We start from the raw sequence: 57,671 nt of genomic DNA on the forward strand, positions 1-57,671 counted from the left end.
AAAGCTTGTTTCCAGCAAAATGAGCTTACTTTCCTATTATGCATTAATTAATGACGCCATTTTGCTAAAGGATTCGGCTAAAGAAGGCGATAAAATGCGCACCTTCTTTCTTACCGCTAAAGAGAGACGTTACTGCTATATGCTTTACAACGGCGTACCCAGTAAAAAAATCGCCCTTTATTTTCAGTGCAATAACAAAAATATCAGCTATCTTAAGCGAAAGATAATGTCAAAGTGGAACTGCAAAAATAAAATAGATTTTTATAAAATAATAAACTATTTTTATCATTAACTATTTAATTTTTTCAATCAGATTTTTGCTCAGCCAAGGTAATAACAAGACCAGCTAATGACTGGTTATACCCAAAGGCTGAGCTATTATCCCCATAGCGCATCATACTCCTGCTTTCTCCTCTATTCCTTAATTCTCGTCTGGTGATGCTTTTATCAAAGCTCCCGAAGTGTGGGATCATTCATTTACGATAATCTTTAACATCTGATTGACTGAATTTTTCACTTTCATTGCGGTTTGACTGCGTTCGTCATTTTTTATTTAAATCTTCAGGTTAATGTTCCAAATAAATACTGAATGCCAAAAAGGGTGAAAGTAGATTAAGGAGTATTGATCGGCTTTTTAATAGCTCATTAAATGTTCTTGTTTTTCATGCAGTAAAGTAACAATCACTTTCTTCTGAGCGAAAATTCTTAAAAATTTCAGGAGTGAGAAGGCGCGTCTTTTCTCATTACCCAAATGAATTACCAATTCTTTTTTTGTTTTGCTGTCATTTGATACTGATGGCAGGCATGCCTGCTTATCCCGATTTGGATTTTTCTTATATGTCCTCTGCTTTTCTTTTTTTTATTTGGTTGTATAAATAGCGCCGTCAGAACGTGCTGGTAACGTTTCTGGGGTGTTTTAATTAAAGATAAATGTTTTCCTTGAACCGTTAACAGGATGGATTGAGTAAACATTTATATAACATGTGCGGTCAATTTAATTTAAGGATGATGTAAATGAACTTCAATTTAAAAGCTGTTGTAACTGCTATGGGTCTCGGTCTGGCTCTGTCTGCTTCTATGGCACAGGCTGCGACGACTACAGTTAATGGCGGTACAATCAAGTTTGAAGGTGATGTTGTCAACGCTGCCTGTGCAGTCGATTCTAGCTCCACTAAACAAAATGTACAGATGGGGCAGGTGCGTGTCGCCGATCTGAAGAAAGACACTGAAGCATCTACCCGCATTCCGTTCACTATCCAGCTGGAAAACTGTGATACCACGGTAAGCACCACTGCAGCGACCTATTTCACCGGTACAGCAGCAAGTGGTTATACCAATGCTCTGCAGGCGGGTGAAGGTACTGATGCTGCTTCAGGTGTGGGTATCCGCATGTATGATCAGGCTAGCAAGGTTGTGACGCTGAACACGCCTGCTACTACCACTACCGCGCAGACTTTGGTTGATGGTTCGAACACCCTGAGTTTCAACGCGGTATATGTGGGTGTGGCTGATACCATTACGGCAGGTAATGGTGACGCGACTGCTACCTTCAATATGGTTTACAACTAATTTTTTACTTTAAAGTCCGGGGAACACTCCGGGCTTTTTTCCTGAGGAAAAATTTTATCTTCAGGCATTTTCATACTCGCAAAAAATAAAAATACGATCAGAACTAAACGGTCGCTTTGCACTAATTATGTCAGGGAGCTAACATGCTTAGTTTATCCAAAAATTATAAAATATTTATAACCTTGCTGAGTCTGGTGCTGTCTGTTTTCTTTTCTGCCGCTCAGGCTGGTGGAGTAGGGCTGGGAGCAACACGCCTGATTTTTTCTTCTCAGAATAAACAGGTGTCACTTTCCATCAATAATACAGATGATGAGAATGTATTTTTGATCAAATCCTGGGTAGAGGACCAGGAGGGCAAAGTCACCAGTGACTTTTTAGTAACTCCCCCTCTTTTCCTGATTAAGCAGAAAAGAGAAAACATATTGCGTATTATGTCAGTGAACAAAAATCTTGCTACTGACCGTGAAACCGTTTATTGGCTGAATGTTAAGGCCATTCCATCACGTCAAAAGGATTCTGACAGCCAGCAGAAAAACGCATTGCAGTTGGCAATACAGTCGAGGATTAAGCTTTTTTATCGCCCAGGTAATCTTCAGGGTGATCCTATGACAGCTTATAAAGAGCTGGCATTTTCTCGTGTCGATAACACGGTGACAGTAAAAAACCCTACGCCTTACTATGTTAACCTTGTCAATATTAAATCGGGTGAAAAAAAGTTTGCGCAGATGATAGCCCCTAAATCTTCGGTGCCACTTAATGTTGATTTACATGGTAGTAATACAATCAGCTTTCAGGCGATTAATGATTACGGCGCTACCATGCCAGTACGCTCTGCGAATATAAATTAATTTTTGTTTGGCATGGAATGGCCAGGGGGCAATTGTGCACTTTTACGATTTTCGAAAGTTAACAAAATCAAAAATAAAAAGAATCGCTATTCTGGTTTTTTTATCCTGTTACTCAGGGGTAGGCTATGCGGGGGAATATAACTTTGATCCCTCTTTTTTATCAGATAACCCAGAAGATGTTGCCGATTTAGCGCGTTTCAATAAAGGCCTTAGCGCCGCGCCAGGCAGTTACCACGTTGACGTTTATGTCAATGGAACGGCCGTTGGTGCACGAAATATTACTTTTTTTGAGAAAGAAAGGACGAATGCGCCGTCCGAGCTCAGTCCTTGTTTGAATATGGAAAAACTGCGCGACTTCAATATAAATATCGAAATGCTCGAAAGATTAATCAAAAATGAAGTCGAACGTCATGCAAAATGCGTCGATATTGCACGCTATATTCCTGAAGCCAGTGCCGATTTTGATGTTGAGCATTTACGACTCGATCTGAAAATACCCCAGGCAATGATGAGCCGTAATGCACGTGGTTATATTCCCCCCTCTCAGTGGGATGAAGGCATTCCCGCCGCGCTGTTAAGCTATGCATTTACAGGCTCCAACTCCCGGGGCGATGCGTCAAAAAATGACAGTTATTTTTTACGCCTGAATAGTGGCCTTAACGTCGGACCGTGGCGTCTGTACGATCAGTCCAGTTTTACCTACTCAAAATCCCGTTATGGAGATGCGACGCGAGACTGGAACCATATGCAGACTTATCTGCAGCGCGCCATCATTCCATGGGATTCTCAACTGACAGTCGGTGATACCTTTACCTCATCCGAAATTTTTGACTCCGTCAGCGTTCGTGGGGTCACACTTGCCACTGATGAATCAATGCAGCCCGACAGCTTGCGCGGCTTTGCGCCAGTTATTCGCGGCATTGCCAATGGCGATTCACAGGTTACGCTCAGGCAGAACGGCAACGTTATTTATCAGGCTTATATGCCTTCCGGTCCGTTTGAGATTAACGATCTCTATCCTACCGGCTCCAGCGGCGATATTGAGGTTACTGTAAAAGAGAAGAATGGCAACGTTCGCACTTATACTGTGCCTTTTGCTTCAGTGCCAAAACTTCAGCGTGAAGGGCATCTGAATTATTCCATTATGGCCGGACGCTTCCGCAGCACGGATGGAAATCAGTCAGAGCCGTATATGACTCAGGCGTCACTACTCTGGGGGTGGCGAAATGGGATCACGCTGTATGGTGGCAGTCAGGTTGCAGAGCGTTATCTTGCTTTCACAGCCGGTGCAGGTAAAAACCTTGGCTTTCTTGGCGCAATTTCGATAGATGCGACGCAGGCTAATAGTAAGATTGCCGATGGCACACGTCACAGCGGCCAGTCTTTCCGTTTTCTCTATGCTAAATCGCTTAATGAACTGGGCACTCGCTTCGAGCTATTAGGATATCGTTATTCAACCCGCGGTTTTTATACGCTGGCGGAAACTACGCGCGAAAATATGTCTGGCGGCGTGACGCATAACAGCGATGGCGAGCTCGACTATTCCGGCTATTACAACCTTTACAATAACAAACGCAGCCGGGTTCAGATTTCGCTGACTCAGCAGCTGGGTCGTGACTATTCCGTCTATGCCAGCGGTAGCGATCAAAGCTACTGGAATACGGATGGCAAGACACGTCTGCTTCAGCTTGGTTTTACCGGCATGGTAAAGGATGTCAGCTACAACCTGAATTACAGCTACAACAAGAATACCTGGAGCAGCGAAGCCGATCGCGTCTTTAACTTCACTCTGTCACTGCCAATAGGCAAATGGCTGTCAGGAAACCGAGCCAGCAACAGTAACCTCGACTCAATGAAGGCTACGTACGGTCTTTACAATGATGGCGAAGGGAATATGACGAACACGGCTGGGTTATACGGCACCATGCTGGCTGATAAAAACCTGTCTTATAACATGCAGATGGGCACCGTTAACCGTGGTAATGGCAGTACCGGTAGTCTCAATCTTGATTACTACGGTCGCTATGGACAGGTCAATGCCGGGTATAGTTCCAGCCAGGATGCTCACCGTGTCAACTACGGTGTGCAGGGTGGCATGGTCTTCCATCAGGATGGTCTGACGCTTTCTCAACCTTTAGGTAAAACCAACGTTCTGATTAAAGCGCCAGGCGTTAAAGATGCGGCCATCCAGAATAAAACCGGTGTACGTACTGACTGGCGAGGCTACACCGTTGTGCCTTACGCCACTAATTATCGCCTTAACCGTATCGGCCTGGACGTGAATTCCCTTGCTGCGGATAGCGAGATTGATAACTCCGTGGTCTCAGTGGTGCCGACCGCGGGTGCATTAGTGAGGGCGGAGTTTAAAACCCATATCGGTCAGCGCGCATTAATTACCCTGACACATAAAGGCAAGCCGTTGCCGTTCGGCACTACTGTTGTGGTCGTGCAGGAAGGTAACGAAGAAAGTACTGGAATAGTGGGGGATAACGGACAGGTTTATCTCTCCGGGCTGCAACCCTCAGGAATGCTGGAAGCGGTGTGGGGGGCGTCCGCAAATAGCCGTTGCAGAATTCCATATCAACTGCCACAAAACAAAACGCAACAAGATATTGTTTATCTTAAGGCCCGCTGTAACTGAGTCTGGCTAATAATAGCCGGGCGCAGACAAGGATATTAAATGAAAAAATCAATTATTTTTTTTACTTTATTATTGTGTTTCCAGATCCTTTTATTTCCTCACGTCTCTCAGGCAGCATTAACGAATGTAGTCCCTGCGGGAGGAGCAGGCACTGTTACAATAAGTTTTCCGTCTGTAACTGTAATGAAAGATGCACCAGTAGGAACTGTGCTATCGACGCAAACGGTTTATACAGGGCTAGAATCATTTTTAACCACATCATCCGGCACGTTAGGTTTCCTTTTCTCATGTGAAGCTGACACCTGTCCAACCGGTGTGGAGGGCATCAGCTATAAGCTGAGCGCCAGTAGTAACACTTTTCTTTGGCCTCATACCTTTACTAATGTGCCAGGGGGTATTGGCTGGAGCTGGGGTACGGGGGGAATGAGCGTCGTTGTAGAGCTTTATAAGTCTGGTGAGACAACAGCTTCTGGAACTATTCAGCCGCAATCTATCGGAAAATACAATGTGCAGATGGAAGAGGATGCTACACCACAAACACTTGCCGAAATCGTCTTGTCTGGAGCCGTTCAGGTTACAGCACTTGGCTGTACTCTGGCTTCATCCGATAGCCTGACTGTAGACCTCGGCAATGTGCCGTCACGTAATTTCAGCGGTGTTGGCTCTACAGCCGGAGCCAAAGATTTTAATGTTAATCTCGAATGTGATGCCGGCACCAACGTTAATGTCAACATGACTGGTAAACAGAGTGCGGATTCGACGGATGTGGGCGTGCTGGCGCTAACCGGTGCTGGCAGCACGGGCGTTTCGAGTGGTGTCGGCGTGCAGGTTCTCTACAACGGGACTCCGCTGGCACTCAACAGCGATGTGGTATTGGGAACGTCTGTTGCAGGTGGAGCGAGCACGTATACCTTTTCTGCTCGTTATATTCAAACGCTCTCGAAAATTACGGCGGGAACCGCAAATACGATTGCCACACTCAATATTAGTTACGAGTAGTCAGGAGCCGGTTAATGATGATCAACAGAAAACTAGCGTTAATAGCTATCCTTTTTTCAGGCAGTGCCTTGAGTGCTAGTGAGGTAACGGTCAATATTAATGGCAATATTTCCTCAAATACTTGCGAAGTCGATACAGCTTCATCGAAACTGACTGTTCAGATGGGAATGATCGCCACCAATACCTTTTCGCAGACAGGCGCAGCCAGTCCATCCGTACCTTTCGATATTAAACTTGTCGATTGTGGCGCGGACGCTTCCAGCGTGTCAGTCACATTTACCGGAACGGGCGACTCGACAAACGGCGATTTGGTGGCTGTTGCAAGTGGTGGTGCAACCGGCCTGGGGATTGCACTTTATGATTATCAGGGCAAACAAATTGCAGTAAATAAGGCGAGTAACGCTGTGACGCTGAATGCTAACGCGGACAACACGCTCAATTTTAGCGCTGCCTACGTCTCGACTGCACCAAACGTGACGGCCGGAGCCGCAGATGGCAGCGCGACTTTTTCGTTAACTTATGAATAACACTGTGTGAGCAGAATACTTTAGTGCTTAAAACAGGGCGTATTACGTCCTGTTTTCTCAAATCATTCTGCCACTCGCATCTCAGGATTTAATCGCCTGATCCAACCATGTCTGAAATCGCGAGTAAGGTACATAGAGCGCAACGTTCTTATAAAGTGTTTTACCGCTGGCATTGTCGTTGATGTCATTGCTGTAGCCGATAATCACGCCCGCCAACGTATCATCAGAGGCGTTATAGACTGCGCCGCCCGACATCCCTTTCACCACACCTGCATTCGCCGCCACGACGACGCAGTCCGGCTTGTTCCAGCGGTTTGCCAGCGTGGTATTAATCAGGTTTTGTCCGCTGGAGCTGACCGGCATGGCCGAAATGAAACTGTAGCCGTAGAGATTCACCTGGTCGCCGATATGGCTGTTGCGGAAGCTGGGTGGAAGGTTTATTTCACTGTTTTTGTGGTAGACCACCGCCAGATCGCATTGCGGATGCCAGGCTTTGACGCGATAAAGCGAAAACTTCGCCACGTGCGCGGCGGTCAGGCTGTACTCCGGCGTCAGCGGGATAGTGGTTCCAAGCGTGCCAAAACCCAGCACGGTGGGAATGCCGGTCACGGTCATATCAACCCGTTTTTCAGCTTCTTTACTGTACTCATAATGACCTACCGAACAGCCGGTTAAGCCAAACACCATTAAGGCTATGAGTCGTTGCATTCTCTCTCCCTGCGTCAGAAGTTGATCACATCACCTGGCAATTGATTAGGGATATATCGGCAACGTTAAGGATTTATTAATTAAATACGCACTAAAAAGCGTAACGGTTTCGCGGGAAATGACAACCTGCCCCTGGGTCATGCGCGCTTTAACGGGCTTAGCCAGAAGGCTGACAAAGCCATTTGTTCCGAAAAAGCAGCAGGATTATTGCGGCCCCGGCAATAATCCTTTGCTGCGCGCAGGCTATGTCGCGCATCAGCACTGTGCTGTAATGCTCACCGTGACGCAGATCAAATTTTAATAAGCGTCGTGGGGCTGCGCGTCTGTGCAGTTCACCTGCAAATGATATTGGGAGAGTGTTATGCCTGTAGCATTAATGGCGCTGGCGTTGAGTGCGTTCGCCATCGGAACCACGGAGTTTGTCATTATGGGATTGCTGCCGGAGGTGGCGCGTGACCTTCAGGTGTCAATTCCGTCGGCGGGCTGGCTGATCAGCGGCTACGCGCTGGGCGTGGCGATTGGTGCGCCGATTATGGCGCTGCTCACCGCCAGACTGCCGCGTAAAAAAACGCTGATTCTGCTGATGGTGATATTTATTGTCGGCAACCTGCTGTGTGCGCTGGCTTACAACTATAACCTGCTGATGCTGGCACGCATCGTCACCGCGCTTTGTCACGGTGCCTTCTTCGGTATTGGCGCGGTGGTCGCCGCCAGTCTGGTACCAGCCGGTCGTCAGGCTTCCGCTGTCGCACTGATGTTCACCGGACTGACCTTAGCCAACGTGCTGGGCGTTCCGCTGGGAACCAGTTTCGGACAGATGTTTGGCTGGCGCGCCACGTTCTGGGGCGTGGCTGTGATCGGCGTGCTGGCGTTTATCGCCCTGATCGTGAGTCTGCCGAACAATAAAGAGGAGAAGCCGGTTCATCTGGCGAGTGAAATCGGTGCGCTGGCCAACGGGAAACTCTGGCTCTCGCTGCTGATGACGGTGTTCTTTGCCGCGGCGATGTTTGCACTGTTCAGCTACATTGCGCCGCTGCTGTTAGAGGTAACGGGCATCAGCGATCGGGGTGTCAGCTGGACGCTGTTCCTGATTGGCGCAGGCCTGACGGTCGGTAACATTCTTGGCGGCAAACTGGCCGACTGGAAAGTCTCTTTTAGTCTGATCCTCAGCTTCTCCCTGATCGCCATCTTCTCGTTGCTGTTCAGCTGGACCAGCCATGCGCTGTGGCTGGCGGAGATCACCCTGTTCCTGTGGGCGATGGCGACCTTTGCGACGGTACCGGGTCTGCAGATCAACGTGGTCCGTCACGGTAAAGAGGCGCCGAACCTGGTCTCAACCCTGAACATTTCGGCATTTAACGTCGGTAATGCGCTGGGTGCCTGGGTCGGCGGTGCGGTGATTGGCCGTGGATATGGCCTGACGGCGGTGCCGGTTGCTGCCGCTGCGCTGGCGGCAATTGGCCTGCTGATCTGTCTGATCACCTTCCGCAAATCGGGCCGCGCAGCCGCCAGGGTTCGCGCTTAAGCCAGGCGGGCGTCGATGCGTGCCGGAAAGTCAGCCACCTGCCGTTGCAGATGACTGACAAAAGCATCGACCAGCGCCGACGCAGGGCGGTGCTGCGGCCTCACCAGGCTGACGGTAAAGGGTACCGCCACGCTGAACTTACGCATCACCACACCGCTGTCGGCGTAATCCAGCGCCGTCAGCGGATTCACAATCGAAATGCCCACGCCCGCTCTGACCATGGCGCACACCGAAGCGGCGCTGTGCGTCTCCATCACCAGCCGCCGTTCGACGCCCTGCTCATGAAACAGCGCATCCAGCAACTGACGATAACTGTCACTGCGCGACAGGCTGACATACTGTTCGCCCGCAAAATCGTGCGGTGTCAGTTCTGCACGCTGACTCAGAGGATGATGCTGTGGCAACACGCACACTTCATCACAGGTCAGCAGGGCGAGACGATCAGTCCCGGCCGGCGCGTGCTGGGTTTCGGTTAAGCCGATATCATAGCGCTGGGCTGACAGCCACTCCTCCAGCAGCGGCGACTCCTGAGGAATCACATTCAGGCTCACATCCGGGTAGCGCTGTAAAAAGGGCTGACACAGTGGTGGCAGCAGCGACTGCGAAAAAACGGGCAGGCAGGCGATCGACAGCTCACCCTGACGGAACTGGCGCAGCCCTTCAGCCGCTTCCATGATGCGATCCAGGCCGTACCAGGATCGCTGCACCTCTTCAAACAGACGTAATCCCTGCACCGTCGGTTGCAGGCGACCACGAACCCGTCCGAACAACTCTAATCCCAGCTGCTGCTCCAGGCGTGCCAGCTCCCGGCTCACCGTCGGCTGTGAGGTATGCAGTAGCGTTGCAGCCTGGGTCAGGTTGCCGCTGGTCATCACCGCATGAAAGATCTCAATATGCCGCCAGTTAATGTTTGCCACGCCGCCTTCCTATATCCATTGTGAATAGATGCTATTAAAACAGATATTTTTCGCTATGGCATGATTCTGGCTTAATGCGGTTATTGCCACAGGAGAATTGCTATGCCACGTTCCTTACAGAGTACCGACACCGCCCTCAACGCCGCTAACCTGCTGCCGCTGGCACGCCGTTATGCCGGGCCATTCTGGGCTTATGATGCGCAGATTATTCAGGCGCGTATTGCCCAGCTGCAGGCGTTTGATGTGGTGCGTTTTGCGCAGAAAGCCTGTTCAAATATTCATATCCTGCGCCTGATGCGCGCAGCGGGTGTGAAAGTGGACTCGGTATCGCTGGGTGAGATCGAACGTGCGCTGGCTGCGGGCTACGAGCCTGGTGGTGATGAGATCGTCTTTACCGCGGATCTGTTCGATCAGCCAACGCTGGCGCGGGTGACCGCGTTAAAGGTTCCGGTCAATGCCGGATCGATCGATATGCTGCATCAGCTCGGCGCGGTCTCACCGGGACACGCGGTGTGGCTGCGGGTTAATCCAGGCTTCGGTCACGGCCATAGCCAGAAAACCAATACCGGCGGCGAAAACAGCAAGCACGGTATCTGGCACGGCGATTTAGCCGAGGCGCTGGCAGCGATTCAGCAGCACGGCCTGAAGCTGGTGGGCATTCATATGCATATCGGCTCAGGCGTCGATTATGCGCATCTGCAGCAGGTCTGTGATGCGATGGTCGAACTGGTGATGGCGTCAGGTCAGGATCTGACGGCGATCTCTGCGGGCGGCGGCCTCTCTGTGCCTTATCGCTATGGCGAAGAGGCGATCGATACCGATCACTATTTTGGCCTGTGGGATGCAGCACGGCAGCGTATCGCTCAGCATCTGGGTCACGCGATAAAGCTGGAGATCGAACCAGGCCGTTTCCTGGTGGCCGAGGCGGGTGTGCTGGTCTCTCAGGTTCGGGCAGTGAAGTCGATGGGCAGCCGTCACTTCGTGCTGGTCGATGCCGGTTTCAGTGACCTGATGCGCCCCTCAATGTATGGCAGCTATCACCATATCTCGCTGATGGGAGGCGATGAGCGGGCGATTGAGGAGCAGCAGACCATCGACACGGTGGTCGCGGGTCCGCTGTGCGAATCGGGTGATGTCTTTACCCAGCTGGAGGGCGGCATGGTCGAACCACGCGCGATTCCGGCGGCAAAGGTTGGCGATTACCTGGTGTTCCACGACACCGGAGCTTACGGTGCATCCATGTCCTCTAACTACAACAGCCGTCCGCTGATCCCGGAAGTGCTGTTTGAGCAGGGCCAGCCGCGGGAAATCCGCCGCGCGCAGACTATTGAGTCGCTACTGGCACTGGAAATCAGCTAATCACCTCGCTCAGGCGGCCGGCGCGCCGCCTGTCAGCTATAGATCTCTTTGCGCAGCATGACCAGCTCCTCTGCCAGCTCGCGGCACAGCATTGCATTCATCAGATGATCCTGCGCATGCACCAGAATCAGCGTGACCGGCAATTTTCCGCTTCCCTCATCTGCACTAATCAACGCGGTCTGAATTTTATGTGCCGCTTTTGCCGCGGTATCTGAAGCTGCCAGCGCTGCGTCAGCCCCGGTCCAGTCGCGTTTGCGCGCACACTGAATCGCCATCATCGCCGACGAACGGGCTTCCCCTGCATTGATCAGCAATTCCATCATGGTCTGTTCGTAATCCATAACGCCTCCGCTATTGGTATGCCAAATTGGCCGTTTTTATCATACTGGAATGCCAATAAGCGTTTCCGGGAGATCCATCACAGAAAAAACCGAGGAGATTCGTCATTTTGGTATGCCACTAACAGGGAAGACCACGACGATTACAGGAATACCGATCTTACATCTCTGAGGGTTGATCATGTCTCTACAGGACCGCCTTATCGATTCCCTGGGCAGCTTTGCCACCCGCTTTAACAGTTATCGCTACATCATGGCGATTAAAGCCTCGTTCATTACCCTGATGCCGGTGATCATTGTTGGCGCCTTCTCGGTATTGATCTCTAACATGGTGCTGGACAGCAAAAATGGCCTTGCCAGCTTTGCCGCCCTGGCTTTTTTAGCTGATCTTAAGCCCATCACCAGCAGTATCAATTACGCCACGCTTAGCTTTCTTAACATTGGTGCGGTGTTCCTGATTGGTATTGAGCTTGGGCGCATCAACGGTATAAAAACGCTGTTTCCCGGCCTGCTGGCAATCATCTGCTTTGTATCCGTGACGCCGACCACCTTACAGATGATGGTCGATGGGCAGATGCACCTGGTTACCGACGTACTGGCCAAACAATTCTCCGATACCAAGAGCCTGTTTCTCGGCATGTTTATCGCCATTCTGTCCGTAGAGATTTACTGCCGCCTCGAACAGGTTGAACGGCTGAAAATCAAAATGCCCGACACGGTGCCGCCCAACGTGGCCGCCTCTTTCTCCGCGCTAATCCCCTCAATCATCACCGTAACGCTGATAGCGACCTTCGGCTTTATCTTCCATCGCGTCACCGGCATGTACCTTTACGACGCGGTATACCAGGTGGTGCAGCAGCCGCTGGAGTCGGTGGTGCAGAGCCTGTGGGGCATTCTGATTCTGATGTTCGTCGCCCAGTTGTTCTGGGTGATTGGTATTCACGGCAACCAGATGGTGAAACCGATCCGTGAGCCGCTGTTGCTGGGCGCGATTATGGTCAACATGACCGCTTTTGAGCAGGGGAAAGAGGCACCAAACATCATCACCATGCCGTTCTGGGATGTTTATATGAGCATCGGCGGTTCCGGCCTGACCATCGGGCTGCTCACCGCCGTGATGCTGGCGACGCGACGCAAAGAGATGCGTGAAATCGCCAAACTGTCGTTTGGGCCAGGCATTTTCAATATCAACGAGCCGGTTATATTTGGTATGCCGATTATGCTTAATCCAATCCTGGCTATCCCTTTCATCATCACACCGCTAGTGACAGGTTCTATCGGTTACTTCGCTACGGTGATGGGATTTGCCGGGAAAGCCGTGGTGATGGTGCCCTGGACCACGCCTCCGATTATCAATGCCTGGCTGTCAACGGCCGGATCGATGGGTGCGGTGGTGACGCAGATCGTCTGCATTCTGGTATCAGTACTCATCTATCTGCCATTTGTGAAAGTCGCAGCCCGCCGCGCGGATGCAGCGGAAGCAAAGAACCTGCAACCGGAGCTGAATCCCAACCGAACGGAGGTGTTATGAGTCGTCAGACTGTCCACATACCTGAGAATTTCATTCTGGGGGCTGCTGCCTCCGCCTGGCAGACGGAAGGCTGGAGCGGAAAAAAAGCGGGGCAGGACTCCTGGCCTGACGCCTGGTATCAGCAGGATCGCCACGTCTGGCACAACGGCTACGGTCCGGCGGTTGCCACCGACTTTATTAACCGCTTTAGTGAGGATGTTGCGTTAATGAAGGCCAGCGGGCTGACCCACTACCGCACTTCGATCAACTGGTCGCGTTTCCTGATCGATTACGAAACCGCTACGGTCGATGAGGAATACGCGGCTTACTATGACCGGCTTATTGATGAAATGCAGCGCCAGGGCATTGAACTGATGCTCTGTCTGGAGCATTACGAGCTGCCCGCCACGCTGCTGGAGCAGTATGGCGGCTGGCAGTCAAAGCATGTCGTTGAACTGTTTATCCGCTATGTCGAACAGGTGTTTAAACGCTATGCCGGTCGGGTCACGCGCTGGTTTGTGTTTAACGAGCCGATTGTGGTGCAGACCCGCGTCTATCTCGACGCGCTGCGCTGGCCTTATGAGCAGAACACCCATAAATGGATGCAGTGGAACCACCACAAGAATCTTGCTACCGCCCGGGTAGTGCAGCTGTTCCGCGCGGCAGGCTATGCCGGTCGCATTGGTACCATACTCAATCCGGAAGTCACCTATCCGCGATCATCAGCCCCGCACGACCAGAAGGCGGCGCATATTTATGACCTGTTCTACAATCGGGTGTTTCTCGATCCCGCCATTAAAGGCGAGTATCCGGCGGAGCTGCTGGCGCTGCTTGATAAGCATCAGATTGAGTGGGAAACCACCCCGGAAGAGCTGGCGATTATTGCCGCCAATACCGTCGATGAGGTCGGGCTTAATCTCTACTATCCGCATCGCGTGAAGGCACCGTCCCGCGCCTGGCATCCCGAGACACCCTTTCATCCCGCCTGGTATTACGAACATTTTGAACTGCCGGGGCGGCGGATGAACCGTTCACGCGGCTGGGAAATTCAGCCTGAAATTATCTGGGATATGGCGCAGCGGATGCGCGATGAGTACGGCAATATCCCGTGGTTTGTGGCTGAAAGTGGTATGGGAATTGAGGACGAAACGCAGTTCAAAAATGCCGACGGGGAGATTCAGGACGATTACCGCATCGCGTTTATCAGCGAGCACCTGCATCAGGCGATACGCGCCAGCCAGGCGGGGATTAACTGTCAGGGCTATATGCTGTGGGCGTTTACCGACAATGTCTCGCCAATGAATGCCTTTAAAAATCGCTATGGTCTTATCGAAATCGACTTAGATAAGCAGCGTCAGCGCCGTATGAAGAAATCTGCCCACTGGTTCCGTACGCTGTGCGACACGCAGCAATTCACCCTATGGCTTGATGATGAGCCGAAATAACGCGAGGAAACGCGCATGAAACGAATTGTTCTGGCCTGTGCTGCAGGCATGTCGACCTCAATGGTGGTGACGCGGATGGAAAAGGAGGCTGCCGCTCGCGGACTGGCATTTCAGATCTACGCTATTCCGGAGCAAAACCTGCGTGAAGAGCTGCAAAACTACGGCAACGAGGTGGTGGTCGTGCTGCTCGGGCCACAGGTGCGCTTCAAACTGGAAGAGAACAGAAAACTCACCGACAGCTATCAGTTGCCCATCGCGGTAATTGATACGGTTGCTTACGGCACGCTGAATGGTGCAAAGGTACTCGATCAGGCGCTGGCTTTGATACACTGAGCCCCAGTTTGCGAGCCAGCCTCTCCGGTTCGCGGGCATTGTCGCGCAGGGAACCGCGGCAATGCCGTTAGCGCATTGATTGCAAAGGGTGACAGTGTGGACAAAGCCGAAGCGCCGCAAGAAAAAAAGCAGTATCAGGAAATTGGTCAGCACCTGCGTCAGCAGATTTGTGACGGACACTATCCGGTGGGATCGCGCCTGCCGCCTGAACGTCAGCTGGCTGAAACCTGGGGCGTCAGCCGGACCATCGTGCGCGAGGCATTATTGATGCTGGAGCTGGAAGGTACGGTGGATATCCGCCAGAGCTCCGGCGTCTATGTGATGCGTATTCCTTCCGCCAGTGATGATGAAGAAGAGGCCTTCTTCCGCAGCGACGTTGGCCCGTTTGAAATGCTACAGGCACGTCAGTTGCTGGAGAGCAATATTGCAGCCTTTGCCGCAAAAATGGCGACCAAAGCGGACATCGAAAATCTGCGCCGAACGCTGGAACAGGAGCAGCGTGCTATCGCCGCCAACGATAGCAGTCAGGACAACGATAAGTTGTTTCATCTGCTGCTGGCGGGTGCCAGTCAGAACCAGATGCTGCTCGATACCGTCACCAGTATCTGGCGACATCATGACAGTAGCCCGCTCTGGCAGCAGCTGCGCCCGCAGTTTGAAACCCGCGCCTATCGCCTGAAATGGCTCGGCGATCACCAGACCATCCTGGCCGCTCTGCGTCGGCGTGATGTGATGGGGGCCTGGCAATCTACCTGGCAGCACCTCGAGAACGTCAAGAATACGCTGCTGGAGCTTTCCGACGCCGATGCGCCTGACTTTGATGGCTACCTGTTTGATTCAGTCCCGATCTTTCAGGGGAAACTGATGTGATTGAAATCGTCTCGCTCAGCGATGCCCCCCAATTTGCCGATCAGATCATCGACTGGCAGTGGCGCGCATTTGGTGAAACCACAAGCCGGGCGTTCTTTGCCAGTGTGGTGAACAGCAGCCTGACCGGTGCTGATTTTCCGGTAACGTTTGTCGCCGTGGAGGCGGGCAGGGCAATCGGCACGGTGGGATTCTGGCGTTGCGACCTGATCAGCCGTCAGGATCTTTTCCCCTGGCTGGCGGCGCTCTATGTTGATGAGTCGGTGCGCGGCAAAGGTGTCAGTGAGGCGCTGCAGCAGCATGTCATCGCCTATGCACAGGCGCAGGGCTATCCACGGTTGTGGTTGTGGTCAACGTTTGGGGGGTATTACGAACGGTCTGGCTGGCTGCCACAGGGCGAAGCGCTTGAGTATCCCGATAAGCCGGTAAAACTCTATTATCGCGACCTGTGAGAAAGGCCAGCCGCCACAGCGGCAGCTGGCAACAGAGTACTTATGGCGCAGGATAGGTGTAACGGCGGTGGATCGCCTCAATACCTTCCAGAATCTCTGCATTTAAGGTCAGATTGACGCTGTCGATATTAATCTGTAACTGCTCAAGCGTGGTGGCGCCCAGCAGCGTGCTGGCCACAAACGGCTGCTGACGCACATAGGCCAGGGCCATCTGCGACGGGTCGATCTGATGCTGCTGAGCCAACGCCACATATTCGGCAATTGCCTTCTGTGACTGCTCGCCGCTGTAGCGAGTAAAGCGGCTGAACAATGTGTTGCGTGCGCCCGCAGGCTGCGCGCCATTCAGGTATTTGCCGCTCAGCGTACCAAACGCCAGGCTTGAATATGCCAGCAGCTCTACGCCTTCATGCTGGCTGATTTCGGCCAGACCCACTTCAAAACTGCGGTTCAGCAGGCTGTAGGGATTCTGAATGCTGATAATGCGCGGCAGCTCATGCTTCTCTGCCAGTTGCAGATAGCGCATCACGCCCCACGCCGTTTCGTTCGACACGCCGATATAACGGATTTTGCCGGCGCGCACCTGCTCGGTCAGCGCTTCCAGCGTCTCCAGCAGCGTCACCTGCGCCGTGGTCTCGCTGTACTGATAGCCCAGCTTGCCAAAATAGTTGGTCTGGCGCTGTGGCCAGTGCAACTGGTAGAGATCAAGGTAGTCGGTGTTCAGGCGTTTCAGGCTGGCATCGAGTGCGGCGCGGATGTTTTTACGGTCAAGTGCCATATCCGGGCGAATCGAAGCATCATTGCCGCGTGACGGACCCGCCACTTTACTGGCCAGGATGATTTTGTCGCGGCTGCCGCGCTGTTTAAGCCAGCTGCCAATGTATTGTTCGGTCAGACCCTGAGTTTCCGGGCGCGGTGGCACCGGATACATCTCGGCAGTATCAATAAAGTTGATGCCGGAACGGATAGCCAAATCCAGTTGAGCATGGGCGTCGGCTTCACTGTTCTGTTCGCCAAACGTCATAGTGCCCAACCCCAGCTGACTCACTTCCAGCGTGCTGTGGGGAATACGATGATAGTGCATTGCCAGCTTCCTTTTTTTATGGAATGGAATGTTGTGTCCTCAGGGACTATAGCGCGAGCAACGGCGGGGAAGGAAGGGGGAAAAGTCGGGGAAATCGCCTGCCAGCGTGGAATCGATGGCAGGTGATTAAATCGGGCACTTAACGTTCAATGATCGTTGAGACCTCGTCGCTGTTAATCTGCACCTCGTGACCCGTCTGGTCGGTGTACTGCACCAGGCCGGTCTCTTTATCAATGCTCGGCTTGCCTTCGGTCATGATCATCCGGCCATCTTTGGTCGCCATGACATAATCAGAGCTGCATCCACTCAGGAACGCTGCGGTTACCATCACCATTGCTACGCCTGCCCACCCTTTCATCTCGCCTCTTCCTCACAAATCGTTAAGTGCAAAAAGTGTAGTAATAAATGGTTTTGCCGGCAGGGTTAATCGTAGGATTCTGAAAATAACCGGGCGAGCAGGCTCGCCCTTGACTTTATCAGGCGTGCTTTTTCTTGCTGCGCATCAGGTTAAGGCACTCAACCGCCATGGAGAAGAACATAGCAAAATAAATGTAACCTTTTGGTACGTGAACCGCGAAACTCTCCAGAATCAGGGTAAAACCGACCAGAATCAGGAAGGAGAGGGCCAGCATTTTGACTGACGGATGGCGTTCAACAAACTCACCAATGGCGCGTGCGGCAAACATCATCATCAGCACTGCAATGACCACTGCCGCCATCATAATAAACAGATGATCAGAGAGGCCGATGGCGGTAATAACGGAGTCAAGGCTGAAAATAATGTCGAGCATCATGATCTGCACTATGGCACCAAGGAACGAATGAACGCGGGTGTTGTGCTCGCCTTCACTGCCTTCAATCGTTTCATGGATCTCCATGCTCGATTTCCACAACAGGAACAGACCGCCAAACAGCAGAATCAGATCGCGCGCCGAGAATGCATGATCCATCAGCGTAAACAGCGGATTAGTCAGACGGGCGACCCACGCGATGGAAGCCAGCAGGCCAAGACGCATCAGCATCGCGCCCATCAGACCAATACGGCGTGCACTGGCTTGCTGGTGTTTTGGCAGCTTAGCGACCACCAGCGACAGGAAAATGATGTTATCAATACCCAGCACCACCTCAAGGATGGTCAGGGTGCCCAGCGCCAGCCAGGCGTTGGGATCGGAAATCCACTCAAACATACCGGCATTCAATCCTAAACGAAAAGTAAACGGCGATTATACGCATTGAATTCGCCAATCTCCCACAAAATTGCGACATTGGTCGCGCAGGAGACGCGATTTACAGGAGAAAATGGCGCGCCAGCAGGGGACCGGTGAAGCTCTTCTTCAGGTAGAAGCCGCGCGGCAGAGTCATAATGGGCTGGCCCTGATCGCCGATTCCCTCGGTCAGTGCCTTGCTATTGGCGGCTTTGGGCCGGATTTGCAGCCAGGCACCATGCCGTGCGGTAATCTGCTCAACGCGCCCCAGCACGATCATATCCATCAGTTCCTCCCAGTCCTGTCGCAACATCTCATCTTCTTCCGCATTCGGGCTCCACAACAGTGGCGCGCCGACACGGCGTTCCCGCAGCGGAATCTCACGCCCACCTTCAACCGGGATCCACAACACCCGCGCCAGCTTGTGACGCACATGGCTGGTAAGCCAGGTTACGCCGCTGTTACCGGTCAGCGGTGCGACACAGACAAAGGTGGTTTCCAGCGGTTTACCCTGTGCATCAATCGGGATGGTTTTCAGTTCGATACCCAGATGGGCAAAGTCCTGTTCCGCTTTGCTGCCCGCGCTCGCCCCAAGGTGCCACTCCAGCAGCATGCCGACCCAGCCTTTATCGCGTTTAAGATCCGCAGGCATGGGCAGGCCGGCACGTGCAGCCAGCGTTTCCATAGGTAATCCGGCTAGATCCTGCGCGCGTGCCAGCAGGCTGGCTTCATCTTCGGGTGGTCCTGGTGGATAACGCATGTTGATAACTCATAATGATTAAAATGTGTACAGGTACGGATAAGTAAGTTGTCCCGCTAAAATAAATCGTGTCCGGGCTCGATAATAACATGATAGATCATGCTTTTTTGAGCGGATTGCCCTCATGCTATCTGCAGTGGGTCAGGGTTATCCCAGCTTACCCGCAATAATGAACAGGATCTCCAGTCCGGTTATCCACAGAAAAGTGGGATAACCCCCTTATCTTTGCGGTACTGGTTCCATTTACAGCCTTGACTTTTCGCCATTTGAACATAATTTCACCGGCCTGACCTAACCCTGAGCGATTATCTGTGGATAAAAAGCACTGTGATTATAATTTAACCAATTGTCAGTGGGCGTAAAAATATTCGCTGTTTATAAAAAGCCAATGAAGCGTGATTCTGCATTAATTTCATTTTTAATCAGTCAGATAAGGAATTAACTCTTTTCGGTATTCCCAGGTGTGATAGCAGGGTTATTCAGTTAACTCCCGCGTTCTGCACAAAGCTATCCACAGAAAAGGTGAATAAGATCGAGCTTTTTTGCAGTCTTTGTTTATAACTATGCCCTTTTCTGTGAGTTATCCCGCTATTGATGCCTCAACCCCCCATGAATCCAGTGGTTTACCGCCTGTAAGGAGTGTGAAACAATCAGGCCATTCAAATTTTGCTTTGAGGTAGTCCGGTGATCGATGATGATGGCTACCGCCCGAATGTTGGTATCGTAATCTGTAACCGGCAGGGACAAGTATTATGGGCCAGGCGCTTTGGACAGCACTCCTGGCAATTTCCTCAGGGAGGCATCAATCCCGGTGAAACCGCAGAACAGGCGATGTATCGCGAACTGTTCGAAGAGGTCGGATTACACCGGAAAGATGTTCGAATACTTGCCTCTACCCGTAACTGGTTACGTTACAAGTTGCCAAAACGTTTGGTGCGTTGGGACACAAAGCCGGTATGTATCGGCCAGAAACAAAAGTGGTTTCTTCTGCAGTTAATGTGTAATGACGCGGATATCAATGTGCAGCACAGCAGCACGCCGGAATTTGACGGCTGGCGCTGGGTCAGTTTCTGGTATCCGGTGCGTCAGGTTGTCTCCTTTAAGCGCGACGTCTATCGTCGGGTAATGAAGGAATTCGCTGGCGTGGTGATGTCTATGCAGGAGAGTGCGGGGCAGCGAAATAATCCTGCCCATCGACGTAAGAGAGGTTAGGCCACGCCCTTTATGCTCACTCAGTTGCGCGAAATTGTAGAAAAAGTGGCGAGTGCGCCGCGTCTCAATGAAGCACTCGACATCCTGGTCAATGAGATCTGTCTGGCGATGGATACGGAAGTCTGTTCCGTTTACCTCGCCGACCACGATCGTCGCTGCTATTACCTGATGGCGACGCGCGGCCTCAAAAAACCGCGTGGCCGCACCGTGACGCTGGCGTTTGACGAAGGTATCGTCGGTTTAGTGGGCCGTCTGGCCGAACCGATTAACCTTGCTGACGCCCAGAGTCACCCCAGCTTCAAATATATCCCCGCAGTCAAAGAGGAGCGCTATCGCTCCTTCCTCGGCGTGCCCATTATCAGCCGTCGTCAACTTCTTGGCGTGCTGGTGGTGCAGCAGCGCGAACATCGTCAGTTTGATGAAAGCGAAGAGTCATTCCTGGTTACGCTCGCCACTCAGATGGCGGCGCTGCTGTCGCAGTCTCAGATGGGGCAGCTATTTGGTCAGTTCCGGCAGACACGGGTGCGCGCTATTGCGGCAGCGCCTGGCGTAGCGGTGGCACCCGGCTGGGTCGATGAGACGCAGCCTCTGCTCGATCAGGTTTCAGCCGCCTCAACGCTGGATGTGCAGCGTGAACGTGAGCGTCTGTCGCTTGCCATGAGCGAAGCAACCAATGAATTTCGCCGTTTCAGCAAACGTTTCAGCGCCAGCGCACAGAAAGAGAGCGCGGCCATTTTCGATCTCTACTCTCACCTGTTAACCGATGCCCGGCTGAAGAAAGATCTGTTCGACGAGATCGAGCACGGATCGGTCGCGGAGTGGGCCGTGAAACAGGTGATCGAGAAGTTTGCTGAACAGTTCGCCAGCCTGACTGACAACTATCTGCGTGAACGCGCAGGCGATCTGCGGGTGCTGGGTCAGCGTCTGCTGTTTCACCTCGATGATACCCTGGTCGGCACCAATGCCTGGCCGGAACGCTTTGTGCTGGTCGCCGATGAGCTGACCGCCACCAGCTTAGCGGAGTTGCCGCAGGAGCGGCTGGCGGGTGTGGTAGTGCGTGACGGCGCGGCTAACTCCCACGCGGCGATCCTGACCCGCGCCATGGGCATTCCGACGGTAATGGGCGCTGACATCCAGCCCCATCAGCTCAACAAACGCCTGCTGATTGTTGATGGCTATCGCGGTGAGCTACTGATCGATCCCGAGCCGGTGCTGGTGCAGGAGTATCAGCGGCTAATCAGCGAAGAGAACGCGCTGAGCAAAATGGCGGAAGGCGTGGTCGATCAGCCGGGTGAGCTGAAAAGTGGCGAACGTATTCAGGTGATGCTGAATGCCGGATTAAGCCCGGAACATGAACAGGCGCTGGGCAGCTGGGTCGATGGCATCGGCCTCTACCGCACCGAAATCCCGTTTATGCTGCAGAATGGCTTCCCGTCGGAAGAGGAGCAGGTAGCGCAGTATCAGGGCATGTTGCAGCTGTTCCACAACAAGCCGGTAACGCTGCGAACACTGGATGTGGGAGCAGACAAACAGCTGCCTTACATGCCGATCAGTGAAGAGAATCCCTGCCTGGGCTGGCGCGGCATCCGCCTGACGCTCGACCAGCCGGAAATTTTCCTGGTGCAGGTGCGCGCGATGCTGCGCGCCAATGCCGCCTCCGGCAACCTCAGTATCCTGCTGCCGATGATCAGTCATATCGACGAGATCGACGACGCAAAACAGCTGATTGAGCGCGCCGGACGCGAAGTGGAAGAGATGCTGGGCTATACGATTCCCGCGCCGCGTATTGGCATCATGATCGAAGTGCCGTCAATGCTGTTTATGATCCCGCATCTGGCGTCACGGGTCGATTTTGTCTCGGTCGGCACCAACGACCTGACGCAGTATCTGCTGGCGGTGGATCGTAACAACACCCGCGTCGCGAACCTGTACGACTCGCTGCATCCGGCGATGCTGCGCGCACTGAATGCGATCGCGCAGGAAGCCCGCCTGGCCAATCTGGAATTGTGCCTGTGTGGTGAAATGGCGGGCGATCCGATGTGCGTCGCGCTGCTGGTCGGCCTGGGGTATCACCATCTCAGCATGAACGGTAAAAACGTACCGCGCGTGAAGTATCTGTTGCGTCATCTGGATCACGAAGAGGTGCAGAAGCTCAGCGAGCAGGGGATGAATGCCGACACCGCCACCGAAGTTCGCCATCTGGTCTCGGCCTTTATGGAACGGCGCGGGCTGGGTGGATTGATTCGCGGCGGTCGCTAACTACGAAGCCCGGCGGGTTATCCGCGTTTACATTTGCAAGACAATTCACAAAACCGGCTGTGCTATGATGCGCAGCCTTAATTTATGTGCCTGACAACGCCCCTTTTCAGGGTTGAAAAATAGACGGTGAATGATGAATAACGGCTATATTGCATTTCCGCAGTTCGATCCGGTGATCTTCTCGATCGGACCGGTTTCGCTTCACTGGTACGGTCTGATGTATCTGGTGGGCTTTGTTTTCGCCATGTGGCTGGCAGTACGCCGCGCCAATCAGCCAGGCAGCGGCTGGAAAAAAGAGGAAGTTGAGAACCTGTTGTACGCCGGTTTCCTGGGCGTCTTCCTGGGCGGGCGTATCGGCTATGTCCTGTTCTACAACTTACCGCTGTTCCTTGAAAATCCTCTCTATCTGTTCAAAGTCTGGGATGGCGGCATGTCGTTCCACGGTGGCCTGATCGGAGTGATTGTGGTGATGCTGATCTTTGCCCGCCGCACTAAACGTAATTTTTTCCAGGTTTCGGATTTCATTGCGCCGCTGATCCCGTTTGGTCTGGGTGCCGGTCGTCTTGGCAACTTCATTAACGGCGAGCTGTGGGGACGTGTCGATCCGGGCTTCCGCTACGCCATGCTATTCCCGGGTTCACGCAGCGAAGATGTTGCGCTGGCCGCCACCAATCCACAATATCAGGAACTGCTTAACACCTACGGCGTACTGCCACGTCATGCTTCGCAGCTCTATGAACTGGCGCTTGAAGGTGTGGTGCTGTTTATCATTCTGAACCTGTTTATTCGCAAGCCGCGCCCGATGGGCAGCGTCTCAGGCCTGTTCCTGATTGGCTACGGTGCCTTCCGTATAATCGTTGAGTTCTTCCGCCAGCCGGATGCCCAGCTTGGCCTGTTTGAAGGCGGAATCAGTATGGGGCAGATCCTTTCTGTGCCGATGATTGTTGCCGGTATTATTATGATGATCTGGGCGTATCGTCGTCGCCCGCAGCCACAATTTCGCGAGGAAAAATGAAACAGTATCTGGATTTAATGCAACATGTGCTGCAGGAAGGCACACCAAAATCTGACCGTACCGGCACCGGTACGCTTTCAATTTTTGGTCACCAGATGCGTTTCAATCTGCAGGATGGTTTTCCGCTGGTCACCACCAAGAAATGCCATATCCGCTCCATTATTCATGAGCTGCTGTGGTTCCTGAAAGGTGACACCAACATCGGTTATCTTAAGGAAAACAACGTCTCCATCTGGGACGAGTGGGCAGATGAGAATGGCGACCTTGGCCCGGTGTATGGCAAACAGTGGCGCAGCTGGGGAACGTCCAGCGGTCAGGAAATTGACCAGTTAAGCCAGGTGATGGAGCAGCTGAAGCGCGATCCTGACTCACGCCGGATTATTGTTTCTGCCTGGAACGTCGGCGAACTCAGCGAGATGGCGCTGGCCCCCTGCCACGCGTTCTTCCAGTTCTACGTAGCGGACGGCAAGCTCTCCTGCCAGCTTTATCAGCGCTCGTGCGACATCTTCCTGGGCCTGCCGTTTAACATCGCCAGCTATGCGCTGCTGGTGCATATGGTGGCGCAGCAGTGCGATCTGCAGGTAGGCGACTTCGTCTGGACCGGCGGTGACACGCATCTCTACAGCAATCATCTGGAGCAGGCGCGCCTGCAGCTGACCCGCGAGCCGCGTCCGCTGCCAAAGCTTAAGATCAAACGCAAACCAGCGTCACTGTTTGACTATCAGTTCGACGATTTCGAGATTGAAGGCTACGATCCGCATCCCGCGATCAAAGCGCCTGTCGCCATCTGATCCGCAGTAAACGATAACGCCCTGGCAACTTCGCCGGGGCTTTTTTTTGCCTGCAAACCGGTAAATTTGCGGCACCGCTCGCACGCTTCTGCCACTGCCTGTTTGCGGGGGATGATTCTCTGCTGCACGCTTTCCAGCCTGTCACAACGCCTGTTGTTTCGCCCGTTCATCATCCGCACTCTGTCGTTATGAAAACAGCACACTTACGCGGTTTTACCCTGCCAGAACTGCTGCTGGTGATGGTGATTACCGGCATGCTGAGCGTTGCTGCGCTGCACGGCTGGCAGCGCTGGCAACAGCGGCAGCAACTGCGCGACAGCGCTCAGCAATTGCAGGGATTCCTGCTACGACTGCGCGCCCAGGCCAACCGGCAAAATAGCGACCTGGTGTTATGGTCACAGCCTGGCAATCCCTGGTGCATCGGTGCCGGCAGCCGCCCCATTACGGGGTGTGATCAAGGGAAAAGGTTGCATTTCATCGTGCCGCACGCGGGCGTTACACTCTATGACATTCGGGGCGAGCCGGGCTTCTATGGCCGCCGCAATGTCGCTAAAGCGGGCAGTATTGAGCTGGGGAACAGCGCCGGACGCATGCGGCTGATTATCTCAGCCAGAGCCCGAATTCGCCTCTGCATAACGGATGAGGAGACGTGCCGTTGAAAATCGACGGATTCAGCCTGCTGGAGATGCTAATCGCCATGGCAATCAGCGCCGTCGTGATGCTCAGTACCGGTCGTTTTCTGCCGCTGCTGCTGGCGGAGAATGCGGGCGTGCTGCAACAGGCGCAGCTGCGTCAGGAATTACAGCAGATTATGGTGACGCTGGAAAAGGCGGTGCGGCGTGCCGGTTATTGTCACGGTGAGTGCGGCAGTGGCGCACTGAAAATCAGCGAGCACTGCCTGCTGCTGCGCTGGGATGAGAACAGCAATGGTAAATGGGAACCGGTGGGTCATGCAGAGAGTGACTATTACGGCTTTCGCCTGCGCCAGCAGCAGCTTGAGATGCAACGCGGTGTTGACCAGTGTCAGTCAGCGGGCTGGGAGCGGCTCTCCGATCCCGCATTCATGACAGTGGAGCAGTTCGGCATCAGCCAACAGGGCGCTCAGATCAGGATAGTGCTGCAGGGGCGGGCCGGACGCTGGCTTGAAACGGTGGAGAGTTGGGTGGAGGGCGCGAACCTGTGAGGCAGCGGGGCAGCAGTGCGCTGGGCATGGTGTTAATGATTATGGTGATCGGCAGTTTTACGCTACATGCCAGCCGAAAGATGTCTGAGCAGGGAATGCGACTGCTGGCGGATGAGCAGCAGTTTATTCAGGATTTCTGGCGGGCACAGTCGGCGCTGCAGTGGGGTCTTTCCCTGAGCTGGCCAGCGACGGAGTCAGCCCTGTGTCAGCAGGATGATCGCCAGGGCTGGCGCAGCTGTTTACAGCGAGGTGAAAAGGATGAAGGTCTGCTTAAAGGTGAGGCCAGCGGCAGTGGCATGGCGGTCTGGCATTGGGTACGTTTACGGGGCAATCAGATTAGCGCGCTGCCGCACGGCTGGATTGACTATTGCCCGCTCACGTCCCCGGCAACCTGCCAGTAAATGCGGCGGATTCAGTCTGCCGGAAGTGTTGTTTGCTCTGCTGTTAATGGCATTAAGCAGCAGCACGCTGTTGCACTATCATCGCGCACTGGCGCTGGGATTCAGTCAGCAGTGGTATCAGCGCGAGGCATGGCGGGTGGCTGAGCAGGGACTGGCAGGGCATGACGTTGCCGGGTGGACATCGACGCTGCAACAGCAGAGCGGCCCTTCAGGCTGCACCCTGGAGCGGGCTGACGTGAAGGGGCCTTTTCAGCGCAACGCTACGCTGACGCGCCTGCGATGTTAAAGGTCGCGGTCGCCCTTTTGATGGGTTTCAACCGCGATACGCGGTAAAGTGACAGAGCCGCAATACCGCAGTCACGTTCTGAGTTATCACAGGAGTTTTCATGTTTCACGTTTATCACTCAAATCAGCTTGATGTGCTGAAGATTCTGGCGGCGGCGGTGATTAAACATGACCCTCTTGATGATCCTTTCGCCTCAGAAATGGTGCTGGTGCAGAGCCCGGGAATGGCGCAATGGCTGCAGATGGAGCTGGCGCAAACCTTTGGCATTGCCGCCAATATCGAATTTCCGCTGCCTGCCAGTTTTATCTGGGAGATGTTCGTCCGCGTACTGCCCGATATCCCGGTAGAAAGTGCTTTCAGCAAGGCCAGCATGGGCTGGAAGCTGATGCACCGGCTGCCAGTGATGCTCGAACATGAAGAGTTTGTCTCTTTACGCCACTATCTCCATGACGACGGCGACAAACGAAAACTGTATCAGCTCAGTTCACGCGTGGCCGATCTGTTCGACCAGTATCTGGTTTATCGTGCCGACTGGCTCAACAGCTGGGAACGTGGCGAAACCATTGAGGGGCTGGGTGAAGCGCAGCGCTGGCAGGCCGCACTGTGGCGTGATCTGGTAACTTATACCCAGGCGCTGCGCCAGCCCGAATGGCACCGTGCCAACCTCTATTCGCGATTTATTCAGACGCTGGAGCAGGCGAAAACCACGCCAGAAAATCTGCCGAAACGGGTCTTCATCTGTGGTATCTCTGCGCTGCCGCCAGTCTATCTGCAGGCGTTGCAGGCGCTGGGACGTCACATCGACATCCATCTGCTGTTCACCAATCCCTGCCGCGACTACTGGGGCGACATTCAGGATTATGCGTTTCTGGCGAAACTGCAGAGCCGTCAGCGCCGACGTCATGGTGCCGATGAATCACGCGGACTTTTCCGGGATGCAGAACAGGCACCGGCACTGTTTAATGACGCTGGCGAACAGCAGCTCACTAACCCGCTACTTGCCTCATGGGGCAAGCTGGGGCGCGATAACCTGTATCTGCTCAGTCAGATGGAGTCAAACGACGATATTGATGCGTTTGTGGATGTAGAACCGGATAACCTGCTGCACTGCATGCAGCACGATCTTCTCAACCTGCAGGATAACGCCATCATCGGACTGAATGCGGCGGAACTGGCGCATAGCGATAAGAAGCGCTGTCTGGATCCGGATGACCGCTCTATTGTGGTACAGGTCTGCCACAGCGCTCAGCGTGAAGTCGAAGTATTGCAGGATCATCTGCTGGCGATGATGGAGACCGATCCGACGCTGAAAGCGCGTGACATTATCGTCATGGTGGCAGACATCGACGCCTACGCGCCGTTTATTCAGGCGGTGTTCGCCAACGCGCCCCCTGATCGCTACCTGCCGTTTGCGATTTCAGACCGGAGGGCCAGTCAGGCGCATCCGGCCATTGTGGCATTTCTGAATCTGCTGGCACTGCCGGACAGCCGTTTTGTCTCAGAGGATGTGCTGGCGCTGCTGGATGTCCCGGCGCTGGCTGCTCATTTCTCTATTGATGAAAGCGGCCTGCGCTTACTCCGGCGTTGGGTCAGCGAATCGGGTGTGCGCTGGGGGCTGGATGATGCCAGCGTGGAAGCGCTGTCACTCCCGATTACCGGCCAGCACACCTGGCGCTTTGGCCTGCAGCGCATGCTGCTGGGCTATGCGATGGAGAGCCACAACGGTGACTGGGAAGGGATTCTGCCTTATGACGAGTCGAGTGGTCTGGTGGGGGAACTGGCGGGACATCTGGCTGAGCTGCTTTCCCGGCTTAATCACTGGCGGCAGCTGCTGGCCGAACCCCGTCCGCTGGTCGCCTGGCTGCCACTGTGCCGGGAGTTGCTGAATGCCTTTTTCAGCCCTGATGCAGAAACCGAGGCTGCTCTGCTGCTGGTGGAAGAGCAGTGGCAGCAATTGATCGAATATGGCATGGATGCGCGCTTTGAAGAGGCGATTCCGGTGGCGCTGCTGCGCGATGATTTACGTAGCCGGCTTGATCAGCAGCGCATCAGCCAGCGTTTTCTGGCTGGACAGATTAACTTCTGCACCCTGATGCCGATGCGCTCCATTCCTTTTCAGCTGGTCTGTCTGCTTGGCATGAACGACGGCGTCTATCCCCGGACCCTGGCACCGTTAGGCTTTGACCTGATGCAGCAGCAGTCCCGCAAAGGCGACCGCAGCCGCCGCGATGATGATCGCTACCTCTTCCTGGAGGCGATGATTTCGGCACAGCAGCAGCTCTATATCAGTTATATCGGCCGCGCGATACAGGATAATACGGAACGCTACCCTTCAGTACTGGTCACAGAACTGCTGGATTACATTGGTCAGAGTTTTTATCTGGAGGGTGACGGTCATCTTGAGCTGGATGAGAGTGCCGCGCGGGTGCGGATGCACCTGCAGCACCTGCACAGCCGGATGCCATTTGCCGCGGAAAACTTCCAGCCGGCTGCCAGACTCCAGAGCTTCGCCCGTGAGTGGCTGCCTGCCGCGCAGGGAGCAGGGCAGCCGCAACCCGCTTTTGTTCAGCCGCTGGAAGCGCCGCTAATTGACGCGCTCACGCTGGAGGCGTTCCTGCGCTTCTGGCGACATCCGGTCCGCGCCTGGTTCCACCAGCGGCTCGGCGTGAGTTTCTGGCTGGAGGAGAACGAACTGCCCGACAGCGAGCCATTTGCCCTGGACAATCTGGAGCGTTACCAGATCAATGCGCAACTGCTGAATGCCCTGGTCGAAGGCGAGGATACTCAGCGACTTTATGCGCACCATCGTGCGGCCGGTAATCTGCCTTATGGCGCTTTCGGTGAGCTGTTCTGGCAGGCGCAGCGCGATGAGATGCAGGAAGTAGCGGCAGAAGTGGTCACCCAACGCAGCGACGGCGAGAGCTGGGAAGTGAATCTGCAACTGGAGCAGATCAGCTTAACCGGCTGGCTGACGCAGGTACAGAGTGATGGATTGCTGCGCTGGCGGCCTGGCGTGCTCAACATGAACGACGGACTGTTACTCTGGCTGGAGCATCTGGTCTACTGCGCACTGGGCGGCACCGGCAGCAGCCGGATGTTTGGCCGGCAGCAGAGCCGCTGGTGTTTCCTCGCCGTACCGCAGGCTGAGGCGATCGCTGCGCTGAATGAATATGTCGCAGGCTATCTCGCGGGTATGCGCCAGCCGCTGATGTTGCTTAACAAGAGTGGCGGCGCGTGGCTGAACGCCAGCTATGACAAAAAAAGCCAGCAGTTGCTGACCGATGAAGCGACGCAGCTCAAAGCGCGTAATCGACTGCTGACCGCCTGGCAGGGTAACTATCAGGTGGAGGGCGAGGGCGGCGATCCCTATCTGCAGCGTCTTTGCCGTGTGCTGGATGAGCCACAACTACAGCAGATAACTGAGGCGGCACAGCACTGGTATTTACCAGTGCTGGCTGCACATCAGGATGATGAATAGCAGGTCAGAAGGCATTTTTGCTAACTGGCTTATTACACAGAAATTTTGCTCTGCTTTGAGCCGCCGGGTACGTCATTGGCGGTTTATCGGGAAACGAGAGGGGTTTACATGCGGGTATACGCACGCTGGATAGCGGCGCTATTGTTAAGCCTGGTGGCTTGTACAGCACAGGCGCAGACATCATCAGGCTGGCAGCCAGTTAACGACACCATTCGCAAAAGTGAACAGGATCCTCGCCACTATCAGGCGATCCGGCTCGACAACGGGATGACCGTGTTACTGGTTTCCGATCCTGTCGCACCGAAATCGCTTGCGGCGCTGACGCTGCCGATAGGATCGCTGGACGATCCTGATCAGCAGGCGGGACTGGCACACTACCTTGAGCATATGGTACTGATGGGCTCAAAGCGCTACCCGCAGCCGGACAACCTGGCCGAATTTCTGAAAAAGCATGGCGGCAGCCACAACGCCAGCACGGCCTCTTACCGCACCGCCTTTTATCTGGAAGTGGAAAACGATTCGCTGGAACCGGCGGTTGATCGCCTGGCGGATGCGGTGGCTGAGCCGCTGCTGGATCCGGTTAACGCCGATCGCGAACGCCACGCCGTGAACGCCGAGCTGACGATGGCGCGCTCGCGCGATGGCCTGCGCATGGCCCAGGTGGGCGCTGAAACCCTGAACCCGGCGCATCCGGCGTCACGTTTCTCGGGCGGCAATCTTGAAACATTGAAAGATAAGCCCGGCAGCAAACTGCACCAGGCGCTCCTGGATTTTTATCACACCCATTACTCTGCGAACCTGATGAAGGCGGTGATCTACAGCAACAAACCGCTGCCGGAGATGGCATCGATTGCGGCCAGAACCGTTGGCCGGGTGCAAAATCATGACGCCAGCGTGCCGGAGATTACGGTGCCGGTAGTGACGGATGTGCAGCAGGGCATCATTATTCATTACGTTCCGGCCCAGCCCCGCAAGCAACTCAAAATTGAATTTCGCATTGCCAATAACAGCGATCGCTTTCGCAGTAAAACCGACACGCTGATTAGCTATTTAATCAGCAACCGCAGCAAAAATACGCTGACTGACTGGCTGCAAAAGCAGGGGCTGGCCGACGGGGTCAATGCGGGCGCTGACCCGATGACTGAGCGTAACAGTGGCGTATTTGCGATTACCGCGTCACTCACCGACAAAGGCCTGGCTCAGCGTGACAAAGTGGTAGCGGCCATATTCAGCTACATCAATCTGCTGCGTCAGCAGGCCGATGATAAGCGCTATTTCGATGAAGTTTCACACGTGCTGGCGCTCGACTTTCGCTATCCCTCCATCACCCGCGATATGGATTACATCGAATGGCTGGTTGATACCATGCTGCGCGTGCCGGTTGAACACACGCTGGATGCGCCTTATCTGGCGGATCAGTACGATGCTGCCGCGATTAAAGCCCGGCTGGAAGAGATGACCCCTCAGCATGCGCGCATCTGGTATATCAGCCCGCAGGAGCCGCACAACAAAACAGCCTATTTTGTGGATGCGCCTTACCAGGTTGAGAAAATCACATCACAAACCTTTGCCGACTGGCAGCAGCGCGCCAGCCAGATCACGCTGGCGATGCCCGTGCTGAACCCCTATATCCCGGACGACTTCACCCTATTGCCGTCAGACGGAAAAACGTATCAGCATCCGGTGAAGCTGGATAACAATGACGGTATGCGCATTTACTGGATGCCCAGCCGTTATTACGCCAGCGAACCTAAAGCGGCGATCACGCTGGCATTACGCAATAAAAACGCCATCAGCGACGCCCGTCAGCAGGTACTGTTTGGCCTGAATGACTACCTCTCCAGCCTGGCGCTGGATGAGCTTAACTCGCAGGCCTCCGTGGGCGGCATCAGCTTCTCAACCGGTGAAGATGAGGGGCTGGTTTTCAGTGCCAACGGCTTCACGCAGCGCCTGCCGACGCTGCTAAAGAAACTGGTTGAGGGTTATGCCACCTTCCAGCCGACAGAGCAGCAGCTGGAGCAGGCCAAATCCTGGTATCTGGAGCGGCTGGACGCGGCAGAAAAAGGCAAGGCGTTTGAGCAGGCGATTCAGCCGATGCAACTGCTGTCGCAACTGCCTTATACCCAGCGCGAGACTCGCCGCAAGCTGGTAAGCACAATCTCACTTAAAGATGTGACGACCTATCGCGATACGCTGTTCCGCGATGCGACGCCAGAGATGCTGGTGGTGGGTAACCTTAGTGCTGACAGCGTGACGCAGCTGGGACATGAGCTTAAGCAACAGATGCAGAGTAATGCGACCCGCGACTGGCACAGCCAGTATGTGACCATAAAAAAATCGCTGAAAGCCAACCTGCAACAGCAGGGCAGCAGCACCGACTCCGCTCTTGCCGCTCTCTATGTTCCACTGGGATACGGTGAATATCAGAGCATGGCGCACAGCTCGATGCTGAGCCAGATCGTTCAGCCGTGGTTCTACAATCAGCTGCGTACTAAAGAGCAGCTCGGCTATGCGGTCTTTGCCTTCCAGATGCCGGTGGGCCGCCAGTGGGGTGTGGGCTTCCTGCTGCAAAGTAACAGCAAACAACCGGCCTGGCTGTTGCAGCGTTACAAAGCCTTCTATCCACAGGCAGAAAAACGATTACGCAGCATGAGCCAGGCAGATTTTTCCCAGTATCAGCAGGCGATGATCAATGATTTGCAGCAGCGTCCTCAGACGCTCTTTGAGGAAGCGGATCGTTTTAGCCGCGACTTTGATCGCCAGAATGATCACTTTAATACCCGGCAAAAAGTGATCGAGCAGGTTCAGCAGTTAACCCCGACCAGCCTGGCAGACTTTTTCCGGCAGGCCGTGATTGAACATAAGGGCATGGTAATGACCTCGCAGATTGCCGGCACCGGCACCGGCAAAACTGAATTTGCCCGTCAGCCTGGCTGGAAAACCTGGAATGAAGTGGCGCAATTGCAGCAGTCGCTGCCGGTAAAGAGTGAGACCCAATGACGCAGTTACCTCCTGTATCGCTGAATCCTTTAACGCTGCCGCTCAGAGGCGAGCGGCTGATTGAGGCGTCAGCGGGCACCGGAAAAACCTTTACCATTGGTCTGCTCTATCTGCGCCTGCTGCTAGGGCTGGGCGGAGAAAACGCTTACAGCCGCCCGCTTTCGGTAGAAGAAATCTTAGTGGTGACCTTCACCGAAGCCGCCACTGCGGAACTGCGCGGGCGAATCCGCGAGAATATTCATCAGTTACGTCTGGCCTGTATCCGCGGCAAAAGCAGCAATCCGATGCACCAGTTACTGCTGGATCAGGTGCCTGATCTCAGTCAGGCGGCCGCGCAGTTGCTGGCTGCTGAGCGGCAGATGGATGAAGCCGCTATCTTCACCATCCATGGCTTCTGTCAGCGGATGCTTAATCTCAACGCCTTTGAATCGGGCATGCTGTTTGAGCAGGAGTTAATTGAAGATGAGCAGGCGCTGCTGAAGCAATCGACCGCTGATTTCTGGCGTCGCCAGTGCTACCCACTGACGCTTGATGTGGCGCGCATTATCGCTGCAGAGTGGAGCGGGCCCGACAGTCTGTTGACCACGCTGCGCCCCTGGCTTCAGGGAGAATCACCCAGCCTGAAGCATCCGCCCGCAGCCGATGAGACGCTGGCGTCACGCCACGCCCGTAACCTGGCGCGCATTAAGGCTATCAAACAGCAGTGGCAGGCGCTTAGCGCCGATGTGGAAGGCATGATCAGTGCTTCTGGCGTGGATAAGCGCAGCTACAGCAGTAAACATCTGCCCAACTGGGTCGCAAAAGTCACGCAGTGGGCCAGCAGTGAGACGCTGGATTATCAACTGCCGAAAGAGCTGGAGCGCTTTGGGCAGCAGGTGCTGGATGAGAAAACCAAAAAAGGCGACGCCCCGCGACACTCGTTGTTTGAGGCGATCGATCAGTTTCTGGCTGAACCCTTGTCGCTGCGCGATGTGATCATCGCGCAGGCGCTGACCGATGTGCGTGCCACGGTGCAGCGCGAGAAGCGGTTACGTGCGCTGTTAGGCTTTGACGATCTGCTCAGTAAACTGGATGAGGCGTTGCAGCAGTCTGGCGGCGTGTTGCTGGCCGAAACCATCCGGGCGCGTTTCCCGGTGGCCCTGATTGATGAATTCCAGGATACCGATCCACAGCAGTATCGCATCTTCCGCACGCTCTATATTAATCAGCCGGAGCAGGCGCTGTTTCTGATCGGCGATCCCAAGCAGGCAATCTACGCATTTCGCGGCGCGGATATTTTTACTTATCTGCGGGCCAGAAGCGAAGTCAGTGCTCACTACACACTGGATACCAACTGGCGTTCTTCACCTGAGATGGTCGGGAGCGTCAACCGCCTCTTTTCTCAGCTTGATTCGCCTTTCCTCTTCTCGGCGATCCCCTTCCAGCCGGTTAAGCCTGCCGCACCAAACGAGTCACTGAACCTGATTTTTGACCAGCAGCAGCAACCCGCATTACGTTTCTGGCTGCAGCCTGGCGAGGGCGTCGGCAACAGCGACTACCAGCAGTTTATGGCGCAGCAGTGTGCCGCCGATATCAGCCGCTGGCTGGTGGCAGGACAGCAGGGACGTGCCTGGCTGGGTAAAGGTGAGGTGCTGCAGCCGGTGCGGGCTTCCGATATCACCGTGCTGGTACGCAGTCGCAATGAGGCCGGTTTAATCCGCGACGCGCTGAATGCGCTGTCGATTCCGTCGGTCTATCTCTCCAGCCGGGACAGCGTCTACACCACGCCGGAAGCGCGCGAATTACTCTGGTTGTTGCAGGCGATACAGGCACCGGAACAGGAACGGCTGCTGCGTAGCGCGCTGGCGACGTCGATTTTTGCCATCGATGCGGCGACGCTGGACGCGTTAACTCAGAATGAGCGCGAGTGGGATGCGCTGGTGGAGCAGTTTGCCGTCTGGCAGCAGCTGTGGCATCAGCGCGGCGTGTTACCGATGCTGCGTGATGTGATGATCAAGCGGCAACTGGCGGAGAATATGCTGGCCTCGGAGAACGGTGAACGTCGCCTGACTGACCTGATGCATCTGGGTGAACTATTGCAGGAAGCCTCGGTGCAGCTGGAGAGTCCGCACGCGCTGGTGCGCTTCCTGGCGCAGCAGATTGCCCGGCCCAACAGTCAGGCCTCCAGCCAGCAGCTGCGTCTGGAAAGCGACCGCCATCTGGTGCAGATCATCACCATCCATAAATCAAAAGGGCTGCAGTATCCGCTGGTCTGGCTGCCGTTTGCGGCCGGATTCCGCGAGGCGGCCAGCGCGCTCTATCACGATCGCGACAACTTCACGGCGCTGCTGGATGTGCAGGGTGATGCGCAGAGTCTGGCGCTGGCCGAAGAAGAACGGCTGGCAGAGGATCTGCGTCTGCTCTACGTGGCGCTGACCCGTTCGGTTTATCACTGCAGCGTTGGCATTGCACCGCTGATCAAAGGCACCCGTAAAAAAGAGGGTGAAAGCGATCTCCATAAAAGCGCGCTGGGCTATCTGGTACAGCAGGGTCAGGCGGTCGATGCGCAGCAGCTCAGCCAGCGACTCAATGCATTAACCGGTGAAGGGATTGCACTGGTTGAAGAAGATCTGCTGCCGGGCGAAATGTGGCAGGATGCGCAGCAGGGCGACGAGGCGTTAAGCAGCCGCGACGTGACGCGCGCCCTGGCGGATGTCTGGCGAGTAACCAGTTACTCCGGTCTGCAACAGCATCACAGCTCGCCACTGCTGGATGCGTTACCTAACTTCGATATCGATGCAGCGGGCGAAGAGGAGAGGGGTGAAGAGTCGGCGTTGACGCCGCACCATTTTCCGCGTGGTGCAGCACCCGGCACCTTCCTGCACGGTCTGTTTGAGTCGATCGACTTTACCGAACCGCCGGATCGCATCTGGCTGGAGGATCAGCTGCAGCACAATGGTTACCCACTGAGCTGGTTACCGGTTCTGGAACAGTGGATTGATCGGGTCTTACATACGCCGCTCAATGCGGAGGGACTGACGCTGTCGGCAATAAAAAGCAGTGAACGGCTCATCGAGATGGAGTTTTATCTGCCGATCAACAATCTTCTGACGGCGGCGGATCTTGATGATCTGCTGCGTCGTCACGATACACTTTCTCAGCAGGCCGCTCCGCTGGATTTTCGCCAGGTGCGCGGCATGCTGAAGGGCTTTATCGATCTGGTCTTCCGCTGGCAGGGAAAATATTATCTGCTGGATTACAAATCGAACTGGCTGGGGGAAAGTCACGCCGCTTACACCCCCGAAGCGATGGCGCAGGCGATGATTGGCCACCGCTACGATCTGCAGTATCAGCTCTATACGCTGGCGCTGCATCGCTATCTGCAGCATCGCCTGCCGGACTACAACTATCAGCAACATTTTGGCGGGGTGTTTTATCTGTTTTTACGCGGGATGGATGGCAGCTCGCCGGACAACGGCATTTTTGCTACCCGGCCTTCCGAAGCTTTTGTGGAAGAGATTGATGCGTTGTTTGGTGAAACCGGGGAGATGTTATGAGTGACATGCTGAGTCTGCTGCTGCAGGCGGTTGAGAAGCGTCTCCTGCGGCCGCTGGATATCCAGTTTGCGCGTCTGGTGGCGACAGAATCACAGCCTGCGCTGCTGCTGGCGGCTGCCTGCGTCAGCGCGGAGGCGGGAGAAGGGCACGTCTGTTTACCGCTGAGCAACCTCTGTGAAGATAGCCTGTTTGCGGGGCGTCAGCCTGCGCTGGCTCAGGCCATCTGGCAGGCGGCTGGCGCGCCGGATGACTGGCCATCACGCCTGGCAGACTGGTCGGCCGTCAGTGACGGCAGCCGGGTGACACCGCTGGTGCTGAGTAACCAGCGTTTATATCTGCATCGGCTATGGTACAGCGAAGGCCGGGTCGCCGACTTTTTTGCTGCACAGGAAATCAAAACTGCGTTTGATATGCGTGCCGCAGGAGACGTGCTGAACAGCCTGTTTGGCGACCAGCCGGAGAACTGGCAGAAAATTGCTGCGGCCGTGGCGCTGACCCGCAAGACGGCGGTCATTTCCGGCGGGCCGGGCACCGGTAAAACCACCACCGTGGCGAAACTCCTCGCCGCCCTGATTCGCCTGAATCCCGGCGCGCTGCGGATTCAGCTCGCGGCACCGACCGGTAAAGCTGCCGCACGGTTGACCGAGTCGCTGGGCCGGGCGCTGCAGGAACTGGTAGTCAGCGACGAAGAGCGGCGGCGTTTTCCCGCCGAAGCCACCACGCTGCATCGTCTGCTGGGCGCGCAGCCCGATACCCAGCGGTTACGCTACCATGCCGGCAATCCGCTGCATCTTGATGTGCTGGTAGTGGATGAAGCGTCAATGGTCGATCTCTCGATGATGGCAAAGCTGATCGCCGCGCTGCCTGCCCATGCTCGCGTGGTGTTTCTGGGCGACCGCGATCAGCTCGCTTCGGTTGAAGCGGGTGCGGTGCTGGGCGACATCTGCCGCTGCACGGAAAGCGGCTACAGCCAGGCGCGGGCAGAACAGCTTGCCCTGCTGACTGGCTGCACGCTGCAGGGCAGTGACAACAGGCAGGCACCAGTCGTGCGTGACAGCATCTGCCTGCTGCAGAAAAGTTATCGTTTTGACGCTTCATCCGGCATCGGGCAGCTGGCAAAAGCGATCAATCGTGGTGATGCAGAGCAGGTCAGGGCGGTGTTTGCTGCGGCCCATGAAGATGTCAGTTTTCAGACGCTGACCAGCGCGGAAGCCTATCAGGTGATGCTGGATGAGGTCGCACAGGGCTATCAGCCCTTCCTGCAACTTATCCGCCGACAGGCACCGCCTGCTGAGGTGATTGCTGCATTTGGTCGTTATCAGCTGCTGTGTGCTCTCCGTGACGGGCCATTTGGCGTGCAGGGTCTGAACCAGCGCATTGAGCAGCGACTGATGCAACTGCAGCGCATCCGGCGTCCTGGCATGGGCAGCCGCTGGTATGAAGGACGTCCTGTGATGATTACCCGAAATGACAGCGCGCTCGGCCTGTTTAATGGCGATATCGGCATTACGCTGCGGGATGAAGAGGGTAACCTGAAGGTCTTTTTCCCGCTGCCGGATGGGTCAATCAAGGCGATCCAGCCGAGCCGGTTACCTTCACATGAAACGGCCTGGGTAATGACGGTGCATAAATCGCAGGGGTCGGAGTTCGACCACACTGCGCTGGTGATGCCGACGCAGTTTCTGCCGGTGCTGACCCGCGAACTGGTGTATACCGCGATTACCCGCGCACGTAAGCAACTGACTATTTACAGCGAACCGGGCGTATTTCAGCGAGCCGTGCAGTTGCAGACGCAGCGACGCAGCGGTCTGGTGGAGCGACTGGGTGAAACCAGCTGAGAAAAAGGGGACAGTCCACAACGGGGGCCTGTCCCTTCGGGATGAAATCAGGTGAGGTCGGCCATCAGCACCTTGGAACGGCGCTGATAGTTGTACATCTCTTTTTTACTCTCGGGCAGTGACTCAATATCAACCGGCGTAAAGCCGCGCTCCTGGAACCAGTGGATGCTGCGCGTGGTTAACACAAACAGCTTTTGCAGTCCCATCTGCTTCGCCTGCAACGCTACGCGCTGCAGCAACATCTCACCGCGTGAAGAGCTGCGATAGTCAGGATGAACCGCCACACAGGCCATTTCACCAATCTTCTCATCCATAAACGGATAGAGGGCGGCACAGGCGATGGTCAGATTGTCGCGCTGAATAATCGTGAACTTATCTATCTCCATTTCCAGTTGCTCACGTGAGCGACGCACCAGAATGCCTTGTTGCTCCAGCGGACGGATCAGTTCGAGGATTCCGCCGATGTCGTTGATATTGGCGCGACGGATCTGCTCGGCCGACTCCATCACGATCTGCGTACCGATACCGTCGCGTGAGAAGAGCTCCTGCAACAGCGCGCCATCTTCCTGATAGCTGATGAGATGGCTGCGGCGCACGCCACTGCGGCAGGCTTTCACCGCGCCACGCAGGAAGCGGACCGTACCAGAAAGATAATCACCTTCCTTTTCAATCTCGTCGATGCGGGCCTGTGCATCGTTCGGGAACAGCTCGGAGATGATTTCACCATCGCTGTTCAGCACGCCCTGCTCGGAGCAGAAACCGATCATTTTTTCCGCTTTGAGCTTAATTGCCAGCTGGGTAGCCACTTCTTCTGACGTCAGATTAAAGCTTTCGCCGGTCACAGAGACTGCAACCGGACCCATCAGCACGATGGCATCGTTATCCAGCTGGCGATGAATCGCCTCTTCATCAATACGACGGATACGCCCGCTGTGGCAGTAATCCACGCCATCATCCACGCCCAGCGGCTGTGAAATAATGAAGTTGCCGCTGACCACATTGATATGCGCGCCCTGCAGCGGGGTATTGTTAAGACTCATTGAAAGGCGGGCAGTGATATCTAACTGCAACCGACCAGCAGCCTGCTTCACTAACTCCAGCGATTGCGCATCAGTCACCCGGGTAAATTTATGATAAACCGGTTCCAGTTGCTGCTGAGCCAGGCTGGCGTCTATCTGTGGCCGTGCGCCATAAACCACCACCAGGCGGATGCCCAGGCTGTGCAGCAGGCCGATGTCGTTAACGATGCCAGAGAAGTTCTCATGCTCAATCGCTTCGCCACCCAGCATGATGACAAAGGTTTTACCCCGGTGGGCATTGATATAGGGAACGGTATGGCGAAAACCCTGAACCAGTTCGGTACTACGTTCCTTCACGGCCAACCCTCAGTGAATGTTTATTCGTATTTTCTGTATTTTTATGCTTTTACGCCCGATTTTGCAAGCCTTAATCCTGACGAAAATTTACGTTTTTATGGGTGTCAAAGCCGCTAACAGCCTGCATTATTTGGGGTTTCCAGGGTGACATCATCCTGCGGATTGGATAAAGTTTTCGCCGCCATTTGATTAACTGGCGCTTTTTTAGACATAACACAGCAGCTGGAGCGGCATGTCAGACGGTAATTCCCATTTTTCACGCAGACGATTTTTACAGGGGACAGGCGCCTTACTGTTGCTGAGCGTCAGCCGTACAGGGCTGGCGGCAAAGAACCACATTGTGGCGGTGCGTATCTGGCCCTCATCCACTTACTCGCGCATGACGCTGGAGTCCAGTGTCGCGCTGAAATACAAGCAGTTTGCGCTGAGCAATCCCGAACGACTGGTAATCGATATTCAGGGCCTGCATCTTAATTCGACCCTGAAAGGGGTGGATAAGCAGGTTCGGGTCGACGATCCCTTTATCAAAAATGCCCGGGTCGGCCAGTTCGACAGCAACACGGTGCGCGTTGTTCTGGAGCTGAAGCGCAACGTCGCACCGAAGATCTTTAATCTGGCACCGGTCGCTGGTATCAATCACCGGCTGGTGGTCGATCTCTACCCGAGCCAGGACCATGTGGAAGACGATCCGCTGCTGGCCCTGCTGAAAGATTATAATCAGGGCGATCTGGAGAAGGATGAAGGGGTGCAGGCGCCGTTACCCGGCAAAGCGGGACGCGATCGTCCGATTATCATCATGATTGATCCCGGCCATGGCGGAGAAGATCCTGGCGCGCACGGCAAATATAAGACGCGCGAGAAAGATATTGTGCTGAAGATCGGACGGCGACTCAAAGCGCTGATCGATAAAGAGTCCCACATGAAAGCCTATATGACGCGCAACGAGGATGTCTTTATTCCGCTGCGTGTCCGGGTCGCCAAAGCCCGTAAACAGCGCGCCGATCTCTTTGTGTCTATTCATGCTGATGCCTTTACCAGTCGGGCAGCACGCGGCTCTTCGGTATTTGCCTTATCAACCAGCGGTGCCACGTCAGCCGCCGCCCGTTTCCTGGCGCAGACCCAGAATGAATCAGACCTGATTGGCGGCGTCAGCAAAAGCGGCGACCGCTATCTTGATCACACCATGTTCGACATGGTGCAGCGTCAGACGATTCACGACAGCCTCAGGTTTGGTAAAGAGGTGCTGCATCGCATGGGGCGCATCAACCATCTGCATAAACGCACCGTGGATCAGGCGGGATTTGCGGTGCTGAAAGCGCCGGATATCCCGTCAATCCTGGTAGAGACCGCGTTTATCAGTAATGTGGAAGAGGAGCGAAAGCTGCGAACCACCCGCTATCAGCATCAGGTTGCAGAGGCAATTCTGGAAGGCATCAGGGCTTATGTGAAGAGTGGGGCGGCGCTGGCCCATCGGTAAAGGTGTGCGGGTAGTCACGACTATCCGCGCATTTATCTGCGGGAGAGAGGCCTGAGAGGAATTTGCGAACGGCAGAAACAAAAAAACACCCTTTCAGGTGTTTAAATGATTGGTTGCGGGGGCCGGATTTGAACCGACGACCTTCGGGTTATGAGCCCGACGAGCTACCAGGCTGCTCCACCCCGCGTCCGTATCATACTTTTTTCACATTGTGACTTCTGTAAAACTGCTGCAGAAGTATTGGTTGCGGGGGCCGGATTTGAACCGACGACCTTCGGGTTATGAGCCCGACGAGCTACCAGGCTGCTCCACCCCGCGTCCGTATTGCTTCTATTACTTTTACTTCTCACACTGTGACTTCTGAAAACTACTGCAGAAGTATTGGTTGCGGGGGCCGGATTTGAACCGACGACCTTCGGGTTATGAGCCCGACGAGCTACCAGGCTGCTCCACCCCGCGTCCGTGGAAGCGCACTATACTCTCCGCGCTAATTCATGCAACCCCTTTTTAAAGATAAAAGCCAAATTAACAGCCAGTTGCTGAAGGATTCAACCATATGGCTAATTATTGAACTGATATGCGCCAGGTCAAAGCGGATGCATTTCATTCTGTCGGGGGCTTTGCTATCGTCGCGGGGCGAACAGTTATAAAAAGAGAAGATAATGAAATCACATTGGGTGAAGTATGCACTCACTGGCGCGTTAATCACGCTGCTGGCGGCCTGTAGCTCTAAACCGACCGATCGCGGTCAGCAATATAAAGATGGCAAACTGGAACAGCCGCTGGCGCTGGTGAATCAGCCCAATGCTAAAGGCGCACCGGTTAATGGCAAAGACTTTGGCGATCAGGTGCGCCAGATTCAGTCCGCCTCATCCGCTCTTTATAATCGTCAGAACGGCACCTACAGCGCAATTGAAAGCTGGCTGATGGCAGGCGCCGATACCCGACAGCTTCGTCAGTATGGCCTGAACGCCTGGCAGATGGAGGGCACGGACAACTACGGTAACGTGCAGTTTACCGGTTACTACACGCCGGTCGTGGAAGCGCGCTACACCCGGCAGGGCGAATTCCAGTATCCGATCTACCGTATGCCGCCGCGCAAACGCGGAGAGAAATTACCGAGCCGCGCCTCTATCTATAGTGGCGGACTTGATGACCGCTACGTCATTGCCTACAGCAACTCGCTAATTGATAACTTCATGATGGATGTGCAGGGCAGTGGTTACGTCGACTTTGGCGATGGCCGCCCGATGACCTTCTTTGGTTACGCCGGTAAAAATGGCTGGGGCTACCACAGTATCGGTAAAGAGCTGATCGACCGCGGTGAAGTGAAGCGCGAAGATATGTCGATGCAGGCGATTCGCCAGTGGGCGCAGGAGCACTCACCGCAGGAAGTGCGTGCGCTGCTGGAAACCAACCCGTCATTCGTCTTCTTTAAAGCTGAGCCGTTTACGCCGGTGCGCGGTGCCAGCGCCGTTCCGCTGGTAGCGAAAGCCTCAGTGGCCTCTGACCGATCAATTATTCCGGCAGGCACCGTACTGCTGGCGGAAGTGCCGCAGTTGAATGAGAAGGGCAAATTCAACGGCAAATATGAGATGCGCCTGATGGTGGCGCTCGACGTAGGTGGCGCGATTAAAGGACAACACTTTGATATCTATCAGGGTATCGGCCCGGACGCCGCGCATCTGGCGGGCTTCTATAATCACTACGGCCGCGTCTGGGTGATCAAAGCCGCGCCGGGTGCCGGACAGCCGCTGTTCTCCAGCCCGCAAAACGGTAATAATGGTTCACTGCTTCTCGGCTCTAACTAATTTCTTCTCTGCGGGCCTTCGGGCCCGCACGACGTAACAGGTTCAACTATGAAAGTGTTAAACGACGCCTGGCATCAGCGCTTTGGCGGCACGGCGCGTCTCTATGGCCAGAATGCGATGCAACGTTTTGCTGACGCACACTTCTGCGTCATCGGTATTGGCGGCGTCGGCTCCTGGGCAGCGGAAGCGCTGGTGCGCACCGGCATTGGTAAAATCACCCTGATAGATATGGATGACGTCTGCATTACCAACACCAACCGACAGCTTCATGCGCTGCAGGGTAACGTCGGTAAAGCCAAAACGGAGGTGATGGCCGAGCGGCTGCGGGCGATCAATCCGGACTGCGACGTGATCTGCATTGATGACTTTATCACGCCCGAGAACACCGCCGAACTGATGGCCGCCGGTTTCGACTATGTGATCGACGCGATCGACAGCGTGCGGCCTAAAGCGGCGCTGATCGCCTGGTGTCGCCGGAATAAGATCCCGTTGATCACCACCGGTGGCGCGGGTGGGCAGATTGATCCGACCCAGATCCAGGTCGCCGATCTGGCAAAAACCATTCAGGATCCGCTTGCGGCGAAGCTGCGCGAACGCTTGAAAAGCCTGGGCGTGGTGAAAAACAGCAAAGGCAAACTCGGCATCGACTGCGTTTTTTCGACTGAAGCGCTGGTCTATCCGCAGGCCGACGGCAGCGTCTGTGCTTCACGCAGCACGGCAGAGGGTCCGAAGAGAATGGATTGCACATCCGGCTTTGGCGCGGCAACCATGGTGACCGCCACCTTCGGCTTTGTGGCCGTTTCGCATGCGCTCAAAAAATTTCTGGCGCGCGCCGCCCGTCAGGATGCGGTCAGCGCCTGACGCGCGGCATGCTCTACCGCAGCGGCCAGCGCCTGCAGGCCGCTGCTGCGGGAGGCGCTGAGCTGGGCGCGCAGGCCGAGTTCATCAAACAGGGCTAAGGGATCGGTGACCAGCAATTGCTGCGGCGTCTGGCCCTCAACCGCAGTCAGCAGCACGGCCAGCAGGCCGCGCACAATCCGTCCTTCACTATCACCATAGAAGTGCAGTGAGCCATCCTCACATAACTGGCTGCCCAGCCAGACCCGGTTTTCACATCCGCTCAGTTCAATTTCCGCCGTTTTCAGTTCCTCCGGCAGGGCAGGCAACTGGCGGCTCAACTGGATCAGCTGGCGATAACGATCTTCCCACTGATGAAAGCGGCCGAAACTCTCTTTCAGACTGGTAACGGTAATCTGTTCGCCAAACGGGTGTGGCGCTAACAGCGATGAACACATAATCAAAACTCCGATAACAGCGAGATTGCGCCTTTCATGGCGCGCACCAGCGCATCAACATCCTGCAGATTATTATAGGGTGCAAAAGAGGCCCGCAGCGTGCCGCTGACGCCCAGCGCCGACAGCAACGGCTGCGCACAGTGCTGACCGGCGCGCAGGGCGATTCCCTGCTCAGCCAGCAGCGTCACCAGATCGCTGTGATGCAGGTCAGCAAATTCAAAGGCCAGCAGACTGGCATTGCCACAGCGGAAGCTGCGAAAGCCGGGCAGTTCTGTCAGTTGCTCTTCCGCCAGCGAGGCAAGCTGCTGACTCCAGCGCTCAGCTTCGGTCAGATTGTACTGCGCCAGCCAGCTCAGTGCCGCACTCAATCCCACCACACCCGCCACATTCGGGGTGCCGGCCTCAAAACGCCACGGCACCGGCTGTGGCGTGAAACCATTGAAGTCAACATCCGTGATCATTTTCCCGCCGCCCTGCCAGGGTTCCATCGTCTCCAGCAGTTCCGCTTTGCCATATAACGCGCCAATGCCCATCGGGCCGTAAATCTTATGTCCGGAAAAAGCGTAAAAGTCGATATCCAGCGCCTGTACGTCAGGCGGGCAGTGCACCACCCCCTGCGCGCCATCGACCATCACTTTCGCCCCCACGGCATGTGCCAGCGGGATCGCCTGAGCAAGATCGGGGCAACCCCCGGTGACGTTCGACATCTGACCAACTGCCAGCAGGCGGGTACGGCTGTTAAGCAGGGTGGGTAACAGGCTGATATCGGGCAGACGATCTGGCCCTAACGGCCATTTTACGACGCGGGCACCGCACGCCTGCGCAGCCATCAGCCAGGGAACCAGGTTGGCGTGGTGCTCAGCCTCACTCACCACGATCTCATCACCGGGCTGCAGGCGCGGACGCAGCCAGCTGTTCGCCACCAGGTTTATCGCTTCGGTAGTGCCGCGCGTCCAGACAATCTCACGATCGTCCGCGGCATTAACCCAGCGGGCAACCTGATTGCGCGCCTGCTCATAGCGCTGGGTTAAGGCCTGGGCGGCGGCAAACTGGCTGCGATGAACCGTACCCGCACTGAAGCTGTAAAACTGCTGCGTACTGTCAATAACGGCCTGCGGCTTCAGCGTGGTCGCGGCGCTGTCGAGATAGATGCCGGCGTCGGCGAGCGCGGGAAACTGCTGGCGGAATGCGGTGGGATTAAATGCGGTCATGCCGGGTCCATGATAAGAAAAATTAGGACCACACTGAAAGAATGGTCTGCGTCTGGCAAAGCTGGAAAAGCGCGTTATGCTGAATAATGCAAGGTTTGAACCAAACCCGCATAACGATCGGACGTTTAATAGTCGATCCCACTTATCGGCTGCCTCTGGTTAGCGTAACGCGGGTGGTTTGATGCAATCAATCTACAAGGAGATAGCAGATGAAAAAACTTACCGCAGTACTGGCCGTATGTACTCTGGCTTTTACCCTGAGTGCCTGTTCAAGCAATTACGTAATGCATACCAATGATGGTCGCACCATCGTGGCTGCCGGCAAGCCTAAAGTTGATAACGATACCGGCATGATCAGCTATAAAGATGCGAATGGCAACGAGCAGCAGATTAACCGCTCTGATGTCAAAGAAATGGTCGAGTCAAAGTAAGCAGCAAAAAAAAGCACCGCAATTTGCGGTGCTATTTAAAAATCACTATGGACAGACAGGGTAAATCTACAGGAATTAAGAGTTTGATCCGCAATCGTCGGATCAAAAATTGCAAACACAACATCACGACCACAAGCCAAAAGCTTTCAGAAAATCTGCGAACTCACTCACAAATCTAAAAACTTTTCGTTCCGGCTCAGGAAGTGCGGCAACTATAGGTATTTGCTGGAGGTTCCTCAACGGACAAATTATAATGCCTCGGATTAAAAATTCTAATACGTAAACGCTTTTTATAAGCCTGCGTATTTTTCGCCGATCCGGATACGGAAAACCATGTCGAAACGCCTTCCTCCTCTTAACGCACTGCGGGTTTTTGATGCCGCTGCGCGCCATTTAAGCTTTACCAAAGCCGCTGAAGAGCTGTTTGTTACCCAGGCTGCCGTAAGCCATCAGATTAAATCTCTGGAAGATTTTCTGGGGTTAAAGCTGTTTCGCCGGAGGAATCGTTCGCTGTTACTGACCGAAGAAGGGCAAAGCTACTATCTCGACATCAAAGAGATTTTCTCGGCAATTAACGAAGCGACCCGCAAACTGCAGGCGCGCAGTGCCAAGGGAGCGCTGACCGTCAGTTTACTGCCGAGCTTTGCTATTCAGTGGCTGGTTCCCCGCCTCTCCAGCTTTAATATGGCTTATCCGGGAATCGACGTGCGTATCCAGGCAGTTGACCGCGATGAAGAGAAACTGGCCGACGATGTCGACGTGGCAATTTTCTACGGACGTGGCAACTGGCCCGGCCTGCGGGTTGAAAAACTCTATGCCGAATATCTGCTGCCGGTCTGTTCGCCATCACTGATGACCGGCGATAATCCGCTGAAAACCCCGATGGATCTCTCGCGCTTTACCCTGCTGCATGATGCCTCCCGCCGTGACTGGCAATCGTATATCCGCCAGCTGGGTCTGCAGCATATTAATGTTCAGCAGGGGCCGATCTTCAGCCACAGCGCCATGGTGTTGCAGGCGGCGATTCATGGTCAGGGCGTGGCGCTGGCCAACAACGTCATGGCGCAGAGCGAAATAGAGGCCGGGCGATTAATCTGCCCATTTAATGATGTATTAGTCAGTAAAAACGCTTTTTATCTGGTTTGTCATGACAGTCAGGCAGAACTGGGTAAAATAGCCGCCTTCCGACAGTGGATCCTGGAAAAAGCTGCAACCGAACAAGAAAAATTCCGCTTTCGCTATCAACAATAACAGTTTGATTTATCTGCATTACGGTGCAAATGCACCCTGAGGATCGGTTAATGTCCAGTCGTGCCATGTTTGTTTTTGCGGCTATCAGTGGATTTCTGCTGGTAGCTTTTGGCGCATTTGGTGCCCACGTTTTGAGCCAGTCGCTGGGTGCGGCTGAGATGGCCTGGATTCATACCGGGCTGGAATATCAGGCTTATCACACGTTAGCGGTGATGGGACTGGGTGCCGCGATGTTACGCCGCGCCAATATCTGGTTTTACTGGAGCAGTGCGCTGATGGCGCTCGGCACCGTGTTGTTTAGTGGCAGCCTCTATTGTCTGGCGCTGTCACATCTGAAGTTTTGGGTTTTTATCACACCGGTGGGAGGAGTCTGTTTCCTCGCCGGTTGGGTATTGATGTTGATTGGCGCGCTGCGTCTTAAACCAAAGGCAGAACGCCATGAATAAAGTTTTACTCTATTGTCGTCCCGGTTTTGAAAAAGAGTGTGCGGCGGAAATCAGCGCCAAAGCGGCTGAACGTGAAATCTACGGCTTTCCGCGGGTTAAAGATGACTCCGGCTACGTGCTGTTTGAGTGCTACCAGTTTGAAGATGCCGAGCGTCTGGCGCGTGAGTTACCGTTTGACGAGCTGATTTTTGCCCGGCAGATGCTGGTTGTCGGTGAAATGCTGCGTGACCTGCCGCAGGAAGATCGCATCACCCCGATTGTCGGTATGCTGACCGGCGTGGTGGAGAAGGGCGGCGAACTGCGTGTAGAAGTGCCTGACACTAACGAAGCGAAAGAGCTGACCAAATTCTGCCGCAAGTTCACCGTGCCGCTGCGTTCAGCACTGCGTGAAAGCAAGATTCTACTGAACTATGAAAGTCCGAAACGCCCGGTCGTGCATGTGTTTTTCATCGCGCCAGGCACCTGTTACGTTGGCTACTCCATCCGGGAAAACAGCTCGTCGTTTTACATGGGTATTCCACGCCTTAAGTTCCCCTCCGATGCGCCAAGCCGTTCCACCCTTAAGCTGGAGGAGGCGTTTCACGTCTTTATCCCTGCGGATGAGTGGGATGAGCGTTTAGCCAGCGGCATGTACGCCGTGGATCTCGGTGCCTGTCCGGGCGGCTGGACTTATCAGCTGGTCCAGCGCAGCATGATGGTCTATGCAGTGGATAACGGACCGATGGCCCCGAGCCTGATGGATACCGGCCAGGTGATGCACGAGAAAGCCGATGGGTTTAAATTCCGTCCGCCACGCACCAACATCAGCTGGCTGGTATGTGATATGGTGGAGAAACCGGTGCGCGTGGCTAACCTGATGACCGACTGGCTGGTTAACGGCTGGTGTCGTGAAGCGATCTTCAACCTCAAATTGCCGATGAAAAAGCGTTATGAAGAGGTCACGCAGAATCTGGCCATGATGCAGGAGCGCTTTGATGAGAATGGCATTAATGTGCAGATTCGCGCCCGTCAGCTCTATCATGACCGCGAAGAGGTGACGGTTCATGTGCGCCGTATGTGGGCCGCGACCGGTGGACGTCGCGACGAACGTTAATCGTCAGGCTGAGTGCAGCTGCACTCAGCCGGTATAACGCAGCGTATTCAGATTGCCCTGCAATACCAGATCCCGCTTCAGCATGGCGACCTGACGGCTGATCTCAGCCATTTGCTGACCTTCCGCGAGCTTTTCCTGCCATTTAGCGGGCACCTTATCCAGTTGCTGATAGATCCCTTCAAGCGTGTGAAACTCTGCCAGCAGCTGTTTTGCGCTTTTCGGGCCGATGCCGGTGATGCCTGGAATTTTACTGCTGCTGATGCCGCACAATCCCCAGTAGTCGGGGAGTAACTGGGGGGCTACGCCAAATTCAGCTTCAATAAAAGGCAGATCGAGCCACCGTTTCTGGAAGTAGTCACGGATGCGGATTTCGGGGGCCAGCAGCTGGCAGTAGCCTTTGTCGGTGGACACGATGGTGGCCTGGTGTCCGGCCTGAGCCATTTTCACCGCCAGCGTCGCCGCTAAATCATCTGCCTCATCCTCGCCCGCTATCCAGCAGCTTACGCCTGCCGAACGAAAAGCCTCCTGCAACGCCGGCATCTCTGCCTGTAGATCGTCTGGCATCGGCGGGCGACCACTTTTGTAATCGGGCAGCAGCTGATGTCGCCAGCCCTGATGACGTGCCTCGCCATCAAAAACCGCCACAGCATGAGTCGGACGGGCGTGGCCCAGAACCTGGCGCAGCGCAGCTACACAGCCGTCGACACAGGGGGAGCCCTGTACCGCATGCAGACGGCGGATCAGGTTCAACGCGTCAACAATAACAAGATGAAGAGCCATGAGCGTATGGGCAGCCCGGGGGCTGCCTCCTGGTTATTTGATAATTTCGTAGCAGGGGATGTAGGCAGTGCCAGGCAGTTTCATGCGTTGCTGGGCAACGAATCCCTGTAGCAGCTCATCCATGCGGTGCATGATGTCGGGATCGCCATGCAGTTTGTAGCGTCCCTTCACGCGGATTTCGCGGATGCCCATCTCTTTGACATTACCGGCGACGATACCTGAGAAGGCGCGGCGCAGGTCGGCAGCCAGCTTCTCGGGAGGCTGATTGGTATAGAGATTGAGATTGGCCATATTTTCATGGGTTGGCAGGAACGGCACCTGCAAATCGGGCTCAATGCGGATCGACCAGTTAAAGCTGTACGCATCGCCGGTTTCGCGACGGTTCTCTTTGACCTGCGGCATCGCTTTCTTCATCAGACGCGCCACTTCTGCCGCGTCATCAATGATGATCTGATAATGCTTACGTGCCTGTTCACCCAGCGTGTTAACGATGAAATCATCCAGAACGCGGAAGTAATCGGCGCTCTCTTTCGGCCCGGTCAGAATCAGCGGCAACACCTGATCGTTGTTCTGCGGATTCATCAGGATGCCCAGCAGATAGAGCAGCTCTTCAGCCGTACCGACGCCGCCCGGAAAAATGATGATGCCATGAGCGATACGCACAAACGCTTCCAGACGTTTTTCAATATCTGGCATGATGATCAGCTCATTCACCAGTGGATTCGGCGGCTCAGCTGCAATAATTGAGGGCTCGGTGAGGCCGATAAAACGGCTGTCGCGATAGCGCTGCTGAGCATGGCCAACCGCTGCGCCTTTCATCGGCGCTTCCATCACGCCTGGCCCGCAGCCGGTACAGATATTCAGTTCACGCAGTCCAAGCTGCGTACCGACATTGCGGCAATACTGATACTCAACGGCGTTGATTGAGTGACCACCCCAGCAGACTACGGTGTTGGGATCCTCGCCGATGTGCAGAGCCCGCGCATTACGCAGAATCGAAAATACCGTGTTGGTGATGGTGGCGGAATCATTCTCTTCGGCTGCGCTTAACCGGCCCGGTATGTTGAGCTGGCCGCTGACAAACAGGATGTCACGCAGCACCGCAAACAGGTTAGCCTGTAGTGAGCGGATAATGCGGCCATCCACGAACGCCTCTTCCGGCGGATTGATCAGTTCCAGTTTGACGCCGCGCTCCTGGCGCAGCACGTTGATGTCGAAGTTCTCAAAGCGGGAGAGCAATTCGTGGCTGCTGTCAGTCTGGCTGCCGGAGTTAAGCACGGCCAGAGAGCAATTGCGAAACAGCTGGTAGAGGTCGCTGCTGGCAGTGCGCTTGAGCATGTCGACTTCCAGCTGCGAGAGCAGATCCATTGAGCCAAGTGGGCTGATATGGGTAATCAAATGAACTCCTTTACACCCGCCTGGGTGCGTGTTGGCACTGCAACGGCAGTGACGAAAATCCCTGGTCGGCAACCCGCAGGTTGCCGCCTTCACCAGAGTAGCCTTGTCGGCCCGCACAGCTCAAGCGGAACTGCGCTTACGGCACCCAGCCTGAGAGAAGTCTCGCAAACTACTGACGGACCAGCCGCGAAAAACCGGGCGAGAAGGGCACGTTGGTGCGCCACGGGTTAATATCCAGCCCGCCACGACGGGTGTAGCGCGCATAGACCGTCAGCGCTTCCGGATGGCAGAATCGCATCACATCATTAAAGATGCGCTCAACACACTGCTCGTGAAATTCGTTGTGCTGGCGGAATGAGACCAGATAGCGCAGCAGTGCTTCACGCGCGATACGCGGGCCTTTATAGCGGATCATGACCGATCCCCAGTCGGGCTGGTTGGTAATCAGGCAGTTCGACTTGAGCAGATGGCTGACCAGCGTCTCTTCAACGATTTCGCTGCCTGCGGCATCAGCCAGATAGTCAGCATTGAAGCGGTAATCCTCAATGGCAATATCCTGCTCATCAATACAGCAACCCTCAAAATGACCAATCGGCTGGCCTTCTATTTCATTGAGTCGGAACAGCGCGACCCGCGCTTCCCCTTCGGCACAAGCACTCAGATCCCGCTCCAGCGTCTGACGAACCTCACCCCAGTCGGCAAAGCGGGTCTGATTGAAACTGTTCAGGTAGAGCTTGAAGCTTTTCGACTCAATAAGATTACGGCTCTGCGCATCCAGCACCACTTCGCCAACGGCAACCTGTGGCAGACCTTTGCTGTTGAGCCACGAGAGTTCATACAGGGTCCAGATATCGCTGCCGGTAAAGGGCAGACTGTCGGGAAACAGGCCAAGCGGTTCACGGTTCAGGCTGCGCGGCACCGCCTGCAGTAAGCTGTTGTCATACCGATCGTGATAGGCTGTGGGTTTGCCCAGCGTCAGGTTACTGAGCGCCTGATCCTGTTCGTGAGTAGTCATTGCGGTTACCACCAAAATTAATCAAAGTGGCTAAGTGTAACCTATCAGAAGTGAGAATATGAATGATGCAGCAAACTGCCGCCGCGTTGCGTGACTTTACCACCCGATACTGCCAGCACTGGCTTCAGCAGACCGGGCATGCGCCGGCCAGCAGCGATCTCTATGGGGTGCCGTCACCCTGCGCACTGGAGGATCGCGATCAGCGGGTCATCTGGCAGCCGCAACCGTTTAGCCTGCCACCGACGCTGGATGCGGTTGAACGGGCGGTCGACATCCAGCTCCAGCCGCCGATGACCGATTTCTACACCACGCAATTTGCCGGCGATATGCAGGCCCGTTTTGGTGAGAATCAGCTGACGCTGTTACAGGTATGGAGTGAAGAGGATTTCCTGCGGTTACAGGAGAATCTGATTGGGCATCTGGTGATGCAGCGCCGCCTTAAACAGTCGCCGACGCTGTTTATAGCCACTACTGATTCAGAGGAGGAGATCATCTCCCTCTCTAATCTCAGCGGCGAAGTGATTCTGGAGCAACCTGGTCGTAAACAGCGTGTGGTCTTAGCAGAAAATCTTGAGATATTTCTTAAGTTATTACAACCGGTTATCATCTGATTTGCAGTGATTTGCCGCCTGGCTTGTGAGATATCTCTTACAACTGCTGTGAGAGATCGCCATATAACAGTTGAGACATCCGGAAGGCTGCAATGTAAAAATATTGTGAATCATCAACTTAATGGCATTTATCTGATTTTGCGCAGCACATTTCGTAAAGTTTCGCTGTAAGTACCTTGTGCGCGTAACGAGTTCTGTCAAAATGTTTCCCACTGCAGGATGCTCAGGAAACAGATATCGTCAGGATGATGATAAGCCATGAGGCAGGAACGTAACGGAGCTTACGGCACACGGAAGGTTTCAGGATGAAACAGGATCGCTCAGGAGTGAGCAAGGGACACCTCCAGGATGGAGAATGAGAACCCCTCAGAAGAGGTGGTGGGCCAGGATGCTAAGGATACATCAGGACGATGCGCGACAGGAGTTCGCACTGGACAAGTTGTCATGGAAGAGCAGGGAGCAAAAACGTAGCAGGATGGCTGCAAACGAACCGGGAGCACTGTTTATACAGTGCTCCCTTTTTTTGTGCCTGTGCCAACAAGTGATATGCTTGCCGCCCCTTTTTGACTGCTTGCCGGAGGTGGCGCATGACGCCTGAACAATTGATTACACAACGGCTGGAGCAACTGGAAGCGGTGATGCGTGAGCACCATCTCTGGCAGAGTACCCCTCCGGCGGAAGACGCGCTCGAGAGCCGTGAACCCTTTTGCCTGGATACGCTGGAGCCGCTGCAGTGGCTCCAGTGGGTGCTGGTTCCGCGGATGCATGCCCTGATAGCGGCTCAGCATCCTTTACCGCAAAATTTTGCCGTTGCTCCCTACTACGAGGTGGCGCTGGTGCCTGACCAGCCCGGCATTGCACCGCTACTGCTGACCCTGCGTCAGCTTGACGCGTTGATCAAGGATGCAGCCCACTGATGCTGGAGATACTCTATCAGGATGAGTGGCTGGTTGCTGTCAACAAGCCCAGCGGCTGGCTGGTTCATCGCAGCTGGCTGGATCGTCATGAAACGGTGTTCGTAATGCAGACCGTTCGCGATCAGATTGGACAGCATGTGTTTACCGCGCATCGCCTGGACAAACCCACCTCAGGCGTACTGCTGATGGGGCTTTCAAGCGAAGTCGGCCGTCTGCTTTCCCTGCAGTTCGAACAGCACCAGATGCAGAAAACCTATCATGCTGTCGTACGCGGCTGGCTGGAGAGCAGCGGAACGCTCGACTATCCGCTGGTGGAAGAGCTGGATAAAATCGCTGACAGGCACGCCACGGAAGCGCGCACCGCACAGCCCGCAGTCACTGATTATCAGTCACTGGCGACGGTCGAGATGCCGGTCGGCATTGGCCGCTATCCCACATCGCGTTACAGCCTGGTTGAAATGGCTCCTAAAACCGGTCGTAAGCATCAGCTGCGTCGTCATATGTCGCACCTGCGTCATCCGATTATTGGCGATTCGGCACACGGTGATCTGCGCCAGAACCGGGGGGCCGCCGAACACTTTGGCGCTAATCGGCTGATGCTGCACGCCAGCAGCCTGGCACTCACCCATCCGGTGACCGGGGAACCGTTGCTGCTGCGCGCCGGACTGGATGGCGTCTGGCAGAACCTGATGAACCAGTTTGGCTGGCAGGATCGCATTCCTGAGGTGCCGCGGGTTGAGTTTAACGCAGCGCCAGGACAGGATAACGTTTCAGAATAAGGGAGAAAGCAGATGGCAAAGATTGGCATTTTTGTGGGGACGGTATACGGCAATGCGCTGCTGGTAGCAGAAGAAGCAGAGCCCGTTCTGCAGCAGCAGGGTCACAGCGTCACCGTGTTTGATGAGCCGACGCTGGCAGACTGGCAGAACTATGCCAGCGACGTGGCGTTAATTGTCACGTCAACCACCGGACAGGGCGATTTTCCCGACACGATTTCAGGCCTGTTCCATGCAGTTAAAGATAAGCTGGGTCATCAACCTGCGTTGCGCTATGGCGTGATTGCGCTGGGTGACAGCAGTTACGACCATTTTTGTGGCGCGGGTAAAGCTTTCGATGCGCTGCTGCAGGAGCAGGGCGCGCAACGGATTGGTGAGGTGTTACTGGTTGATGCCACTGAAAATCCTGAGCCGGAAGCGGTGACTTCTCCGTGGGTTGAAGCCTGGGGCGCGCAGTTCTGATGACCACGCCAGGCTTATCTCTGCTTTAGGAGCTAAGGATAAGCCTGGCGTGTGTGCACGGCGCGGTCAGGTCACCGGTGCCGGGTTAAACACCGCCAGCTGATTACGGATACCCCAGCGATCGGACCAGGTCTGCTTCCTGCCACTGGCAATGTCCAGAATCAACTCAAACAACCGCCAGCCCACCTGTTCAATACTCTCTTCACCGGTCGCAATCGTCCCGGCATTGATGTCCATCAGATCGTGCCAGCGCTCTGCCAGCGCATTACGCGTCGCCATCTTGATGACCGGAATTGCAGCCAGACCGTAAGGCGTTCCGCGACCGGTAGTGAAAACCTGTAGCGTGATACCGGACGCCAGCTGCTGCGTACCGCAGACAAAATCGCTGGCGGGCGTCGCCGCGTAGATCAATCCACGCCGCGTGGGCCGCTGGCCGGGCGACAGCACTTCAACAATGGCGCTGCGCCCCGATTTAGCGATCGACCCCAGCGCTTTTTCCACCACGTTCGCCAGCCCGCCTTTTTTATTGCCCGGCGACGGATTCGCGCTGCGATCGGTCTGGCCCTGGTCGAGGTAGTTGTCATACCAGGCCATCTCCTCCAGTAAGCGCTTACCGACTTCCTGGTTAATCACCCGTGGCGTCAGCAGGTGAATCGCATCACGTACTTCAGTGACTTCCGAAAACATCACCGTCGCACCGCAGCGCACCAGCAGATCGGACGCGAAACCCACTGCCGGATTCGCCGTCACGCCCGAGAACGCATCGCTGCCACCGCACTGCATACCGACAATCAGTTCTGCTGCGGAACAGGTTTCACGCTGGCGCTGATTCAGCCGCTGGAGATGACGCTCCGCCACCTGCAGAATCTCATTTACCATCGCACCAAAACCGACCAGCTTCTCATCCTGCAAACGCACGATGTCATGATCGTCCAGCGAAATCGCCTGCACGTCAGTCGTGCCGGTCAGCAGACGCTCCGGCTGTAACTTCTCACAGCCCAGGCTGACGATCATGACTTCGCCACCGAAATTAGCATTCAGCGCCAGGTTATGAATGGTGCGAATCGGCACTACCGCCGCGGGTGCATTAATCGCCACGCCGCAGCCATAAAGGTGGTTGAGCGCGACCACGCCATCCACATTCGGGTAGCGCGGCAGCAAATCCCGTTCAATGATCTGTACGACATGATCCACCACACCGGCCACGCAGTGGACGCTGGTGGTAATCCCCAGCAGGTTACGCGTGCCGACGCTGCCATCCGCATTGCGATAACCTTCAAAGGTATAGCCTTCCAGCGGCGGCAATTCAGGCGGAACCTGATTGGCTAACGGCAGACTCGCCAGCGGAGGCGCTTCCGGCAGCGCGACCAGCGACTCATCAATCCAGCTGCCCTGGGCAATATCCCGTAATGCATAGCCGATGACTTCACCATAACGCACGATCTCTGCGCCCTGGTTAATTGCGCGCAGCGCCACTTTGTGGCCCTGTGGCACATGCTCCGTGAGTGTCAGGCCATCCGCAAACTGCGTGCCAGCCGGCAGACCCAGGCTGTTAACCACAATCGCCACATTGTCGTGCTCATGGACTTTGATATAGAGCGGTTGTTCATCTGTGTTTGGGTACATCGCTCACCTTCCCGTCTGTCGTGCCGTACTTGTGCGGCACGCTGTAATGTTCTGACCTGTCACACGATTGTTTGCCATCTTCAGTATAGGGAGGCGGCGTGGGGCGCGCATTGTGCAAATGACCACCATTGAGACAAGTCGCCTTATGATTTTGAGGCGATTATCCAGAAGCAAGTGAAGAGCCTCACAAACAGCGGGAGAAAGCGTTACCTGAGGGGGTTTTCGCTCGTTTATTTGCCGCTTTCGTGAGCCATCCCGCAGGGTTTTGTGCATCCGCAATACAATCACTTCTTCACCGGCGTTATTCCAGGGCGATGTGCCAATGTGCTCGCTTCAGGCTGTTCTTATACTGGGTTCCGTTAGCCAAAGTCAGGTTATCTGTCACGACGTATTACTCATCTGAAGAGGTTACCGAGGCGCATTAGCTGCCACCTCGCAGATGGATAAATAAAGGTTTGCCAGAACAACAAGATCGCCGTGTTTAACCCAACTTCTCTCTGATACCCAACGCGATGTGTATGCAGTCAGAGCGAATGTAGCTCACGCTATATTTCAGGAGTGCATCATGAATAGTTTCAGCCAGACCGCGGAGACGGTGCAGAAGCGCACCAATGCCCGCTACTGGATTGTGGTGATGTTATTTATCGTCACCTCATTCAACTACGGTGACCGCGCAACCATTTCGATTGCCGGTTCTGCAATGTCCAAAGATATCGGTCTCGATTCGGTCGGACTTGGCTATATCTTCTCTGCCTTCTCATGGGCGTACGTTATTGGCCAGATTCCGGGCGGCTGGCTGCTCGATCGCTTCGGCTCTAAACGCGTCTATTTCTGGAGCATCTTTACCTGGTCGCTGTTTACGCTGCTGCAGGGATTTGTAGATATCTTCAGCGGCTTCGGCATCATTATGTCGCTGTTTATTCTGCGTTTCCTGGTAGGGCTGGCCGAAGCGCCTTCCTTCCCGGGCAACAGCCGCATTGTGGCCGCCTGGTTCCCGGCGCAGGAGCGCGGCACGGCGGTAGCGATCTTCAACTCGGCGCAATACTTCGCCACTGTCATCTTCGCCCCCATCATGGGCTGGCTGGTCTCTGAAGTGGGCTGGGCGCATGTGTTCTGGTTCATGGGCGGCCTGGGCATCATCCTCAGCTTTATCTGGCTGAAAGTGATCCACGATCCTACCGATCACCCTGGCGTGAACAAGGCTGAACTGGAGTACATGGAGCAGGGCGGCGCGCTGATCAACATGGATGTCAAAAAGGATAGCCGCAAAGTGAGCTGGAGCGAGAAGTGGTTCCAGATTAAGCAACTGCTGACGTCACGCATGATGCTGGGCATCTACCTCGGTCAATACTGTGTTAACGCCTTAACCTACTTCTTTATTACCTGGTTCCCGGTCTATCTGGTGCAGGCGCGCGGCATGTCGATTCTGAAAGCGGGCTTTATTGCTTCGATTCCGGCGGTGTGTGGCTTCCTCGGCGGCGTACTGGGTGGGGTAATTTCTGACTGGCTGATGCGTAAAACCGGCTCGCTGAATATCGCACGTAAAACGCCAATTGTGCTCGGCATGCTGCTCTCCATCTCGATGGTGATGTGTAACTACACCGATACCGAA

General features: G+C 54.9%; 51 protein-coding genes and 3 tRNA genes (2 of these 54 cut by a window edge). 37 read left to right on the plus strand and 17 right to left on the minus strand.

Annotation, left to right across the window (positions count from 1 at the left end; genetic code table 11):
* The 6 genes from K6R05_RS03835 to K6R05_RS03860 form a co-directional block, all read left to right on the plus strand.
* On the plus strand, positions 1–292 hold the 3' portion of the coding sequence (locus K6R05_RS03835; RefSeq protein WP_161732576.1) for a LuxR C-terminal-related transcriptional regulator. It extends 233 nt beyond the left edge of the window; 292 of the gene's 525 nt are visible here — the last part of the coding sequence; its start codon lies off the left edge, out of view; it ends in the stop codon at positions 290–292.
* Positions 293–1,014: 722 nt separating this feature from the next.
* Positions 1,015–1,569, plus strand: a complete 555-nt coding sequence (locus K6R05_RS03840; RefSeq protein ID WP_222925022.1) for a fimbrial protein — start codon at positions 1,015–1,017, stop codon at positions 1,567–1,569.
* A gap of 143 nt (positions 1,570–1,712) precedes the next feature.
* Positions 1,713–2,417: a fimbrial biogenesis chaperone gene (locus K6R05_RS03845; protein WP_222925023.1), complete on the plus strand. Its 705-nt coding sequence runs from the start codon at positions 1,713–1,715 to the stop codon at positions 2,415–2,417.
* Positions 2,418–2,451: 34 nt separating this feature from the next.
* Complete coding sequence (locus tag K6R05_RS03850) at positions 2,452–5,058, plus strand: fimbrial biogenesis usher protein (RefSeq protein ID WP_222925024.1); 2,607 nt, start codon at positions 2,452–2,454, stop codon at positions 5,056–5,058.
* Between the two features lie 39 nt (positions 5,059–5,097).
* Positions 5,098–6,057, plus strand: coding sequence for a fimbrial protein (locus tag K6R05_RS03855; RefSeq protein WP_222925025.1), 960 nt, complete (start codon positions 5,098–5,100; stop codon positions 6,055–6,057).
* A 14-nt stretch (positions 6,058–6,071) separates the two neighbouring features.
* The gene (locus tag K6R05_RS03860; RefSeq protein ID WP_222925026.1) at positions 6,072–6,584 is read left to right on the plus strand and encodes a fimbrial protein; all 513 of its coding nucleotides are present in this window, start codon (positions 6,072–6,074) and stop codon (positions 6,582–6,584) included.
* 81 nt (positions 6,585–6,665) lie between these two features.
* Here K6R05_RS03860 and K6R05_RS03865 read toward each other — a convergent pair whose 3' ends face one another.
* Entirely contained in the window at positions 6,666–7,292 is a 627-nt protein-coding gene (locus K6R05_RS03865; RefSeq protein WP_222925027.1) for a serine protease, read from the minus strand.
* A gap of 361 nt (positions 7,293–7,653) precedes the next feature.
* Between K6R05_RS03865 and K6R05_RS03870 the strand changes: the two genes are divergently transcribed.
* Complete coding sequence (locus tag K6R05_RS03870; RefSeq protein ID WP_222925028.1) at positions 7,654–8,817, plus strand: MFS transporter; 1,164 nt, start codon at positions 7,654–7,656, stop codon at positions 8,815–8,817.
* On the opposite strand, the gene K6R05_RS03875 is transcribed toward K6R05_RS03870, so the two are convergent.
* Complete coding sequence (locus K6R05_RS03875; protein ID WP_161732880.1) at positions 8,814–9,734, minus strand: LysR family transcriptional regulator; 921 nt, start codon at positions 9,732–9,734, stop codon at positions 8,814–8,816. The two genes, K6R05_RS03870 and K6R05_RS03875, sit on opposite strands and share 4 nt — an antisense overlap.
* Before the next feature lie 102 nt (positions 9,735–9,836).
* Here K6R05_RS03875 and lysA point away from each other — a divergent pair, with 102 nt between their 5' ends.
* Positions 9,837–11,093 (plus strand): diaminopimelate decarboxylase, encoded by a 1,257-nt coding sequence (gene lysA / locus K6R05_RS03880; protein WP_161732878.1) that lies wholly within the window; start codon positions 9,837–9,839, stop codon positions 11,091–11,093.
* A gap of 32 nt (positions 11,094–11,125) precedes the next feature.
* Here the strand turns inward: lysA and K6R05_RS03885 are convergent, their stop codons facing one another.
* Positions 11,126–11,434 (minus strand): PTS lactose/cellobiose transporter subunit IIA, encoded by a 309-nt coding sequence (locus K6R05_RS03885; RefSeq protein ID WP_222925029.1) that lies wholly within the window; start codon positions 11,432–11,434, stop codon positions 11,126–11,128.
* A 178-nt stretch (positions 11,435–11,612) separates the two neighbouring features.
* On the opposite strand from K6R05_RS03885, the gene K6R05_RS03890 reads away from it, so the two are divergent.
* The 5 genes from K6R05_RS03890 to K6R05_RS03910 all read left to right on the plus strand — a co-directional run bounded on the left by K6R05_RS03890 (position 11,613) and on the right by K6R05_RS03910 (position 16,038).
* Positions 11,613–12,962 (plus strand): PTS sugar transporter subunit IIC, encoded by a 1,350-nt coding sequence (locus K6R05_RS03890; RefSeq protein ID WP_222925030.1) that lies wholly within the window; start codon positions 11,613–11,615, stop codon positions 12,960–12,962.
* Complete coding sequence (locus K6R05_RS03895; protein WP_161732872.1) at positions 12,959–14,386, plus strand: glycoside hydrolase family 1 protein; 1,428 nt, start codon at positions 12,959–12,961, stop codon at positions 14,384–14,386. The genes K6R05_RS03890 and K6R05_RS03895 overlap by 4 nt, the downstream gene beginning before the upstream one ends.
* Before the next feature lie 15 nt (positions 14,387–14,401).
* Complete coding sequence (locus K6R05_RS03900; protein ID WP_010248665.1) at positions 14,402–14,719, plus strand: PTS sugar transporter subunit IIB; 318 nt, start codon at positions 14,402–14,404, stop codon at positions 14,717–14,719.
* Between the two features lie 96 nt (positions 14,720–14,815).
* On the plus strand, positions 14,816–15,589 hold the full coding sequence (locus K6R05_RS03905; RefSeq protein WP_010248663.1) for an FCD domain-containing protein: 774 nt from the start codon (positions 14,816–14,818) through the stop codon (positions 15,587–15,589).
* The gene (locus K6R05_RS03910) at positions 15,586–16,038 is read left to right on the plus strand and encodes a GNAT family N-acetyltransferase (protein ID WP_222925031.1); all 453 of its coding nucleotides are present in this window, start codon (positions 15,586–15,588) and stop codon (positions 16,036–16,038) included. The genes K6R05_RS03905 and K6R05_RS03910 overlap by 4 nt, the downstream gene beginning before the upstream one ends.
* A gap of 40 nt (positions 16,039–16,078) precedes the next feature.
* Here the strand turns inward: K6R05_RS03910 and K6R05_RS03915 are convergent, their stop codons facing one another.
* From K6R05_RS03915 to mutH, 4 genes are all read right to left on the minus strand, one after another.
* Entirely contained in the window at positions 16,079–17,119 is a 1,041-nt protein-coding gene (locus K6R05_RS03915; RefSeq protein ID WP_161732868.1) for an NADP(H)-dependent aldo-keto reductase, read from the minus strand.
* 139 nt (positions 17,120–17,258) lie between these two features.
* The gene (locus K6R05_RS03920) at positions 17,259–17,477 is read right to left on the minus strand and encodes a YgdI/YgdR family lipoprotein (protein WP_150014112.1); all 219 of its coding nucleotides are present in this window, start codon (positions 17,475–17,477) and stop codon (positions 17,259–17,261) included.
* A gap of 118 nt (positions 17,478–17,595) precedes the next feature.
* On the minus strand, positions 17,596–18,306 hold the full coding sequence (locus K6R05_RS03925; protein WP_003853954.1) for a TerC family protein: 711 nt from the start codon (positions 18,304–18,306) through the stop codon (positions 17,596–17,598).
* A gap of 100 nt (positions 18,307–18,406) precedes the next feature.
* Entirely contained in the window at positions 18,407–19,084 is a 678-nt protein-coding gene (mutH, locus tag K6R05_RS03930) for a DNA mismatch repair endonuclease MutH (protein WP_110330840.1), read from the minus strand.
* Between the two features lie 684 nt (positions 19,085–19,768).
* Between mutH and rppH the strand changes: the two genes are divergently transcribed.
* The 12 genes from rppH to recD all read left to right on the plus strand — a co-directional run bounded on the left by rppH (position 19,769) and on the right by recD (position 38,083).
* Complete coding sequence (gene rppH / locus K6R05_RS03935) at positions 19,769–20,296, plus strand: RNA pyrophosphohydrolase (RefSeq protein WP_009087042.1); 528 nt, start codon at positions 19,769–19,771, stop codon at positions 20,294–20,296.
* A 12-nt stretch (positions 20,297–20,308) separates the two neighbouring features.
* Positions 20,309–22,555, plus strand: coding sequence for a phosphoenolpyruvate--protein phosphotransferase (gene ptsP, locus K6R05_RS03940; protein WP_161732866.1), 2,247 nt, complete (start codon positions 20,309–20,311; stop codon positions 22,553–22,555).
* Positions 22,556–22,688: 133 nt separating this feature from the next.
* Complete coding sequence (gene lgt, locus K6R05_RS03945; RefSeq protein WP_033733822.1) at positions 22,689–23,570, plus strand: prolipoprotein diacylglyceryl transferase; 882 nt, start codon at positions 22,689–22,691, stop codon at positions 23,568–23,570.
* Entirely contained in the window at positions 23,567–24,361 is a 795-nt protein-coding gene (gene thyA / locus K6R05_RS03950; protein ID WP_161732864.1) for a thymidylate synthase, read from the plus strand. The genes lgt and thyA overlap by 4 nt, the downstream gene beginning before the upstream one ends.
* A gap of 188 nt (positions 24,362–24,549) precedes the next feature.
* Positions 24,550–25,020, plus strand: a complete 471-nt coding sequence (locus K6R05_RS03955; RefSeq protein WP_222925032.1) for a prepilin-type N-terminal cleavage/methylation domain-containing protein — start codon at positions 24,550–24,552, stop codon at positions 25,018–25,020.
* Entirely contained in the window at positions 25,017–25,544 is a 528-nt protein-coding gene (locus tag K6R05_RS03960) for a prepilin peptidase-dependent protein (protein ID WP_161732860.1), read from the plus strand. The genes K6R05_RS03955 and K6R05_RS03960 overlap by 4 nt, the downstream gene beginning before the upstream one ends.
* The gene (locus K6R05_RS03965) at positions 25,541–25,945 is read left to right on the plus strand and encodes a DUF2509 family protein (RefSeq protein WP_222925033.1); all 405 of its coding nucleotides are present in this window, start codon (positions 25,541–25,543) and stop codon (positions 25,943–25,945) included. The genes K6R05_RS03960 and K6R05_RS03965 overlap by 4 nt, the downstream gene beginning before the upstream one ends.
* A gap of 46 nt (positions 25,946–25,991) precedes the next feature.
* Positions 25,992–26,231: a prepilin-type N-terminal cleavage/methylation domain-containing protein gene (locus K6R05_RS03970; RefSeq protein WP_202604884.1), complete on the plus strand. Its 240-nt coding sequence runs from the start codon at positions 25,992–25,994 to the stop codon at positions 26,229–26,231.
* Between the two features lie 100 nt (positions 26,232–26,331).
* On the plus strand, positions 26,332–29,709 hold the full coding sequence (recC, locus tag K6R05_RS03975) for an exodeoxyribonuclease V subunit gamma (protein WP_222925034.1): 3,378 nt from the start codon (positions 26,332–26,334) through the stop codon (positions 29,707–29,709).
* 108 nt (positions 29,710–29,817) lie between these two features.
* Positions 29,818–32,709 (plus strand): pitrilysin, encoded by a 2,892-nt coding sequence (ptrA, locus tag K6R05_RS03980; RefSeq protein WP_222925035.1) that lies wholly within the window; start codon positions 29,818–29,820, stop codon positions 32,707–32,709.
* Positions 32,706–36,245 carry an exodeoxyribonuclease V subunit beta gene (recB, locus tag K6R05_RS03985; protein WP_222925036.1) on the plus strand — a complete coding sequence of 1,180 codons (3,540 nt, stop codon included), beginning with the start codon at positions 32,706–32,708 and terminating at the stop codon, positions 36,243–36,245. The genes ptrA and recB overlap by 4 nt, the downstream gene beginning before the upstream one ends.
* Positions 36,242–38,083 carry an exodeoxyribonuclease V subunit alpha gene (gene recD / locus K6R05_RS03990; RefSeq protein WP_222925037.1) on the plus strand — a complete coding sequence of 614 codons (1,842 nt, stop codon included), beginning with the start codon at positions 36,242–36,244 and terminating at the stop codon, positions 38,081–38,083. The genes recB and recD overlap by 4 nt, the downstream gene beginning before the upstream one ends.
* A 47-nt stretch (positions 38,084–38,130) precedes the next feature.
* On the opposite strand, the gene argA is transcribed toward recD, so the two are convergent.
* Positions 38,131–39,459: an amino-acid N-acetyltransferase gene (gene argA, locus K6R05_RS03995; protein WP_013358908.1), complete on the minus strand. Its 1,329-nt coding sequence runs from the start codon at positions 39,457–39,459 to the stop codon at positions 38,131–38,133.
* A gap of 232 nt (positions 39,460–39,691) precedes the next feature.
* On the opposite strand from argA, the gene amiC reads away from it, so the two are divergent.
* Positions 39,692–40,936 carry an N-acetylmuramoyl-L-alanine amidase AmiC gene (gene amiC, locus K6R05_RS04000; RefSeq protein ID WP_161732847.1) on the plus strand — a complete coding sequence of 415 codons (1,245 nt, stop codon included), beginning with the start codon at positions 39,692–39,694 and terminating at the stop codon, positions 40,934–40,936.
* Positions 40,937–41,046: 110 nt separating this feature from the next.
* Here the strand turns inward: amiC and K6R05_RS04005 are convergent.
* The 3 genes from K6R05_RS04005 to K6R05_RS04015 form a co-directional block, all read right to left on the minus strand.
* Positions 41,047–41,123, minus strand: a tRNA-Met gene (locus tag K6R05_RS04005).
* Between the two features lie 54 nt (positions 41,124–41,177).
* Positions 41,178–41,254 (minus strand) — tRNA-Met (locus tag K6R05_RS04010).
* Between the two features lie 64 nt (positions 41,255–41,318).
* Positions 41,319–41,395: transfer RNA gene (locus tag K6R05_RS04015), tRNA-Met, on the minus strand.
* A 203-nt stretch (positions 41,396–41,598) separates the two neighbouring features.
* On the opposite strand from K6R05_RS04015, the gene mltA reads away from it, so the two are divergent.
* Both mltA and tcdA read left to right on the plus strand, forming a co-directional pair.
* A complete protein-coding gene (gene mltA, locus K6R05_RS04020; RefSeq protein ID WP_161732845.1) occupies positions 41,599–42,747 on the plus strand; it encodes a murein transglycosylase A in 1,149 nt (382 codons plus the stop codon).
* A 48-nt stretch (positions 42,748–42,795) separates the two neighbouring features.
* Entirely contained in the window at positions 42,796–43,608 is an 813-nt protein-coding gene (gene tcdA / locus K6R05_RS04025; protein WP_161732843.1) for a tRNA cyclic N6-threonylcarbamoyladenosine(37) synthase TcdA, read from the plus strand.
* Here the strand turns inward: tcdA and csdE are convergent.
* Both csdE and csdA read right to left on the minus strand, forming a co-directional pair.
* Positions 43,587–44,042: a cysteine desulfurase sulfur acceptor subunit CsdE gene (csdE, locus tag K6R05_RS04030; RefSeq protein ID WP_222925038.1), complete on the minus strand. Its 456-nt coding sequence runs from the start codon at positions 44,040–44,042 to the stop codon at positions 43,587–43,589. The two genes, tcdA and csdE, sit on opposite strands and share 22 nt — an antisense overlap.
* 2 nt (positions 44,043–44,044) lie before the next feature.
* Positions 44,045–45,253 carry a cysteine desulfurase CsdA gene (gene csdA / locus K6R05_RS04035; protein ID WP_222925039.1) on the minus strand — a complete coding sequence of 403 codons (1,209 nt, stop codon included), beginning with the start codon at positions 45,251–45,253 and terminating at the stop codon, positions 44,045–44,047.
* Between the two features lie 209 nt (positions 45,254–45,462).
* Here csdA and K6R05_RS04040 point away from each other — a divergent pair, with 209 nt between their 5' ends.
* The 4 genes from K6R05_RS04040 to rlmM all read left to right on the plus strand — a co-directional run bounded on the left by K6R05_RS04040 (position 45,463) and on the right by rlmM (position 48,474).
* Complete coding sequence (locus K6R05_RS04040) at positions 45,463–45,684, plus strand: YgdI/YgdR family lipoprotein (RefSeq protein ID WP_003854643.1); 222 nt, start codon at positions 45,463–45,465, stop codon at positions 45,682–45,684.
* A gap of 333 nt (positions 45,685–46,017) precedes the next feature.
* Complete coding sequence (locus K6R05_RS04045; RefSeq protein ID WP_003854641.1) at positions 46,018–46,935, plus strand: transcriptional regulator GcvA; 918 nt, start codon at positions 46,018–46,020, stop codon at positions 46,933–46,935.
* A gap of 50 nt (positions 46,936–46,985) precedes the next feature.
* Positions 46,986–47,381 carry a DUF423 domain-containing protein gene (locus tag K6R05_RS04050; RefSeq protein ID WP_222925040.1) on the plus strand — a complete coding sequence of 132 codons (396 nt, stop codon included), beginning with the start codon at positions 46,986–46,988 and terminating at the stop codon, positions 47,379–47,381.
* Positions 47,374–48,474 carry a 23S rRNA (cytidine(2498)-2'-O)-methyltransferase RlmM gene (gene rlmM / locus K6R05_RS04055; RefSeq protein ID WP_161732837.1) on the plus strand — a complete coding sequence of 367 codons (1,101 nt, stop codon included), beginning with the start codon at positions 47,374–47,376 and terminating at the stop codon, positions 48,472–48,474. Before K6R05_RS04050 ends, rlmM begins: the two co-directional genes overlap by 8 nt.
* Before the next feature lie 24 nt (positions 48,475–48,498).
* Here rlmM and xni read toward each other — a convergent pair whose 3' ends face one another.
* The 3 genes from xni to queF form a co-directional block, all read right to left on the minus strand.
* Positions 48,499–49,254: a flap endonuclease Xni gene (gene xni, locus K6R05_RS04060; protein WP_222925041.1), complete on the minus strand. Its 756-nt coding sequence runs from the start codon at positions 49,252–49,254 to the stop codon at positions 48,499–48,501.
* A 33-nt stretch (positions 49,255–49,287) separates the two neighbouring features.
* The gene (gene ppnN, locus K6R05_RS04065) at positions 49,288–50,652 is read right to left on the minus strand and encodes a nucleotide 5'-monophosphate nucleosidase PpnN (protein WP_222925042.1); all 1,365 of its coding nucleotides are present in this window, start codon (positions 50,650–50,652) and stop codon (positions 49,288–49,290) included.
* A 169-nt stretch (positions 50,653–50,821) separates the two neighbouring features.
* Positions 50,822–51,667, minus strand: a complete 846-nt coding sequence (queF, locus tag K6R05_RS04070) for an NADPH-dependent 7-cyano-7-deazaguanine reductase QueF (RefSeq protein WP_013358897.1) — start codon at positions 51,665–51,667, stop codon at positions 50,822–50,824.
* 62 nt (positions 51,668–51,729) lie between these two features.
* On the opposite strand from queF, the gene syd reads away from it, so the two are divergent.
* The 4 genes from syd (at position 51,730) to K6R05_RS04090 (ending at position 54,433) form a co-directional block, all read left to right on the plus strand.
* Positions 51,730–52,278: a SecY-interacting protein gene (gene syd / locus K6R05_RS04075; protein ID WP_222925043.1), complete on the plus strand. Its 549-nt coding sequence runs from the start codon at positions 51,730–51,732 to the stop codon at positions 52,276–52,278.
* A gap of 587 nt (positions 52,279–52,865) precedes the next feature.
* Positions 52,866–53,195, plus strand: a complete 330-nt coding sequence (locus tag K6R05_RS04080; RefSeq protein ID WP_033783977.1) for a YqcC family protein — start codon at positions 52,866–52,868, stop codon at positions 53,193–53,195.
* Complete coding sequence (gene truC, locus K6R05_RS04085; RefSeq protein ID WP_161732829.1) at positions 53,195–53,974, plus strand: tRNA pseudouridine(65) synthase TruC; 780 nt, start codon at positions 53,195–53,197, stop codon at positions 53,972–53,974. Before K6R05_RS04080 ends, truC begins: the two co-directional genes overlap by 1 nt.
* 12 nt (positions 53,975–53,986) lie before the next feature.
* Positions 53,987–54,433 (plus strand): flavodoxin, encoded by a 447-nt coding sequence (locus K6R05_RS04090; protein WP_161732827.1) that lies wholly within the window; start codon positions 53,987–53,989, stop codon positions 54,431–54,433.
* A gap of 66 nt (positions 54,434–54,499) precedes the next feature.
* Here K6R05_RS04090 and garD read toward each other — a convergent pair whose 3' ends face one another.
* On the minus strand, positions 54,500–56,059 hold the full coding sequence (gene garD / locus K6R05_RS04095) for a galactarate dehydratase (RefSeq protein ID WP_222925044.1): 1,560 nt from the start codon (positions 56,057–56,059) through the stop codon (positions 54,500–54,502).
* Between the two features lie 565 nt (positions 56,060–56,624).
* Here garD and K6R05_RS04100 point away from each other — a divergent pair.
* Positions 56,625–57,671, plus strand: the 5' portion of a protein-coding gene (locus tag K6R05_RS04100; protein WP_161732823.1) for an MFS transporter. 315 nt of this gene lie beyond the right edge of the window; the window shows 1,047 of its 1,362 coding nt (coding positions 1–1,047); its start codon is at positions 56,625–56,627; the stop codon falls past the right edge of the window.

This window comes from Pantoea alfalfae (assembly GCF_019880205.1).
GTDB lineage: Bacteria > Pseudomonadota > Gammaproteobacteria > Enterobacterales > Enterobacteriaceae > Pantoea > Pantoea alfalfae.

What these genes read in the sequence shown, in the direction of transcription:
- queF (WP_013358897.1), bottom strand. Translation starts at nt 51,667, where the DNA reads ATGACTACTCACGAACAGGATCAGGCGCTCAGTAACCTGACGCTGGGC.
- rlmM (WP_161732837.1), top strand. Translation starts at nt 47,374, where the DNA reads ATGAATAAAGTTTTACTCTATTGTCGTCCCGGTTTTGAAAAAGAGTGT.
- amiC (WP_161732847.1), top strand. Translation starts at nt 39,692, where the DNA reads ATGTCAGACGGTAATTCCCATTTTTCACGCAGACGATTTTTACAGGGG.
- K6R05_RS03860 (WP_222925026.1), top strand. Translation starts at nt 6,072, where the DNA reads ATGATGATCAACAGAAAACTAGCGTTAATAGCTATCCTTTTTTCAGGC.
- thyA (WP_161732864.1), top strand. Translation starts at nt 23,567, where the DNA reads ATGAAACAGTATCTGGATTTAATGCAACATGTGCTGCAGGAAGGCACA.
- K6R05_RS03885 (WP_222925029.1), bottom strand. Translation starts at nt 11,434, where the DNA reads ATGGATTACGAACAGACCATGATGGAATTGCTGATCAATGCAGGGGAA.
- lgt (WP_033733822.1), top strand. Translation starts at nt 22,689, where the DNA reads ATGAATAACGGCTATATTGCATTTCCGCAGTTCGATCCGGTGATCTTC.
- K6R05_RS03855 (WP_222925025.1), top strand. Translation starts at nt 5,098, where the DNA reads ATGAAAAAATCAATTATTTTTTTTACTTTATTATTGTGTTTCCAGATC.
- recB (WP_222925036.1), top strand. Translation starts at nt 32,706, where the DNA reads ATGACGCAGTTACCTCCTGTATCGCTGAATCCTTTAACGCTGCCGCTC.
- mutH (WP_110330840.1), bottom strand. Translation starts at nt 19,084, where the DNA reads ATGCGTTATCCACCAGGACCACCCGAAGATGAAGCCAGCCTGCTGGCA.
- garD (WP_222925044.1), bottom strand. Translation starts at nt 56,059, where the DNA reads ATGTACCCAAACACAGATGAACAACCGCTCTATATCAAAGTCCATGAG.
- K6R05_RS03845 (WP_222925023.1), top strand. Translation starts at nt 1,713, where the DNA reads ATGCTTAGTTTATCCAAAAATTATAAAATATTTATAACCTTGCTGAGT.
- K6R05_RS03925 (WP_003853954.1), bottom strand. Translation starts at nt 18,306, where the DNA reads ATGTTTGAGTGGATTTCCGATCCCAACGCCTGGCTGGCGCTGGGCACC.
- K6R05_RS03955 (WP_222925032.1), top strand. Translation starts at nt 24,550, where the DNA reads ATGAAAACAGCACACTTACGCGGTTTTACCCTGCCAGAACTGCTGCTG.
- recC (WP_222925034.1), top strand. Translation starts at nt 26,332, where the DNA reads ATGTTTCACGTTTATCACTCAAATCAGCTTGATGTGCTGAAGATTCTG.
- K6R05_RS03970 (WP_202604884.1), top strand. Translation starts at nt 25,992, where the DNA reads ATGGCATTAAGCAGCAGCACGCTGTTGCACTATCATCGCGCACTGGCG.
- tcdA (WP_161732843.1), top strand. Translation starts at nt 42,796, where the DNA reads ATGAAAGTGTTAAACGACGCCTGGCATCAGCGCTTTGGCGGCACGGCG.
- K6R05_RS04080 (WP_033783977.1), top strand. Translation starts at nt 52,866, where the DNA reads ATGACGCCTGAACAATTGATTACACAACGGCTGGAGCAACTGGAAGCG.
- syd (WP_222925043.1), top strand. Translation starts at nt 51,730, where the DNA reads ATGATGCAGCAAACTGCCGCCGCGTTGCGTGACTTTACCACCCGATAC.
- csdE (WP_222925038.1), bottom strand. Translation starts at nt 44,042, where the DNA reads ATGTGTTCATCGCTGTTAGCGCCACACCCGTTTGGCGAACAGATTACC.
- K6R05_RS03920 (WP_150014112.1), bottom strand. Translation starts at nt 17,477, where the DNA reads ATGAAAGGGTGGGCAGGCGTAGCAATGGTGATGGTAACCGCAGCGTTC.
- K6R05_RS03870 (WP_222925028.1), top strand. Translation starts at nt 7,654, where the DNA reads ATGCCTGTAGCATTAATGGCGCTGGCGTTGAGTGCGTTCGCCATCGGA.
- xni (WP_222925041.1), bottom strand. Translation starts at nt 49,254, where the DNA reads ATGGCTCTTCATCTTGTTATTGTTGACGCGTTGAACCTGATCCGCCGT.
- ptsP (WP_161732866.1), top strand. Translation starts at nt 20,309, where the DNA reads ATGCTCACTCAGTTGCGCGAAATTGTAGAAAAAGTGGCGAGTGCGCCG.
- csdA (WP_222925039.1), bottom strand. Translation starts at nt 45,253, where the DNA reads ATGACCGCATTTAATCCCACCGCATTCCGCCAGCAGTTTCCCGCGCTC.
- K6R05_RS04040 (WP_003854643.1), top strand. Translation starts at nt 45,463, where the DNA reads ATGAAAAAACTTACCGCAGTACTGGCCGTATGTACTCTGGCTTTTACC.
- K6R05_RS03890 (WP_222925030.1), top strand. Translation starts at nt 11,613, where the DNA reads ATGTCTCTACAGGACCGCCTTATCGATTCCCTGGGCAGCTTTGCCACC.
- K6R05_RS03895 (WP_161732872.1), top strand. Translation starts at nt 12,959, where the DNA reads ATGAGTCGTCAGACTGTCCACATACCTGAGAATTTCATTCTGGGGGCT.
- ptrA (WP_222925035.1), top strand. Translation starts at nt 29,818, where the DNA reads ATGCGGGTATACGCACGCTGGATAGCGGCGCTATTGTTAAGCCTGGTG.
- K6R05_RS03865 (WP_222925027.1), bottom strand. Translation starts at nt 7,292, where the DNA reads ATGCAACGACTCATAGCCTTAATGGTGTTTGGCTTAACCGGCTGTTCG.
- mltA (WP_161732845.1), top strand. Translation starts at nt 41,599, where the DNA reads ATGAAATCACATTGGGTGAAGTATGCACTCACTGGCGCGTTAATCACG.
- recD (WP_222925037.1), top strand. Translation starts at nt 36,242, where the DNA reads ATGAGTGACATGCTGAGTCTGCTGCTGCAGGCGGTTGAGAAGCGTCTC.
- K6R05_RS04045 (WP_003854641.1), top strand. Translation starts at nt 46,018, where the DNA reads ATGTCGAAACGCCTTCCTCCTCTTAACGCACTGCGGGTTTTTGATGCC.
- K6R05_RS03915 (WP_161732868.1), bottom strand. Translation starts at nt 17,119, where the DNA reads ATGCACTATCATCGTATTCCCCACAGCACGCTGGAAGTGAGTCAGCTG.
- truC (WP_161732829.1), top strand. Translation starts at nt 53,195, where the DNA reads ATGCTGGAGATACTCTATCAGGATGAGTGGCTGGTTGCTGTCAACAAG.
- K6R05_RS03900 (WP_010248665.1), top strand. Translation starts at nt 14,402, where the DNA reads ATGAAACGAATTGTTCTGGCCTGTGCTGCAGGCATGTCGACCTCAATG.
- lysA (WP_161732878.1), top strand. Translation starts at nt 9,837, where the DNA reads ATGCCACGTTCCTTACAGAGTACCGACACCGCCCTCAACGCCGCTAAC.
- K6R05_RS03840 (WP_222925022.1), top strand. Translation starts at nt 1,015, where the DNA reads ATGAACTTCAATTTAAAAGCTGTTGTAACTGCTATGGGTCTCGGTCTG.
- K6R05_RS04050 (WP_222925040.1), top strand. Translation starts at nt 46,986, where the DNA reads ATGTCCAGTCGTGCCATGTTTGTTTTTGCGGCTATCAGTGGATTTCTG.
- K6R05_RS04090 (WP_161732827.1), top strand. Translation starts at nt 53,987, where the DNA reads ATGGCAAAGATTGGCATTTTTGTGGGGACGGTATACGGCAATGCGCTG.